The organism is Streptomyces sp. NPDC001594 (assembly GCF_042893675.1).
Taxonomy (GTDB): domain Bacteria; phylum Actinomycetota; class Actinomycetes; order Streptomycetales; family Streptomycetaceae; genus Streptomyces.
This window is the reverse complement of the sequence record NZ_JBIAVB010000007.1, coordinates 1-55996: the sequence shown is the minus strand read 5'-3', so window position 1 is coordinate 55996 and position 55996 is coordinate 1. Positions and strand designations below refer to the sequence as shown.

Sequence of the window (55996 nt, the reverse complement as noted above, 5' to 3'; positions counted from 1 at the left end):
GACCCCCCCCCGGCACAGCCCCTGTGGGCGGCGTTCACCCGGATTCCGATTCCGGGTTGAACGCCGCCCTCAGTTCCTCTCGGAGCGAGCGCTGGAAGGCCGTCACCAGCGCCTGCACCACCATCGGCTGCATGTGGGCGGACAGTGCCTTCATGGACTCCACCCGCTCCGGATCGCTCTCGCCCCGGGTGAACGGCCCCCACACCTCGTCCCGGAACAGCGCCGTCAGCTGGTGCGCCGCCGTCCGCGCGTGCTCCAGCAGGATCCCCCGCGCCACCAGCAGCGTCTCGTGCGCGATCGGCACGTCGAGCAGCGCCACCCCCAGCCGCAGCAGGCCCAGGTCCACCCGGAAACCCTCACCCGCCTCCGCGAGCACGTTCATCGCCGCCAGCCGGCGCAGGTCCCCGTCCGACAGGGCGCGCCCCGCCCGCCGCTCCAGCTCGTCCCGCGCCACCTCCCGCGCCGCGTCCGGCGCCCAGGTCGCCACCAGCGCCCGGTGGATCGCCAGATCGTGCGCGTTCAGGTCGTCCGGGAGCGCGTCCAGGTAGCGCTGGATCGCCGACAGGGTCATCCCCTGGTGCTGCAGCTCCTCGATCAGCGCCAGCCGCGACAGGTGCTCCGGGCCGTAGTGCCCCACCCGACGGGGTCCGATCACGGGAGGGGGCAAAAGCCCGCGCGTGCTGTAGAACCGTACGGTGCGGACGGTGACACCGGCCTTGGACGCCAGCTCGTCGACGGTGAGCACCGGCTCGGTCGCCCGGTCGTCGGCCATCGTCCGCTCCTCGCTCTCTGCTGCACCGCTTGGGTTCAACAGTATTGCTGTCGCACCAACGATGTGAAACGGCCAGGAGCTGCCCATGACCACGAACCTGCGACTGCCCGGACGGCCCGAAGACCTCACCCTGCCCGCCCTGCTCGCCCGCAACGCCGCCGAACACCCCGACCTGCCCGCCCTGTCCTGGCGCACCGGAGGCGAGGGCACATGGGAGACCCTCAGCTGGAGCGAGGCCCGCCGCCGGATCGCCGTGCTCGCCGCCGGATACACCGCCCTCGGCGTCGCGCGCGGCGAACACGTCCTGCTCATGATGGGCAACCGGCCCGAGCACTGGCTCAGCGACCTCGCCCTCGTCCACCTCGGGGCCGTCCCCGTCACCGTCTACGGAACCTCCGCACCCGAGCAGATCGCCCACATCGCCCGCCACAGCCGCGCCCGGCTGGCCGTCGTCGAGGGTGCCCGCGAACTCACCCGCTGGGCCCCGCTGCTGGACGACCCCGACACCCCGCTGGAACGGCTCGTCGTCGCCGAGGCCGCCGAAGCCGGCCCGCACACCGCCTACGGCTCCCTCTACGCGAGCGGCGCCCGCCTCCACCGCCCCGACGCCTTCGAGAAGGCCTGGCAGGAGAGCCGGCCCGAGGACCCGCTGACCGTCGTCTACACCTCGGGCACCACCGGCGACCCCAAGGGCGTGCGGCTCAGCCACCGCAACATCCTGCTCCAGTCGGTACGCCTCGACCGGCACGTGGAGCTCCCCGAGCACGCCGAGCACATCTGCTACCTGCCCTTCGCCCACATCGCCGAACGGATCCTCGGCATCTACCTGCCGCTGCTGCGCGCCGCGCACGTCCGGCTGGTCGCCGACCCCACCGCCGTGGCCGGCGCGGTGCGCGAGCTGCGGCCCGTGCAGTTCTTCGGCGTGCCCCGGGTGTGGGAGAAGCTCGCCGCCGGTGTACGGGCGGTGCTGGCGGGCCTCCCGGAGGAGCAGCGGCGGGCCATCGAGGGGGCCGGGGACGTGGCCCGGGCCCGGGCCGGGCACCGGGAGCGCGGGGAGGAGGTCCCGGCCGCGCTGGAGGCCTCGTACGCGGAGGCGAAGGAGCGCGTCCTGGACCCGCTGCTGCGGCTGGCGGGGCTGGACCGGCTCGTCTGGACGGCCAGCGCCACCGCGCCGATGCCGATCGACGTGGTCCGGTTCTGGGCGGGGTGGGGGATCACCATCATGGACGCCTGGGGGCTGACGGAGACCTCCGGGGTGTGCACGGTCAACAGCAACGCGCCCGGAGGCTTCCGGCTGGGCTCGGTGGGCCGGCCGATCGAGGGGCTGGAGCTGAGGCTCGCCGAGGACGGGGAGGTGCTCACGCGCGGAGCCACCGTCTTCGACGGCTACCTGCGGCCCGACGGCACGGTGGAGGACGCGGCCGACGCGGAGGGGTGGTTCCCCACCGGGGACATCGGCCGGCTGGACGAGGACGGCTTCCTGTGGCTGACGGACCGCAAGAAGGAGCTGATCATCACCTCGAACGGCAAGAACGTGGCCCCGGCCCTGGTCGAGAACACCGTCAAGGAACACCCCCTGATCGGCCAGGCCCTGGTCCACGGAGACGGCCGCTCCTACCTGGTGGCCCTACTGGTCCTGGACCCCGAGCTGGCCCCGGCCTGGGCCGCCGCCCGGGGCATCGAGGCGCCCACCCTGGCGGCCCTGGCCGCCCACCCGGCGATCCTGGAGGAAACGGCCCGCGCGGTGGAGGCCGCCAACGCCCGCCTCAACCGCACGGAACAGATCAAGCGCTACCGCCTGCTGGCGGAGGAATGGGGCCCGGAGACGGGCGAACTCACCCCGACCCTGAAACTCCGGCGGCGGGTGGTGAGGGAACGCTACGGGGCCCTGATCGAGGGGCTGTACGAGGGGGAGTGAGGCGGGGGGCGCCCCGGGAGCGGGGCGGGGAAGCCGGGCGGCGTGGGGGAGGTCGGGACCTGACTCGGCGGTCTCAGGGAGGGGTTGGGGCTTTTCCGTCAGTCCCACTGTCCTTCCGGTTCGGGCCGGCCTGTCAAGGGCGCTCCTTCGTCGCGTCGCTACGCGATGGCCTTCGGCCACCCTTGACAGCCCGTCCCGCCCCGGAAAGACAAGGACAGCCGGAAAACCCCCAAAAGGACGGCACGGTCGTACCTGAGACATCCGGCCCCCATGTATGCCGTTCGGGGCCGCTCTCCGCGCCAGATCGCTACGCGCTCCTCTCGTCTCGGCGTCCGCCGCCCGTCTGGGGTCGCTGCTGTCGCCAAAGGCCAACCGGATCGTCATCCGGGCCGGTGGGCGCGTCAGATCGCTACGCGCTCCTCGGATTTCGGCGGCCGGCGGCCGTCTTGGGCCGGGATGCGCTGCCGGTCGTCCGGTGGGGCTATCCGGCGGTGCCGATCACCGTGTCGCGCTTGGCGTACCAGCGGAGGGAGTCGCGGATGCCGTCCTCGATGGAGTGTTCCGCCTTCCAGCCGAGGAGTTCGCGGGCTAGGTCGACGCGGGCGTAGGCGCCCGCCGAGTCGCCGGGCCTGCGGTCGGTCTCGACGGCCGTCAGCGGGGTTCCGGTGACGGCTTCGAAGGCGGTGACGAGTTCGCGGACGGTCGTTCCGCGTCCGGTGCCGAGGTTGATGACGCGGTAGGGGGTGGTGCGGGTGACGTCCTCGAACCGTTCGATGGCCTTGATGTGGGCGGCGGCGAGGTCCCAGACGTGGACGTAGTCGCGGATGCCGGTGCCGTCGTGGGTGGGGTAGTCGGTGCCGGTGACGGAGAACGGTTCGTTCGCGTGGTGGACGTCGATCATCTTGCCCAGGGCGTGGGTGGGCGTGCGGATCTGGAGGCCGGTGCGGAGCTGGGGGTCGGCGCCGATCGGGTTGAAGTAGCGCAGCGAGATGACGTTGAGGGTTCCGGCGTCGGCGACGTCGCGCAGGATCGTCTCGAACGTCGCTTTGGTGCGCGCGTACGGGCTGAGGGTTTCGAGGGGGGACTGCTCGTCGACGGAGAAGTCCGAGGGGTCGGCCCGGTAGATGGAGGCCGAGCTGCTGAACAGGAGGTTGCGGCAGCCGTTGCGGACGAGGTGTTCGAGGAACTGGATGCCCTTGGCGACGTTCTCACGGTAGTAGCCGAGCGGGTTGGCGACCGAGTCGGGGACGACGATCAGTGCGGCGCAGTCGACGGCGGTCCGGATGTCGGGGTGCTCGGTGAAGATCCGGTCGAGGAGGGCTCCGTCGCTGATGTCTCCCTCGTAGAAGATGCGGCCGTCGGTGAACTCGCGTCGGCCGGTGGCGAGGTTGTCGAGGATGACGGGCGTGATGCCGTTGTCGATGCAGGCGGAGGCGATGGTGCTGCCGATGAAGCCGGCGCCCCCTGCGATGAGTACCTTCAAGATTCTTTCCTCGTTCGTGCGGGTGCTGCTGGCATCGTGCCCTACGTTCAGCACTGCCAGAGGAAGGCCGTCTGGGAGCAGGGTGCGCAGGCGACCGTTGTCGACTGCAGCGAGCCCACTGAGATCGACCGCACGGCAAAGGGCTTCCATCGGGCCGTCGCCGGAATGGCCGCAGGCGGTAACAACCTCGTGGTGCGGACACCAGCCCAAGACGGGTCGCGGACGCCGAACGGAGAGAAGCGCGTAGCGATCTGAGGCGCCCTCTGCCCCGTTTGCCGCGCAGGTTGGCATGTGGTGCGGGTATCAGCCCCAGACGAGCGGCGGACGCTGAGAAATGAGGAGCGCGTAGCGATCTGGCGCGTGGCGGCGGCCCCGCCGGGGAGGGATGGCCGCCCGGATGCCCGGTCTGGCGGCCCCCGACGACCCCGGAGGGTCGCTGATACGGCCGCATGTCCATTTCCGGACCGTCCCGTTCCTTTGGGGGTTTCCCGGCAGTCTTCGTTTTTCCGTGGCGGGACGGTCTGTCAAGGGTGGCCGAAGGCCATCGCGAAGCGACGCGACGAAGGAGCGCCCTTGACAGGCCGGCCCGACGCGGAAGGACGATGGGACTGACGGGAAACCCCCAACCCTTCTCCGAGACCGCTCAGTGACGTCCCGGCCCCCCCGCCGCCGCTAGCGGCCCACCACCGGGTAGTGGTCCGAGAGGTTGGAGTACGTGTACGACGTGCCCCAGCTGGAGACCGTCCAGGGGGTCGTCTCCTCCTTGACCACGTTGTTCTCCCAGCCCGACGGGCGGGCGTTGCCCTTGCGGTAGAGGACGTAGTCCAGGTCCTCGCGGGGGTCCGTGGGGTAGCGGTAGTTGGCGATCGAGTTGAGGGCCGTGTCGAAGGAGTACGGGTGGCCCGTGCGCGTGTCGGCGGGGGCCAGGTCGAGGTCCGTGAGCATCGAGGAGTACTCCGGGCTGCGGGAGTCGACGTTCATGTCGCCCGCCACGATGACCCGTTCGCCCGCCGGGATGTTCTTGGCGTCCAGGAAGGCGTCTATCGCCTTGAACTGGCGGCTGCGCATCTGCGCCGCCTCGCCCGTGCCGCAGCCGGAGTCGGTGGACTGGGCGTGCGTGCCGACGACGTGCACCTTGGTGCCGTTGACGTCCAGGACCACGTACGCGAAGCCCTTGTTGGACCACCAGTCGGCGCCGCACGCGTCCTTGTAGATCACCTGCTCCTTGCGCAGGATCGGCCACTTGCTGAGGACCGTGACGCCGCCGTCCTCCGGGGTGGTGGCGGAGTAGGAGCCGCCCGTCGCGTCCCAGCCGTTCTTGCCGCGGCCCACGACCGGGGTCTGGTACGGGTACTGGGCGGAGGCGTTCGCCTTGAGGGCGTCCGACGCGCCGTTGTCGAAGGCCTCCTGGAGCACCACCACGTCGCGGCCCTGGAAGAAGGAGGCCTTGGGGATCTCGGCCGCCCGGTGGTCCTGGCCCCAGTTCGGGTAGAGGTTCTTGCTCATCAGGAACGTGTTGTACGTCAGGACGCTCAGCCGGGGCGCGGAGCCGCTCTCGGCCGCCGTGGCGGCGGGGGCCGAGGAGAGGGCGAGGGCTGCTGCGGCTGCGGTCGCGGCGACGGCCGTGGCGGCGGCGCGGCTGCGGTGCGAGATCTGCGGCATGGAGGTCTCCAACATGTCCGGCGGAATCCCCGGGAATCCTGCGGGGGGAAGATCGACGTCGTCATCCAAGCAGCCACGGTTACTTCGGGGTAACACCCGTGACAAGACTTTCTGTCCGGGCCGCGACTTCTCGCGCTCGCATAATTGACCTCATGAACCACACTGGTCACAACACCCCCCAAAGCCCCACCAGGCGGCTCGATCCCGAGCCCCCGCCGCCGGGCGGGGTGCTGTGGACCACCGCCGGGGACATCCGCTCCCTGCTGACCCTGCCCGCCGCCTTCACGATGCAGGTCGCCCACCCGGCCGTCGGGGCCGGGGTGGACCAGTACTCGGTGTTCCGCACCGACCCCTGGGGGCGCGGCGAGCGCTCGCTGCGCTCGGTGATGCTGTGGGTCTACGGCGGGGACGAGGCCGCCGCCGAGGGCCGCCGGGTGCGCCGCCTGCACAAGGAGATCCAGGGCACCGACACCCGGGGCCGGCGCTACCACTCCCTCGACCCCGCCTGCTACGCCTGGGTGCACGCCACCGGCTTCCCCGTCGCCCGGTACGCCGGCCGCTACCTGTTCCGCCGCATCACCCCCGCCCAGGAGCGCCAGATGTACCGGGAGTGGCTCCAGGTCGGCCGGATCCTGGGGCTGCGCGACCGGGACATGCCGCAGACGGTCGAGGAGTTCTGGCCGTACTACCGCCGGATGCTGGCCGAGGAGATCGAGCCGACCAAGGTCGCGCGGGAACTGGTCGCCGTCGACGCCGACCTGCCCCGCCCCGAGCCCGCCTCCCGGGCGTTGCGGCTGCTGCTGCGGCTCACCTGGCCGCTCCTGAGCACCGGCTACCTGCGCTTCCGGGCCTTCGTCACCGTCGGCTACATGCCGCCCGACGCCCGGGCCGCCATCGGCCTGGAGTGGACCCCGGCCCAGGAGCGGCGGCTGCGGCGGTTCAGCGCCGCGGTACGGATCCTCGTGCCGCTCCTGCCGGAACGGCTGCGCTACCTCCCGCGGGCCCGCGCCGCCCGGGCACAGTGGCGCGCCGGGACCCGCTGAGGGGTCCCGGCGCGCGGCGGGCCGGAGCGTCGTGGATCAGTGCTCGTGGACGGTGTTCGTCGCCTGGATCTTCTTCCAGGACTTCGGTTCCGCCGCCGGCTTCGCCGGGGCCAGGGAGCGGGCGCCCGGCTTGGCGGCGGGGGCGCCGAAGGCCGGCTTGCCCGGGGTGTACAGCCAGGTGTCGAAGAGCTGGGCGAGCGGCTTGTTCGAGACCTTCTCCGCGTACCGGACGAAGTCCCCGACCTTGGCGTTGCCGTAGGCCCGCTCGGTCGGCCAGCCCTTGAGGATCTGGAAGAACTTCTCGTCGCCGACCTCGTTGCGCAGCGCCTGGATGGCGATCGCGCCCCGGTCGTAGACGGCCCCGTGGAACTGGTTCTCCGCGCCCGGGTCACCCGGCTTGACCTGCCAGAACGGGTCCTCGGCCGGGCGGGTGTCGTACGCCCACTGGGCGAGCTCCTGCGCGGTGCCCTCGCCCTCCTTCTCCGACCACAGCCACTGGGCGTAGCGGGCGAAGCCCTCGTTGACCCAGATGTCCTTCCAGGTGTCCACGGACACGCTGTCGCCGTACCACTGGTGTGCCAGCTCGTGCACGACGACCGAGACGTTCGCGCCGTTCGCGAACTGGCGCGGGCTGTAGAACGGCCGGGTCTGCGTCTCCAGCGCGAAGCCGGTGGGCACGTTCGGGACGTAGCCGCCCAGCGCGTTGAAGGGGTAGGGGCCGAACACCGACTCCAGCCACTCGGCGACCTCGCCGGTCCGCTCGACGCTCGCCTTCGCCGCGCCCGCGTTGTCGCCGAGGTCCTTGCTGTACGCGTTGAGGATCGGCAGGCCGCTCGCCGTCTTGTCGGTGGTGATGTCGAACTTGCCGATGGCGAGGGTGGCCAGGTAGGTGGCCTGCGGCTTGTTGGAGCGCCAGTTGTAGCGGGTCCAGCCGAGCCGGGAGGTCTGGGACTGGAGCACGCCGTTGCTGATGGCCTGGGTGCCGTCCGGGACGTTGATCGAGACGTCGAACGTGGCCTTGTCGAGCGGGTGGTCGTTGCTCGGGAACCACCAGACCGCCGAGTCCGGCTCCTGGGCCGCGATCCCGCCGTCCGGGGTGCGCTGCCAGGCGGACCAGCCGTCGATCTTGAACTCCGAGGGCTTTCCGGCGTACTTGACGACCACGGTCGCCTGCTTGCCCTTGGCCAGCGGCTGCGCCGGGGTGACCTCCAGCTCGTGCGCGCCGGAGGTGGCGAACTTGGCCTTGGCCCCGTTGACGCGGATCTCGCTCACCTTCAGGCCGAAGTCCAGGTTGAACCGGGACAGGTCCTGCTTGGCGGTGGTCAGGAGGGTGGCCGTGCCCTCCAGCAGGTCGGTCTTCGGCTGGTACTGCAGGCGCAGGTCGTAGTGGGAGACGTCGTAGCCGCCGTTCCCGCTCTCCGGGTAGTAGCTGTCGCCGATCCCGGGCGCACCCTGGACGGTGCCGGCCGCCGACGCCGGGATCACCAGCAGGAGGGAGGCGGCCAGCACGCTCGGGGCGATCACTTTGCGGTACACGAAGAGCTCCAAGGGGTAGGGGAGGCAGATCGGTTCGACGTCCGTCGTGGGTGGTCCGTCGTACGTCGTTCGACCGTATTCACCCGTGGCGACTCAGGTCATGTCCATGGCCCCTGCTGTCACACGATCGCCATTCGGCCGTCACGATCACGGCCCCGCACGCCGCCCCGCCCCCGCGGCGCGCGGCTGACGAGGCCCTTTCCGGCGTCCGCCCGGCCCCGCGGGGCGGGGCGCAGGTTGGCGCGAATGCGCCCGCCCGGGCGCGGGGGACGCCCGGCAGGGCAGGGGTGTGCGCCATACCGGCTAGTCGGTAGGCTGCGGCCATGACGATCGACGACCCCCACGCCGCACGCCGCTGCTGGCACGCCGCCATCAACCCCCTGCACGCCACGAGCTACTTCTCCCCGGAGCTCTTCGAGGAGCTCGGCGCCCTCGGCGTCACCCACCGGGTGGCCGTCAATCTGGCCAGCCGCTCCGCGGCCATGGGCGCCGTCGGCCCCGGCACGGTCACCGCGACCTTCTACAACTACCGCCACGACCTCGTCACCCGGCACCTCCCGGCCGTCTGGGACACCGCCACCCCCGAGCAGGTCCTCGCCGCCCGCCTGCGCGCCGTGGACCGGTCCCTGCGCCGCCTCCTCGGCCCGGAGACGATCGCCTCGCCCGAGCTCGCCGAAGCCGCCGACCTCGCGATACGCGCCACCGAGGCCTGCACCCGGCACGGCCGCACCCTCTACGCCGCCCACGCCGACCTCCCCGTCCCCGAGGAGCCCCACCTGCGGCTGTGGCACGCCACCACCCTCCTGCGCGAGCACCGCGGGGACGGACACCTCGCCGCCCTCCTCATCACCGGCCTCGACCCGCTGGAGGCGCTCGTCAGCCACACCGCCACCGGCCGCGGCATGACCGCGAAGTGGGTCAAGTCCATCCGCGGCTGGGAGCAGTCCGACCTCGACGCCGCCGCCGACCGGCTCCGCGCCCGCGGCGTCCTCGACGCCGCCGGGGAGCTCACCGACGAGGGCCACGCCCTGCGCGAACGGCTGGAGACCGAGACCGACCGCCTGGACGCCGCCCCGTACGAGCACCTCGGCGCCGCCGGCACCGCCCGGCTGCACGCGCTCGGCGGGGCCCTCGTCGCGCAGGTCATCGGCGCGGGCGCCTTCCCGGCCGACCTCTTCGGAAAGGGCTGAGGGGCTCCCCGCCGCCGTCACCTGCACCTGCCACAATTGCAGCCTTCCACGCACACGCACGAAGGCACGAAGGCAGGCGGGACCGCAGTGACGACGATGTCCATCGAAGGCAGGATCGCCGAGGAGCTCGGCGTACGGGAACGGCAGGTCAAGGCCGCCGTCGAGCTGCTCGACGGCGGCTCCACCGTGCCGTTCATCGCGCGCTACCGCAAGGAAGCGACCGAGATGCTCGACGACGCACAGCTGCGCACCCTGGAGGAGCGGCTGCGCTACCTGCGCGAGCTGGAGGACCGCCGCGCGGCGATCCTCGACTCCGTCCGCGAGCAGGGCAAGCTCGACGCAGAGCTGGAGGCCCGGATCAACGGGGCCGACACCAAGGCCCGGCTGGAGGACATCTACCTGCCCTTCAAGCCCAAGCGGCGCACCAAGGCCCAGATCGCCCGCGAGGCCGGTCTGGAGCCGCTCGCCGAGGGGCTGCTCGCCGACCCCTCCGTCGAACCGGCCGCCGCCGCGGCCGCGTTCGTGGACGCCGGCAAGGGGGTCGCGGACCCGGCGGCCGCCCTGGAGGGCGCCCGCGCCATCCTCACCGAGAAGTTCGCCGAGGACGCCGACCTCATCGGCGACCTCCGCGAACGCATGTGGGGCCGCGGCCGGCTCGCCGCGAAGGTCCGCGAGGGCAAGGAGGAGGCGGGCGCCAAGTTCTCCGACTACTTCGACTTCGCCGAGCCCTTCACCGCCCTGCCCTCCCACCGCGTCCTCGCCATGCTGCGCGGCGAGAAGGAGGACGTCCTCAGCCTGGACCTGGAGCCCGAGGAGCCGTCCGAAACCCCCGGCCCGTCCACCTACGAGGGCCTGATCGCCCGCCGCTTCGGTATCGCCGACCGGGCCCGGCCCGGCGACAAGTGGCTGGCCGACACCGTCCGCTGGGCCTGGCGCACCAAGATCCAGGTGCACCTCGGCATCGACCTGCGGACCCGGCTGCGCGCCGCCGCCGAGGACGAGGCCGTACGGGTCTTCGCGGCCAACCTCCGCGACCTGCTCCTCGCCGCCCCCGCCGGCACCCGCGCCACCCTCGGGCTCGACCCGGGCTTCCGCACCGGCGTGAAGGTCGCCGTCGTCGACGCCACCGGCAAGGTCGTCGCCACGGACGTGATCCACCCGCACGTTCCCGCCAACAAGTGGGACCAGTCCCTCGCCACCCTCGCCCGGCTGGCGAAGGAGCACGCCGTCGAGCTGGTCGCCATCGGCAACGGCACCGCCTCGCGCGAGACCGACAAGCTCGCCGGGGACCTCATCACCCGCCACCCCGAACTCGGGCTCACCAAGGTGATGGTCTCCGAGGCCGGCGCCTCCGTGTACTCGGCCTCCGCCTTCGCCTCGCAGGAACTGCCCGGCATGGACGTCTCCCTGCGCGGCGCCGTCTCCATCGCCCGCCGCCTCCAGGACCCGCTCGCCGAACTCGTCAAGATCGACCCGAAGTCCATCGGCGTCGGCCAGTACCAGCACGACCTGTCCGAGGTGAAGCTCTCCCGCTCCCTCGACGCGGTCGTCGAGGACTGCGTCAACGGCGTCGGGGTGGACGTCAACACCGCCTCCGCGCCGCTGCTGTCGCGGGTCTCGGGCATCAGCGGCACCCTCGCCGAGAACATCGTGGCCCACCGCGACGCCAACGGCCCGTTCCGCAGCCGCAAGGGCCTCAAGGACGTGGCCCGCCTCGGCCCCAAGGCGTACGAGCAGTGCGCCGGCTTCCTGCGCATCCGCGGCGGCGACGACCCGCTCGACGCCTCCGCCGTGCACCCCGAGGCCTATCCGGTGGTGCGGGCCATGGGCAAGAAGGCCGGCGGCGAGGTGGCCGCGCTGATCGGCAACACCTCCGTCCTGCGCTCCCTGCGCCCCGACGAGTTCGTCACCGAGGCCTTCGGCCTGCCCACCGTCACCGACATCCTGCGCGAGCTGGAGAAGCCCGGCCGCGACCCGCGCCCCGCCTTCAAGACGGCCAGCTTCAAAGAGGGCGTGGAGAAGATCGGCGACCTGGCCCCCGGGATGGTCCTGGAGGGCGTCGTCACCAACGTGGCCGCCTTCGGCGCCTTCATCGACATCGGCGTCCACCAGGACGGCCTGGCCCACGTCTCCGCCCTGTCGAACACCTTCGTCAAGGACCCGCGGGACGTCGTGAAGCCCGGCGACATCGTCAAGGTCAAGGTCCTGGACGTGGACATCCCGCGCAAGCGGATCTCCCTCACCCTGCGGCTGGAGGACGAGGCCGGCGCGGAGCGCGGAGCCGGCGCGCCCCGCCAGCGCGACGAGCGCCGCGGCGGCGGCCGTCCCCCGCAGCAGCGCGGCCAGGGCCAGGGACGCGGCGAGCAGCAGGGCCAGGTCCAGGGGCAGGGGCAGGCCCGGCGCGGCGGCGGCCAGCGCCAGGGCGGCCAGGGCGGCGCCGGTCAGCGCTCCGGCGCCCCCGCACCCGCCAACAGCGCCATGGCCGACGCCCTGCGCCGCGCCGGGCTCACCGGAGGCGGCCAGGAGGACCGCCGCAAGCGGTAGCGCGGCGGCGGGCGGGGTCGGCAACCCTGGCCGAATAAAGCCCCCGGGGGAGTGCCGACCTTGCCAACTCCCGCAAGTGATCTGTAGGCATGGTGGAACGCCCGTTCGTCTCGCGCGGACGGGCGTTCCGCGTTTCCCCTCAGGGACCGCACTCCCGAGGCCGCCTCAAGGCACAGGATGTTAATGCCGATGCCCACCCACGCCTACCGACGCTGCCCGAGAAAGGGTCCGAAGAGGGAACACATGCCCTACCGGAATCTCAGCCTGCGCAGACGCTGCGAGATGATTCTCGGTCACATGGATCTGACGCACCCCTTCTCCCTGGACACCCTGTGCGCCCGCATAGCCGACCGGAGAGGCCGTCCGATCCGGCTCCACCCGCTGCCCCGCGAGGCCGCCGAATCCGGCGTCTGCGGCCTGTGGGTGGGCACCGAGACCGTCGACTACGTCTTCTACGAGGCCCACACCACCCCCCTGCACCGCGAGCACATCGTGCTCCACGAGCTGGGGCACATCCTCTTCGGCCACCACTCCCTGGAGGGCGAGGAGATCGACGGCCAGGCCCCCGTGGTCCTCGGCCGCACCAACTACACCACCCGCCAGGAGCAGGAGGCGGAGATGCTCGCGAGCATGATCCGCATCCACACCTCGGGCAGCGGCCACCCCCGGCCCGCCCCCGGCCCGCGCGGCGCCCTCGCCCGGTTGGAGTCCGCCATGGGCTACGAGCGGGGCCACCACGATGGCAGCTGACCTCGCCTCCTTCGGCGACAGCCTGGCGGTCCCCAGCGTGGTGTGCCTGTGGGCCGCCGTCCTGCTGCGCGCCCCCGGCGCCCTGCGCTCCCCGCAGCAGCGCGGGCTCTGGCTCGCCGTCGCCACCGCGGCCGCCGCCATGACCCTGAACCTGCCCGACGTCGTCACGTACGCCATGACCCGCGGCGCCGGCTACGCCCACACCATCGGCCTCGTCCGCAACCTCATCGGCGTCCTGTCGGCCGGCGCCGTGCTCTACTTCGTGGCCGCCGCCACCCGCGGCCGGCGGCTCCCGCTCGCCTCCTGGGTGGGCACGGTGGTCTGGCTGGGCACGCTCGTCGCCCTGGACACCGCCGCACCGGCACACGGCACGCACACCATCCCGAACTCCGGGGCCCCCGTGCCCTCCCTGCCGTACTGGCTCGTGCTGATCTCCGCCCACCTCATCGCCAACACCATCTGCGTGTACGTGTGCTGGCGCTACAGCCTGCGCACCGAGAGCCGGGGCCTCGCCGCCGGACTGCGCCTGTTCGGCCTGGGCACCGGCCTGGCCTGGCTGTTCTGGTTCGCGTACCTGCTCAAGGCCCTGTTCGCCAGCACCTGGGCGATGCCCGTCCTGCCGCTGCTGATGAACCTGCACGGACTGCTGCGCGCCGCCGCGATCCTCGTCCCCACCCTCTTCACCCTCCGCCACACCCTCGCCGACACCGCCACCGCGTGGCGGCTGTGGCCGCTGTGGCGGGACCTGGTCCAGGCCGTCCCGCACGTGGTCCTCTCCCGGCCCCGCGCCGGACGCGTGCTGGAACTGCTCTGGCCGCCCGTGCCGCGCAACATGCTCGTCTACCGCAAGGTCATCGAGACCCGCGACGCGATCCTGATCCTGGGGGAGTACGTGGCCCCCGGCGTGCCCGAGCTGGCGCGCGGCCACGTCGCCGGCAGCCGGATCCCCGAGCACCGGCACACGGCGGCCGCACTGGCCTGCGTACTGAAGGAGGCCCGGCGGGCCAAGCTCGCCGGACTCCCCGGACAGCCGGCGCAGGCCTGCGCCCTGGAGCTCCCGGCCGCGATGCAGACCACCGCCGAGGGCGGCGGCCTCAAGGACGAGGCCCGCTTCCTCGTGGACGTCGCCCAGGCCTACGCCTCACCCGAGACCTCCGCCTTCGCACCGGGACCGGCCGCCGCGTGAACCGCGTGACCCCCGTGGACCACCGGGCGCCCGTCCGCAACACCGAGGAAGTGAAACCCCTTTGACCACCACCGTTCTGATCACCGGGGCCAGCGCCGGCCTCGGCGCCGCCTTCGCCCGCGGCTTCGCGGCCAAGGGCTGCGCCCTGGTCCTCGTCGCCCGGGACAAGGCCCGTCTGGAGGCCGTGGCCGCGGAACTCCTCCGGGACTTCGGGACCCTCAGCGAGGTGCTGCCCGCCGACCTCCTCGACCCCGACGGCTGCGCGGCCGTCGCCGGCCGGCTCGCCGACACCGCGCGGCCCGTCGACGTCCTGGTCAACAACGCCGGGTTCGGCCTGCCCGCGCCCTACCCGTACAACCCCGTCGAGGACGAGGAGCGGATGCTCGACCTCCTGGTGAAGGTCCCCCTGCGGCTCACCCACGCCCTGCTGCCGGGCCTGCGGGAGCGCCGCCGGGGCGCCGTGCTCAACGTCTCCTCCGTCGCCGGACTGCTGCCGACCGGCACCTACGGCGCGGCCAAGGCCTGGCTCACCGCGTTCAGCGAGTCCCTCCGGGTCGACATGGCCCCGTACGGGGTCCGGGTGCTGGCGGTGGTGCCGGGCTTCACCCGCACCGAGTTCCAGCAGCGCGCCGGGTCGGACGTCAGCTCCCTGCGCGACTCCGTGTGGCTGGAGCCGGAGGCGGTGGTGGCCAAGGCCCTGCGCGACCTCGCGCTGCGCCGCCCCGTCAGCATCACCGGCCGCCGCTACCAGGCGTACGCCCTCGCGGTCCGCCACCTCCCGCGCACCTTCGTGGCCGGCCGGATGGCCCGCAAGCGCAGGGCCCCCGCGGACCGGACGGGCTGAGCCGGCCGGGCCCGGCCGGCCCGTCCGGTTTGGGGTGCCGCCCGCGGGGCAGCCGCCGGGCGAGGGGGAGACGGCGGCACGGGCTGCGGAGGAGGACCTGTCATGGACGATCAAGGCGGCGCCGGAGGTGTTCCCCTCCACGGCGACGACGACGCACAGCGGCAGCGCAAACCCCATGCGCAGCGGTCCGGCACCGGACGGGAGTCCCGGCCGCACCCGGCCCCCGGACCGGTCCGGCGCGAGGACACGGACGAGGCCAGCCGCCTCGACCGCCCCGGCACCGAGGAGCAGGCGGACCTCCGGGACCGGCGCGGCCACGGCCACGGTCACGACTAGGAGGTCCGGCCCGCCCCGCCCCCGGCACACCGGGCGCGGTCCCGAGCGGGCGGACGGCCCGGGCACCCGGAGCGTTCCAGGGAGCCCGGGCCGTCGCGCTCAGAGCTCGGTGACCTTGCCGTCCGCGACCTCCAGGCGGCGGGTCACGTGCACCGCGTCCAGCATGCGGCGGTCGTGCGTCACCAGCAGCAGGGTGCCCTCGTAGGCCTCCAGCGCCGACTCCAGCTGCTCGATCGCCGGCAGGTCCAGGTGGTTCGTCGGCTCGTCCAGGACCAGCAGGTTCACCCCGCGCCCCTGGAGCAGCGCCAGCGCCGCCCGGGTGCGCTCGCCCGGGGACAGGGTCGCCGCCGGGCGCAGTACGTGCGCCGCCTTCAGGCCGAACTTGGCCAGCAGCGTCCGCACCTCCGCGGGCTCGGTGTCCGGGACCGCCGCGCAGAAGGCCTCCAGCAGGGGTTCCTCCCCGAGGAACAGCCCCCGCGCCTGGTCGACCTCGCCGACCAGGACCCCCGAGCCGAGCACGGCGGAGCCGGAGTCCGGAGCCAGCCGGCCCAGCAGGACCGCGAGGAGGGTGGACTTGCCGGCGCCGTTGGCCCCGGTGATCGCCACCCGGTCCGCCCAGTCGATCTGCAGGCTGGCGGGGCCGAAGGCGAAGTCCCCGCGCTTGACGGCCGCCTCGCGCAGGGTGGCGACGACCGAGCCGGAGCGTGGGGCCGCCGCGATCTCCATGCGCAGCTCCCACTCCTTGCGCGGCTCCTCGACCACCTCCAGCCGCTCGATCGCCCGCTGCGTCTGGCGGGCCTTCGCGGCCTGCTTCTCGCTGGACTCCCCGCGCAGGGACCGGCCGATCTTGTCGTTGTCGGAGGACTTGCGGCGGGCGTTGCGCACGCCCTTGTCCATCCAGTTGCGCTGCATCTGCGCGCGGCCCTCCAGGGCCGCCTTCTTGTCCGCGTACTCCTCGAACTCCTCGCGGGCGTGGCTGCGGGCCCGCGCGCGCTCCTCCAGGTACGACTCGTAGCCGCCGCCGAAGAGGTTGATCTGCTGCTGCGCCAGGTCGAGTTCGAGGACCTTCGTGACGGTCCGCGCCAGGAACTCGCGGTCGTGGCTGATGACGACGGTGCCCGCGCGCAGTCCCGTCACGAACCGCTCCAGCCGCTCCAGACCGGCCAGGTCGAGGTCGTTGGTGGGCTCGTCGAGGAGGAACACGTCGTAGCGGGAGAGCAGCAGGGACGCGAGGCCGGCGCGGGCGGCCTGGCCGCCGGACAGGGCCGTCATCGGCAGGTCCAGGCTCACCGCCAGGCCCAGCTCGTCCGCGGTCTCCTGGGCCCGCTCGTCCAGGTCGGCGCCGCCGAGGTCCAGCCAGCGGTCCAGGGTCTCCGCGTACGCGTCGTCGGCGCCCGGGGTGCCGTCCACCAGCCCCTGCGTGGCCTCGTCCAGCGCCGCCTGCGCGGCCGCGACCCCGGTCCGGCGGGCCAGGAAGTCCCGTACGGTCTCGCCCTCCCGCCGCTCCGGCTCCTGCGGGAGGTGGCCGACGGCCGCGCCGGGCGGGGAGAGCCGCAGCTCACCGGTCTCGGGGGTGTCCAGCCCGGCGAGCAGCCGCAGCAGGGTCGACTTCCCGGCGCCGTTGACACCGACGAGGCCGATGACGTCGCCGGGCGCGACGACGAGGTCGAGGCCGGCGAAGAGCGTGCGCTCGCCGTGCGCGGCGGTGAGGTTCTTGGCGACGAGGGTTGCAGTCATGATGCCCCGATCCTATCGGCGCGCCGCCGGACCACGGTCTACCCGCCGGTCAGCCGCAGCCCGGCCCACAGGGCGGCCACCGCCGCCGCGAGGGCCGCCGGGGTGGTGAGCAGCCCGAGGCGGGTGAAGTCGCCGAGGCGGACGTCCTCGCCGTGCGCGTGCAGCATCCGCCGCCACAGCAGGGTGGCCAGCGAGCCCGCGTAGGTGAGGTTGGGGCCGATGTTCACCCCGATCAGCACGGCCAGCACCACGCCCGGGCCGCCCGGCGCGGCGAGCGGCAGCAGGGCGAGGACCGCGGGGAGGTTGTTGATCAGGTTGGCGAGCACGGCGGCCACCCCCGCCACGGCCAGCAGCGCGGGCAGCGCGTCCCCGTCGGGCAGCAGCCACTCCAGCCCGTCGCCGAGCCCGTGGTCCACCACGGCCCGGACGACCACGCCCAGGGCGAGCACGAACAGGCAGAAGGCGGGCGCGGTGGAGGCCACCAGCCGCCTCGGGGTGGTCTCCCGGCGCCACAGCGCCCGCACGCCCAGCGCCACCGCACCGGCCAGCGCGGCCCAGGCCGGGCTCGCCCCCGCCAGCGAGGCCACCGCGAAGCCCGCCAGGGTCAGCGCCAGCACGGCCGTCGCGAACCGGGGCAGCGGCGCGGGCTCCGCCGCCCCGGGCACGTGCTCGGGCGGGGCGGCCAGGTCGGCCCGGAAGTACCGGCGGAACACCGCGTACTCCACGCCGATCGCGACGGCCCAGGGCAGGGCCATCAGCGCCGCGAACCGGGTGAAGGACAGCCCGCTCGCGGCGAAGGCCAGCAGGTTCGTCAGATTCGAGACGGGCAGCAGCAGCGAGGCCGAGTTCGCCAGGTGGGCGGTGGCGAACACGTGCGGGCGCGGCCGGGCGCCCAGCCGGGCGGACGTGGCCAGCACCACCGGGGTCAGCAGCACCACCGTGGCGTCCAGGCTGAGCACGGCCGTCACCGCCGCCGCCACCAGGAACACCCCGCCCAGCAGCCCCGCCGCCCCCCGCCCGGCCGCCCGCCGGGCCACCGCGGCCCCCGCCGCCCGGAACAGCCCCTCGTCGGCGCACAGCTGGGCGAGGGCCAGGATCACGGCCAGGAACCCGACCACCGGCAGCAGCCCGCGCAGCTGCTCCCACGCGTCGGCCGGGGACACCACCCCGAGCGCGACGAGCAGCCCGGCCGCCGGCACGGCGGCCGCCGCCTCGGGCAGCCCGCGCGGGCGCAGCACGGCGAAGGCCAGCACGAGGAGCAGCAGGACACAGGACAGGGACTCGGCGAGGGCGGTGTTCAGGGCGGCACTCCGGACGGCGCGGGAAGGACCGGCCAAGGATCGCACGGGCCGGCGCCGTGTCCGGATAGGTGGGATGCCCGTCATTGCGGCCATCGGGGCCGGGTCACACCATGGAGCCATGCCGCAGCGAAACGTGCTCGTCGTCCTCTACGACGGGGTCCAGAGCCTGGACGTGACCGGCCCCGTCGAGGTCTTCGACGGGGCGGGCCGCTGCCGCCCGGGCGACGGCGGGTACGCGATCCGGACCCTCTCCCCGGGAGGCGGTCCGGTGCGCACCGGCAGCGGGCTGACCCTGGTCCCGGACGGGGACCTGGAGGGCGCCCGCCCCGGCCCGGACACCACCCTGCTGGTGCCCGGCGGCCGCTACACCGGGGACTTCGACCCGCGGATCACCGACTGGCTGCGGGCGCACGGGGGCCGTGCGGGCCGGCTGGTGTCCGTCTGCACGGGCGGCCTGCTGCTGGCCGAGGCCGGACTGCTGGACGGGCGGCGGGCGGCCACGCACTGGTCGGTGTGCGAGCGGATGGCACGGGACTACCCGCGGGTGACGGTGGAACCGGACCCCATCTACGTCCGGGACGGCCACGTGGCCACCTCGGCCGGGGTCACCGCCGGGATCGACCTGGCGCTGGCGCTGGTGGAGGAGGACCTCGGGCAGGACGTGGCCCTGCTGATCGCCCGGCACCTGGTGGTGTTCCTGCGCCGGCCCGGCAACCAGGCGCAGTTCAGCGCCCAGCTGGCGGCGCAGACCGCCCGGCGGGAGCCGCTGCGGGAGGTGCAGCACTGGATCAGCCGGCACCCGGGCGGGGACCTGCGGGTGGAGGCCCTCGCGGCCCGCGCGGCACTGTCCCCGAGGCACTTCGCGCGGGCCTTCCAGGCCGAGACGGGGGTGACGCCGGGGCGGTACGTCGAGCGGGTGCGGGTGGAACACGCGCGGCGGATGCTGGAGGAGTCGGGGGAGGGGGTGGCCCGTATCTCCCGCGCGTGCGGCTACGGCACCCCGGAGGCGCTGCGGCGCGCCTTCCTCCGGACCCTCGGCCAGTCCCCGACCGAATACCGCCGCCGCTTCGGTCCCCCGCCGGCGTAGCCGGAGCCCGTCTCCCCGCCCCACCCCGTCGCGCGCAGCGCACACGGCGTCCGCCCCGTCGGGGCGGCAACCCACGACACAGCCACCCCTCCGGAGGAGACATGCAGATCGCCGTCCTGCTCTACGACCGCTTCACCGCCCTCGACGCCATCGGCCCCTACGAGACCCTCAGCCGCCTCGACGGCGCCGAGACCGTGTTCGTGGCGGAGCACAAGGGCCCCGTACGCACCGACAACGGCGCCGCCGTCCTCGTCGCCGGGAAGTCGCTGGACGAGGTGCCCCGCCCCGACATCGTCATCGTCCCCGGCGGCCCGCACCCCGAGGTGGAGATGAAGAACCCCGCCGTCCTCGACTGGCTCCGCTCCGTGGACGCCACCACCACCTGGACCACGTCCGTCTGCACCGGCTCGCTGCTCCTGGCCGCCGCCGGCCTGCTCGACGGGCGCCGGGCGACCAGCCACTGGCTGTACCTGGACCACCTGACCCCCTTCGGGGCCGAGCCCACCGGCGAGCGGGTGGTGTTCGACGGCAAGTACGTGACCGCCGCCGGGGTCTCCTCCGGCCTGGACATGGGGCTCGGGCTGCTCGGCCGGATCGCGGGGGACCAGTACGCCCAGACCGTGCAGCTGATGTGCGAGTACGACCCCCAGCCGCCCTACGACGCCGGCTCCCCGGCCAAGGCCCCGGCGGAGATCGTCGCCCGGCTGCGTTCCGCTAATCCCCTGGCGGGCCAGGGCGCCAGCTGAACACCGGGTCCCGGCGTTCCAGGAAGGCGGCGACCCCCTCCGCGGTGTCGCCGCTCGCGGCCGCCTGGGCGCTCCAGTACGCGTCCCGGTCGGTGCGCCCGTCCGCGAACTCCTTCGCGGCGGCCTGCGTCAGCCGCGAGCGCGTGGTCAGGGTCCGGGTGAACTCCGCCACCCGCTTCTCCAGCCCCCCGGCCGGCAGCAGCTCGTTCAGGAACCCGGCCCGCAGCGCGGTCTCGGCCCCGATCAGCTCGGCCGAGAAGAGCAGGTACTTGGCCCACGCCGGGCCCACCAGCGAGGCCAGCCGGCGGGTGGAGGAGGCCGGGTAGACGATGCCCAGCTTCGCCGGGGTCACCCCGAACCGCGCGCCCTCCTCCGCGAACCGCAGGTCGCACGCCGCCGCCAGCTGGCTGCCGCCGCCCACGCAGAATCCGCGGACCGCCGCCACCGTCGGCTTGGGGAACGCGGCCAGGGCCTCCTCGGCCGCGACCGCCAGGGCCTGCGGGTCCTCGTCCCCGGTCAGGGAGGAGATGTCGGCGCCGGCGCAGAAGGTCGGACCGGCCCCGGTCAGGACCAGCACCCGTACGGCCGGGTCGGCGGCCAGCTCCGGCAGCAGCTCCGGCAGGGCGCGCCACATGGCGGCCGTCATGGCGTTGCGCTTGGCGGGGTGGGCGATGGTGACCGTGGCCACCCCGTCGGCGACCGTGTGGCGGAGGGCCGCTTCCCGGGGTGCCTCCCGGGCGGCGTCCATGGCTGCGTCCATGCGCCGGATGCTATCCCGGGGCGACGATCCTATGATCAAGGGGACTCCGTCCCCCCGGGGGGGGTGCGAGGAGGTGGCCCGCCCATGGGCGTGGACCGGAAGGCCGAGCGGAAGCGGCCGCAGCAGCAGGAGAAGAAGAAACTGGGCCGCAGCTTCGGGCTGCTGGCGCTCCTCGGAGTGGTCCTGGTGCTGGCCGGGCTGGTGGGCCTGGTCTACGCCGGGGTGGCCACCTTGACCTCGATGTTCCTCTTCGGCTGGCTGCTGCTGCTCGGCGGGCTGGTGGGCCTCGCCCAGGCGGTCCAGTCGCGCAGGAGCAACTACTTCTGGCTGGCCGTCGTCGTGGCCGCGGTCAACCTCGCCGCCGGGTTCGTGATCCTGCGCCGCCCCGAGGCGAGCGCCGAAGCGCTGACCATGTTCGCCGCGCTGCTCTTCCTCACCGGCGGGGTGTTCCGGCTCGCGGGCTCCCTGGTGGTGCGCGGGCCCAACTTCGGGCTGTCCCTGATCCAGGGCGCCTTCGGGGTCCTGCTCGGCATCCTGATCCTGTGGGAGTGGCCCGGCAGCAGCCTGTACGTGATCGGGACCTTCTTCTCCCTGGCGCTGCTGTTCGACGGGTTGAGCCTGGTGGCGGTGGGCATGGGCGCCCGGCGGATCCTGGGTCTGGTCAGGGAAGACACGGTGAGCGGGCAGGACACGGCAGCCGCTGCCAAGCGGAGCGTGGCGGATCAGGATCAGTCCAACAACTGACTCCGTCATACGCCGACGGTCAGAAAGCGTCCGATTGCTGCTGACTTCTGGTCAGCGGAGCGGTCCGGAGCAGGTGTCTCGCCACTCTTGACGCGTGGAGACGATCGAGCGCGAAGACGGGGGTCGGAAGATGGACGACAGCGGGAGCATCCCGCCGGCCAGAGGAGGTGAGACGGCGGCTCCGGCCGACCCCCTCATGTACGAGGGAGTGTGGCGTTTCACCGCGCCGGCGGTAGAAGAATCCGTTCCCCAGGCCCGGCGGGCGGTCCGCGACCTGCTCGGCCGCCAGGGGGTGCCGGCCTCGCAGGACCTGGTGTACTCCCTGCTGCTGATCGTCTCCGAGCTGGTGACGAACTCGGTCCGGCACGCCGCCCTGCTCTCGCCGGAGGTGGCCGTCGAGGTGGCCGTGGGTCCGGAGTGGGTACGGGTGGCCGTCGAGGACGACCACCCGTACCGGCCCAAGGCGCTCGAGGCCGACTTCGGCCAGACCGGCGGCCGGGGGCTGCTCCTGGTCCGCGAGGTCACCCTCGAGGCCGGCGGGGTGTGCGACGTCGAGCACACCTCCACCGGCGGCAAGGTGATCTGGGCCGCCCTGCCCCTGAACGCCCCGGCCCGGCCCCTCTGAGACCCCGGCCCGCCGCACCGGGCCCCGCACCGCACCCGAACGGCGCAGCGGCTACCAGCCGGCCGCGTCGCCGGTCAGTTCGCGGATCGCGGGACGCGCGGCGTCGAGCACCGTCATGAACCACGCCGAGAACGGCGCCTCCGCGTGCCGCTTCGCCAGCTCCTCGGCCGTGACGAAGGCGGTGTCGCCGACCTCCTCCGGATCCGGGTGGAGCGAGGCCTGGGCGAGTCCCACGAACAGGTGGTTGTACTCCTGCTCGACCAGACCCGAGGCGGGGTCCGGGTGGTTGTAGCGCACCGTCCCGGCCTGTGCGAGCAGGGAGGGCGAGAGCCCCAGCTCCTCGTGGGTGCGCCGGGCGGCCGCCGCGAACGGGGACTCGCCGGGGTAGGGGTGACCGCAACAGGTGTTCGACCAGACGCCGGGGGAGTGGTACTTCCCGAGGGCGCGCTGCTGGAGCAGCAGCCGCCCCTGCTCGTCGAAGAGGAACACGGAGAACGCCCGGTGCAGCAGACCGGGGGCCTGATGGGCGGAGAGCTTCTCCGCCGTGCCGATGGTGTTGCCGGACTCGTCGACCAGTTCGAGCATGATCGATTCTTGAGCGCCGGTGCCGGCGGACGCGCTGTTGTCGGCGTCAGTGGCTGATGTGGTCGGCATACCCATCCTTCGCTTCGGACTTCGGTCTTCAGTCTGCCGTACAAAAGGGGCTTGTCCCCACTTCGGCCATCCGCGCATGTCCGGCCCCCGCCGCGTGGTAACGGCGGGGGCCGGACGGCCGGTCAGGGCCTCAGACGCCGAAGGGGGCCGGATACCCGATCGTGCCCACGGGCACCGGAACGGAATCGTCCAGCACCAGCGCCATCATGGCCTCGTCCGGCACCTCGAACGGGGCCCGGATCCCGTAGCGCGAGGCCGGGACGAAACCGAAGCGCGGGTAGTACGACGGATGCCCCAGGACCAGCACCAACGTCTCCCCCCGCGCCGCGGCGGCCGCGAGCAGCGCCCGTACCACCGTGCTGCCCGCGCCCGAGCGCTGGAGCGCGGGATCGGCCGCCACCGGCGCGAGCGCGAGCGCCGGCGCGCCGTCCACCGCGCAACGGGTCAGCAGGGCGTGCGCCGCCACCGACCCGTCCGGGCCCTCGGCCACGTACGACAGCCCGGGGAGCCAGGACCCGTCGGCGCGCAGCGCGTCCACGAGATCAGCCTCCAGCGGGGTATCGAAGGCCGCCAGGTTGACGGTCCGCACGGCCGCCGCGTCGGCGGCGGTCTCGGGCCGGGCCCGCCAGCGGCCCCCGGCCGGGGCCGGGTCACCGGCGGTCACCGGGGCCAGCACCCAGCCCCGGTAGCCGTACTCGTGCCCGTGCCGTTCCCGTACGGCGAGCTCCTCGCGCACGCCGGCCAGGGCGGCCGCCTCGGCGGGGGTGGCAGGGGCGGCGGCCGCGGCCCGCTCGCCGAGCGGCCCGTAGTACTCCGCCCAGTCGGAGTCCGGCTGGAGGACGTCGCCCAGCAGCCGGTAGCCGGCCGCCTGGACGGCCGCGGTGTTGCGGGCGGTGGAACGCAGCGGGTACTGCGGGTCCCAGAAGGCGCGGGCCCCGGCCGAGGGCTCCTCGGCGGTCCACTCGCACTCGCTGAGCACGAGCCGGCCGCCGGGGACGAGGAGCCGCTTCCACTCGGCGAGCGCCCGGTCGAAGCCGAGGGAGAAGGCGGAGCCCTCCGCCCACACGAGGTCGAAGGAGCCGTCCTCGAAGGGGAGCGCGCCCATGTCGGCGCGCACCGCGCGGACCCGCCCGTCGAGGCCCCGGGCCGAGGCGGCGGAACGCAGCTCCTCCAGGAACGGCTCGTACAGGTCGACGGCGGTCACCTCGGCGCGGCCCGCCCCGCCCGCCTCGGCGGCGAGCAGCAGGGCGCTGCGGCCCGGACCGCAGCCGATGTCGAGGACGCGCGGCCGCTCGGGCAGCGGTCCGCACAGGGACAGCAGGTGCCGGGTGGTGGTGTCGGAACCGGGGGACTGCCGGGGCAGCCCGCGGTGCAGCTCCATGAACGCCGCGAAGACCTCGTCGGCGGAGCTGTCGTGAGTGGTGTCGCTGGTGGTGTCGGTCAACGTGAACCCTTGAACGGGGGCTCCGGCCGACGGGGGCCTGTCGTCGTGTGAGGAAGAAGAGGATCAGGCCCGGCCGGACACCCGGGAAGACGGGGAGATGTACCGGAGTTCGCCGCGCACGGCAGCGATCGCTGCGACGGTCATCAATCCACCTCTTCCACGTTCGGAGTCGGCGTCCACCTTAACATCCGTCCGCAAACCGGACGGATGGGGGCCGAACGGCTGATGAATGCCGTCTTCCATTCATCCGATAGCCTCTGCCGACAGCCGCAGCCGCCGTGTCGCCGCGCTTTCTGCCGCCGCCCACGGGGCGCCCGCCCGGAACGTTCGTTGCAAGGAGTGAGTCCGTCTGTCGACCGTCATCCTCACCGGCCTGCCGGTCCCCGGATCACCGCTTGAAGACGAGCTCCGTTCGCTCGGGTTCGACGTGCGCCCGGTCCCCGCTCCCGAAGACGCACCCCGGGCGCTGGCCGCCGTGCCCGCCGGACAGCGGGTGGCCGTCGTCGACAGCGGCTTCGTCGGGCACCCGCACGCGCTGCGCCTGGCCCTGACCGACCCGCGCTTCGAGGCCAGCGCCGTGACCGGCGCCTTCGCCGTCCAGCCCGGCGCCCGGGCCGCCCTGGAGCGGGCCGCGGCGCTCGCCCCCGACGGCGAGGGCCCGTACGCGGACCGGCTCGCCGCGGCGGTCGAGGCCTCCGGGACCACCGTCCGGCGGCCCGAGCTCGGCACCCTCGTCGCGGCCGTGCCCGCCGGGGAGGCGGAGCGCGCCGAGGCCCTGGCCGCCGTCGCGGCCGTGGACGACGAGGCCGTACGGCTGCGCGGCGCGGTCAAGGCCCGGGACGGGTTCTTCACCACCTTCTTCATCAGCCCGTACTCGCGCTACATCGCCCGCTGGTGCGCGCGCCGCGGCCTGACCCCCAACCAGGTCACCACCGCCTCCCTGCTCACCGCGCTGCTCGCGGCGGGCTGCGCCGCGACCGGCGAGCGCTGGGGCTACGTCACCGCGGGCGTGCTGCTGCTCGTCTCCTTCGTCCTGGACTGCACCGACGGGCAGCTCGCCCGCTACTCGCTGCAGTACTCCACGATGGGCGCCTGGCTGGACGCGACCTTCGACCGGGTGAAGGAGTACGCCTACTACGCGGGCCTCGCGCTCGGCGCGGCCCGGGGCGGCGACGACGTCTGGGCGCTCGCGCTCGGCTCGATGATCCTGATGACCTGCCGGCACGTGGTCGACTTCTCCTTCAACGAGGCCAACCACGACGCCACGGCCAACACGAGCCCCACGGCCGCCCTCTCCGGCCGGCTCGACAGCGTCGGCTGGACCGTCTGGGTCCGGCGGATGATCATCCTGCCGATCGGCGAGCGCTGGGCGATGATCGCGGTCCTCACGGCGGCCACCACCCCGCGGACCGTCTTCTACGCCCTGCTGATCGGCTGCGCCTTCGGCGCGCTCTACACCACCGCCGGCCGGGTCCTGCGCTCGGTGACCCGCAAGGCGAAGAGGACCGACCGGGCCGCACGGGCGCTGGCCGACCTCGCGGACTCGGGCGTGCTCGCCTGGACCGGCGCCCCGCGCCCGGGCAAGCGGGCCTCGGCCGCCGCCCTGCCGACGGCCGCCGGGGCGGCCGTGGTGATGGCCGGCGGGGCCCTGGTCCGCGACTTCGGCTCGACCTCGCTGATCGCGACGGCGGGGCTCTACGTCTTCCTCTCGGGGGCTGCGGTCTCCACGCCGCTCAAGGGCCCGCTCGACTGGCTGATCCCGCCGCTGTTCCGCTTCGGCGAGTACGTCACGGTCCTCGTCCTCGCCGTCAAGGCGGACGTCCCGGGGGCCCTTCCGGCCGCATTCGGACTGGTCGCGGCGGTCGCCTACCATCACTACGACACGGTCTACCGCATCCGCGGTGGCTCGGACGCCCCCCCGCGCTGGCTGGTGCGGACGACGGGCGGCCACGAGGGCAGGGTCCTGCTGGCCACGCTCCTGGCCGCCGTCCTCACCCGTGACGCGTTCCCCGTCGCGCTCACGGCCATGGCCGTGTTCGTGGCCGTGGTCGTGCTCGTGGAGAGCATCCGTTTCTGGGTCTCCGCCGGAGCACCCGCCGTACACGACGAAGGAGAACCCGCATGATCGGCCTTGTCCTCGCTGCCGGTGCCGGACGCCGTCTGCGTCCCTACACCGACACCCTGCCCAAGGCCCTCGTGCCCGTCGGCCCCGAGGGGCAGGAGGACAGCCTCACCGTCCTCGACCTGACCCTGGGCAACTTCGCCGAGGTCGGCCTGACCGAGGTCGCCATCGTCGTCGGCTACCGCAAGGAGGCCGTGTACGAGCGCCGCGAGGCGCTGGAGGCCAAGTACGGGGTCAAGATCACGCTGATCGACAACGACAAGGCCGAGGAGTGGAACAACGCCTACTCCCTGTGGTGCGCGCGTGACGTCCTGAAGCAGGGCGTGATCCTCGCCAACGGCGACACCGTCCACCCGGTCTCCGTCGAGAAGACCCTGCTCGCCGCCCGCGGCAACGGCCAGAAGATCATCCTCGCCCTCGACACGGTCAAGAACCTGGCCGACGAGGAGATGAAGGTCGTCGTCGACGGCGCCGAGGGCGTGCGGAAGATCACCAAGCTGATGGAGCCGTCCGACGCGACCGGCGAGTACATCGGCGTCACCCTCATCGAGCCGGAGGCCGCCGAGCAGCTGGCCGAGGCCCTCAAGACCACCTTCGAGCGCGACCCCGACCTCTACTACGAGGACGGCTACCAGCAGCTCGTGAACGACGGCTTCACCATCGACGTGGCCCCCATCGGCGACGTGAAGTGGGTCGAGATCGACAACCACGACGACCTCGCCAAGGGCCGGACGATCGCATGCCAGTACTGACGCGGCTGATCCCCTCGCCGGTCGTCGTCGACATCAGCCGCGGGGCGATGGACAAGCTGGACGGCATCCTCGCCGACCAGCGGATCTCCGCGTCCGGCCGGCTCGCGATCGCGATCAGCGGGGGCTCCGGGCAGGCGCTGCGCGCCCGTCTGGAGCAGGCCCTGCCGCACGCCGACTGGTACCCGGTCGTCGACGGCACCATCGACTCGGCGGTCAAGCTCGCCGACGACATAAAGGGCCGCCGCTACGACGCCGTCGTGGGCCTGGGCGGCGGCAAGATCATCGACGTGGCGAAGTACGCCGCGGCGCGGGTCGGGCTGCCCATGGTGGCCATCGCCACCAACCTCTCCCACGACGGCATCTGCTCCCCGGTGTCCATCCTGGACAACGACAACGGCCGGGGCTCCTACGGCGTGCCCACGCCGATCGCCATGGTCATCGACCTCGACGTGATCCGCGAGGCGCCCACGCGCTTCGTCCGCGCCGGCATCGGCGACGTGATCTCCAACATCTCGGCCATCGCCGACTGGGAGCTCTCGCACCGGATCACCGGCGAGGCCGTGGACGGCCTGGCCGCGGCCATGGCCCGCACCGCCGGGGAGTCCGTCCTGCGCCACCCCGGCGGCTGCGGCGACGACGAGTTCCTCACCGTGCTCTCCGAGGCGCTCGTCCTCTCCGGCATCGCCATGTCGATCAGCGGCGACAGCCGCCCCTCGTCCGGCGCCTGCCACGAGATCAGCCACGCCTTCGACCTGCTCCACCCCGGGCGCTCCGCGCTCCACGGCGAGCAGGTCGGCATCGGCGCCGCCTTCGCCATGCACCTGCGCGGCGCCCGCGAGCAGTCCGGGCTCTTCGTCGAGGTGCTGCGCCGGCACGGCCTGCCGGTGCTGCCCGAGGAGATCGGCTTCAGCGCCGACGAGTTCGTCGCGGCCGTGGAGTACGCCCCCCAGACCCGCCCGGGACGGTTCACCATCCTGGAGCACCTCAACCTGTCCGCCGCCGAGATCAGGGACGCTTACGCCGACTATGCCCAGACCATCCGTAGCTGAACTGCGCCCCGTCGTTCACCCGGCGGGCGTCAAGGACCGGCGCAGTGGCGAGCACTGGGGCGGCCGCCTCTACATGCGCGAGATCTCCCTGCGCATCACCCGCCTGCTGGTCACCACCAAGGTCACGCCCAACCAGCTGACCTACGTGATGACGCTGAGCGGAGTCCTGGCCGCCCCGGCCCTGCTGGTGCCGGGCATCTGGGGCGCCGTCCTCGGTGTCCTCGCGGTGCAGGGCTACCTGCTGCTCGACTGCGTCGACGGCGAGGTCGCCCGCTGGAAGAAGCAGTTCTCGCTCTCCGGCGTCTACCTGGACCGCGTCGGCGCCTACCTGTGCGACGCCGCCGTCCTCGTGGGCTTCGGGCTGCGCGCCGCCGACCTGTGGGGCGGCGGCCGGATCGACTGGCTGTGGGCCTTCCTGGGCACCCTCGCGGCCCTCGGCGCGATCCTGATCAAGGCCGAGACCGACCTGGTCGGCGTCGCCCGCCACCAGGCGGGCAAGCCCGTGGTCCAGGAGTCCGCCGCCGAGCCGCGCTCCTCCGGCATGGCCCTGGCCCGCCGGGCCGCCGCCGCGCTGAAGTTCCACCGCCTGGTCCTCGGCATCGAGGCCTCCCTGCTCATCCTGGTGCTGGCGGTCCTCGACCAGGTCCGCGGCGACCTGTTCTTCTCCCGCCTCGGCGTCGCCGTCCTCGCCGGCATCGCCCTGCTGCAGACGGTGCTGCACCTGGTGTCCATCCTCGTATCGAGCAGGCTGCGGTGAGCGCCCCGCTGCGCGTCGGCGCGGTGATCATCACCATGGGCAACCGCCCCGACGAGCTGAAGGCGCTGCTGGACTCGGTGGCCCGCCAGGACGGCGACCCCGTCGAGGTGGTCGTCGTCGGCCAGGGCGTCGAGGTCACCGGCCTGCCCGACGGCGTCCGGACCGTGCACCTCCCCGAGAACCTGGGCATCCCCGGCGGCCGCAACGTCGGCATCGAGGCCTTCGGCCCCGGCGGCAGCGACGTGGACGTGCTGCTCTTCCTCGACGACGACGGGCTGCTGGAGCGCACCGACACGGCCGAGCTGTGCCGGCAGGCCTTCGACGAGGACCCGAAGCTGGGGATCGTCAGCTTCCGGATCGCCGACCCGGACACCGGGGCGACCCAGCGCCGCCACGTGCCGCGGCTGCGCGCCTCCGACCCGATGCGCTCCTCCCGCGTGACCACCTTCCTGGGCGGCGCCAACGCCGTCCGTACGAAGGTCTTCGAGCAGGTGGGTCTCCTGCCGGCCGAGTTCTTCTACGCCCACGAGGAGACCGACCTGGCCTGGCGGGCCCTCGACGCCGGATGGCTGATCGACTACCGCGCGGACATGGTGCTGCTGCACCCGACGACCGCGCCCTCCCGGCACGCGGTCTACCACCGTATGGTGGCCCGTAACCGGGTGTGGCTCGCCCGGCGCAACCTGCCCGCCCCGCTGGTACCGGTCTACCTGGGGGTCTGGCTGGCGCTGACGCTCGTACGCAGGCCCTCGGCACCGGCCCTCAAGGCCTGGTTCGGCGGGTTCAAGGAAGGCTGCACCACCCCCTGCGGTCCCCGGCGCCCCATGCGGTGGCGTACGGTCTGGCGGCTGACGCGACTGGGCCGACCGCCTGTCATCTGAGAAGCTCGCGTCTGGGACCATAAGCCCCGATCACGGGTCCGGCGCTCCAGGCCCGACGCCCCACCTGCGCATCTGGAAGACGGAAAGTTTCAACTTGTGAGTGACACAACCCCCGACGGCGCCCTCGCCACGAGCAAGCCGCCGTCCGACGACGCGGGGCTGACCCCGGCGCAGCTCGCCGACAAGTACGGCCTGTCCGTCAGCGGCGCGCGGCCCACCCTGGGCGGATACGTGCGCCAGCTCTGGGACCGGCGCCACTTCATCATGGCGTTCTCCCGGGCCAAGCTGGTCGCCCAGTACAGCGAGGCGAAGCTCGGGCAGATCTGGCAGGTGGCGACCCCGCTGCTCAACGCGCTGGTCTACTACCTGATCTTCGGCCTGATCATGAACGCGGGCCGCGGCATGCCGAAGGGGGTCTACATCCCCTTCCTGGTGACGGGCATCTTCGTCTTCACCTTCACCCAGAGCTCGCTGATGGCGGGCGTCCGGGCCATCCCCGGCAACCTCGGACTGGTCCGCGCCCTGCACTTCCCACGCGCCTCCCTGCCGATCTCCTTCTCGATGCAGCAGCTCCAGCAGCTGCTGTACTCGATGATCGTCGTGCTGATCGTCACGATCTCCTTCGGCAACTACCCGCGGCTGTCCTGGCTGCTGGTCGTCCCGACGCTGGCGCTGCAGTTCGTCTTCAACACCGGACTCGCGCTGATCTTCGGGCGGATGGGCGCGAAGACCCCCGACCTGGCGCAGCTGATGCCGTTCATCACGCGCACCTGGATGTACGCCTCCGGCGTCATGTTCTCGATCAGCGGGGCGCTCAAGGACCGGCACGTGCCCGGCTGGGTCACCGACGTGCTCCAGTGGAACCCGGCGGCGATCTACATGGACCTCATCCGGTACGCGCTGATCGACGACTACGGCCGGCACCACCTGCCGCCGCACGTCTGGGCCTTCGCCGTCGGCTGGGCCGTCGTGATCGGCCTCGGCGGTTTCGTGTACTTCTGGAAGGCTGAGGAGCGTTACGGCCGTGGCTGACAACACCCAGGGCCGCGTGCCCACCGTCATCGCCGACGAGGTGCACATCGTGTACCGCGTCAACACCGGCAGCTCCGGCAAGGGCAGCGCCACCGCCGCGCTCAGCAAGATAATGCGCCGCGGCAAGGGCGACGCCCCGGGCGTGCGCAAGGTCCACGCCGTCCGCGGGGTCTCCTTCACCGCCTACCGCGGCGAGGCCATCGGCCTCATCGGCTCCAACGGCTCCGGCAAGTCCACCCTGCTGCGCGCCATCGCGGGCCTGCTGCCCTGCGAGTCCGGCAAGGTCTACACCGACGGCCAGCCCTCGCTGCTGGGCGTCAACGCCGCGCTGATGAACGACCTCACCGGCGAGCGCAACGTCGTCCTCGGCGGCCTCGCGATGGGCATGACCCGCGAGCAGGTCAAGGAGCGCTACCAGGACATCGTCGACTTCTCGGGGATCAACGAGAAGGGCGACTTCATCTCCCTGCCGATGCGCACCTACTCCTCCGGCATGGCCGCGCGCCTGCGGTTCTCCATCGCCGCGGCCAAGGACCACGACGTCCTGATGATCGACGAGGCGCTCGCCACCGGTGACCGCAAGTTCCAGGTCCGCTCCGAGGCGCGCATCCGCGAGCTGCGGGAGAAGGCGGGCACGGTCTTCCTGGTGAGCCACAACAACAACTCCATCCGCGACACCTGCAGCCGGGTGCTGTGGCTGGAGAAGGGCGAGCTCCTGATGGACGGGCCCACCGAAGAGGTCGTCGCGGCGTACGAGAAGGCCAGCAGCCACTGACCCGCCGCCCCCTGGCGTCCAGGCCCCCGCCGCTCCCCGCGGCGGGGGCCTCGCCATGCGGCCGACATTCCGGGCGTGGTGGGCACCCGATAGACCCCCGTGGTGTTGTACGGCGTAAGCTGTACCAGTTCTGAATCGCGGCAAGAGGGGACGATTCCCCGCAGCCGGTTCCCCCGGGCCACTCCGGGATACTCCCCGGTAAACTCCGCGGCGTGTCCGAAATGGGATGACTTGGGTCGGCAGTGTAGAACGGGAGACGTGACGGCAATGGCTACGGGAATTCTGCGGCCCCCAGGCACAGCGGCCGTCCCGGTCCCGGGCGGCGGCCGGTGACCCCCGGGCACGGCGTCCGTCACCCGTCGGCCCCGGCCCCCGGCGACGCCCCCGGCGCGCACGCCGGCGCCACCCTCGCCAAGGCCGCCTCGGAGAACTTCCCCGTCGCCCCCGCCTTCCTGCCCCGCGCCTGGCGCCACGGCCTCATGGCGGTCTACGGCTACGCCCGCCTCGTCGACGACATCGGCGACGGCGACCTCGCCCCCGGCGGCCGCGACGCCGTCCTCCTCGGCCTCGACCCGGCCGCCGCCGACGACCGCCTGGCGATGCTCGACGCGCTCGAGGCCGACCTGCTGCGCGTCTTCGGCGGCACCGACGGCCCGCCGCGCCACCCCCTGCTGCTCGCCCTCCAGCCCGTCGCCCGCGAGCACCGCCTCAGCCGCGAGCACTTCCTCGGGCTCATCGAGGCCAACCGCCAGGACCAGCGGGTGGCCCGCTACGCGACGTACGGGGACCTCCTCGCCTACTGCGAGCTCTCAGCCAACACCGTCGGCCGCCTCGTGCTGGAGCTCACCGGCACCGCCACCCCCGAGCGGATCCGCCGCTCCGACGCCGTCTGCACCGCCCTGCAGCTCGCCGAACACCTCCAGGACGTCACCGAGGACCTCGCCCGCGACCGGATCTACCTCCCGGCCGAGGACATGCGGCGCTTCCACGTAGCCGAGGCCGACCTCGGGGCCCGCTCCGCCGGAGCGTCCGTGCGTTCCCTGATCGCCTTCGAAACAGAACGCACATACGGACTCCTGAATGAAGGCACCCCACTCGTGGGTAGCGTGCACGGCAGGCTACGGCTGTTGCTCGCGGGGTTCGTGGGAGGGGGGCGAGCCGCCCTGCGGGCGATCTCGGCCGCCGGCTTCGACGTCCTGCCCGGCCCGCCCAAGCCCACCCGAGGCCTGCTCCTCCGCGAGGTGGCCGCCGTCCTGCGCACAGCGCCGAGAAAGGGGTGAGCCCGAACGTGGAGGGCCCCAACCACGCGTCCGTCCCGTCCGCCCCGGTCCTCGCCGCCTACAGCTACTGCGAGGCCGTGACCGGGACCCAGGCGCGCAACTTCGCCTACGGCATCCGGCTGCTGCCCACCGACAAGCGGCAGGCGATGTCCGCGCTGTACGCCTTCTCGCGGCGCGTCGACGACATCGGCGACGGCACCCTCGCCCCCGAGGCCAAACTGGCCCGCCTGGAGGACACCCGCGCCGTCCTCGGCCGGATCCGGGCCGGGGAGGTCGACGAGGACGACACCGACCCGGTCGCCGTCGCCCTCGCGCACGCAGCCCGCCGCTTCCCCATCCCGCTCGGCGGCCTCGACGAGCTCATCGACGGGGTCCTGATGGACGTCCGCGGCGAGGAGTACGAGACCTGGGACGACCTCAAGGCCTACTGCCGCTGCGTCGCCGGCGCCATCGGCCGGCTCTCGCTCGGCGTGTTCGGCACGGTCGGCCCCGGCGAGCACGCCGAGGAGTACGCCGACACGCTGGGCCTGGCCCTGCAGCTCACCAACATCCTCCGCGACGTCCGCGAGGACGCCGGCAACGGCCGCACCTACCTGCCCGCCGAGGACCTCGCCAAGTTCGGCTGCTCCGAGGGCTTCCGCAGCGGCCGCCTCCCGGCCGGCTCCGACTTCCCGGGCCTGGTCCACCACGAGGTCCGGCGCGCCCGCGCCCTGTTCACCGAGGGCTACCGGCTGCTGCCCATGCTCGACCGGCGCAGCGGCGCCTGCGTCGCGGCGATGGCCGGCATCTACCGCCGCCTGCTGGACCGCATCGAGCGCGAACCCGCCGCCGTCCTGCGCGGACGCGTCTCGCTGCCGCCCCACGAGAAGGCGTACGTGGCCGTGCGCGGCCTCTCCGGCCTCGACGCCCGCACCATCTCCCGCCAGACCGCCCGGAGGCGCGCCTGATGCCCCCGACCCCGGCCCCGGCCTGTGCCCCGGTGCGCCGCACCGACGCCCCGGCGGGCCCCGCCCGGGCCGGTTCCCGAGCCGCGACGGCGTACCGTCCCGCGGCGGGGCGCGCCGACCGGTCCGGCGGTCCGGCCCCGGTTCCCACGCCCGGGTACGGCGGCGGTCTGTCGGACGGCGGCGGTCTGTCCGACGGTTTGGGCCGCGGCCTCCCGGGCGCCCTCGGCGGGCACGCCCCCGGCCGGGGGGACCGTGCCCTCGTGCGGGCAACCACGGGGGACGAGGCCGCGTCTGACCGGGCGGGCCTCGCGGCACCCGCCGCCCCGGCAGGCCGGTCCCGTACGACACACCCGGGCCCGGCGGGCCCGCGCACCACCCCGGAGGCATCATGAGCGGCAGCGGAACCGGCGGCGACGGACGTGCCGTCGTCATCGGCGGAGGGCTCGCCGGTGTCACCGCGGCCCTCGAACTCGCCGACGCCGGACTGCGGGTCACCCTCCTCGAAGGCCGCCCCCGGCTCGGCGGCCTCGCCTTCTCCTTCAAGCGCGGCGACCTGACCGTCGACAACGGCCAGCACGTCTACCTGCGCTGCTGCACCGCCTACCGGTGGTTCCTCGACCGGGTCGACGGCGCCGCCCTCGCCCCGCTCCAGGACCGCCTCGACGTCCCCGTCCTCGACGTGGCCCACCCCGCCGGGCCGCGCCTGGGCCGGCTGCGCCGCAGCGCTCTGCCCGTCCCCCTGCACCTCGCCGCCTCCCTGGCCCGCTACCCGCACCTCTCCCTCGCCGAGCGGGCCTCCGTCGGCCGCGCCGCCCTCGCCCTGCGCCGCCTCGACCCCGCCGACCCCGCGCTCGACGGCCTCGACTTCGCCACCTGGCTCGCCCGCTACGGCCAGAGCCCGCGCACCGTCGAGGCCCTGTGGGACCTCGTCGGCATCGCCACCCTCAACGCCACCGCCGCGCAGTCCTCCCTGGGCCTGGCCGCCATGGTCTTCAAGACCGGCCTGCTCTCCGAGAACGGCGCCGCCGACATCGGCTGGGCCCGCGTCCCGCTCGGCGAACTCCACGACACCCTCGCTCGCAAGGCCCTCGACTCCGCCGGCGTCCGCACCGAACTGCGCACCCGCGTCACCGCCGTCACCCGCGGCGAGGACGGCGACTGGCGGGTCGACACCGACGGGGAGTCCCTCGACGCCGGGACCGTCGTCCTCGCCGTCCCGCAGCGCGAGGCCCACGGCCTGCTGCCCCAAGGCGCGCTCGCCGACCCCGACAAGCTCCTCGACATCGGCACCGCCCCGATCCTCAACGTCCACGTCGTCTACGACCGCAAGGTGCTCCGGCAGCCCTTCTTCGCCGCCCTCGGCACCCCCGTCCAGTGGGTCTTCGACCGCACCGACTCCTCCGGGCTCACCGACGGCGGCCAGTACCTGGCCCTGTCCCAGTCCGTCGCCCAGGACGACATCGACGAGCCGGTCTCCGTCCTGCGCGCCAAGTACCTGCCCGAACTGGAACGGCTGCTGCCGGCCGCCCGCGGCGCGAAGGTACGGGACTTCTTCGTCACCCGCGAGCGCACCGCCACCTTCGCCCCCACCCCCGGCGTCGGCCGGCTGCGCCCGGGCCCCCGGACCGACACGCCGGGGCTCTATCTCGCCGGTGCGTGGACCGCCACCGGCTGGCCCGCGACCATGGAGAGCGCCGTCCGCAGCGGCCTCGGCGCGGCACACGCCGCGCTCGCCGCGCTCGGCCGCCCCCGCGAACATCCTCTGCAGGAGGCGGTATGACGACCACCACGAGCACCAGCAGCACCACCAGCACGACCCGCACAGCACGTACAGGAACCAGAGGAGAGCCAGTGAACCCGGGGAACCCGGCTGTCGAGAACACGGATGCCGACGCGGGCACGGCCGGCGCGGGAGCGGAGAAGACCGACACCCTCGCCCTCCTCGAACGCGGCCGCACCCTGTCGACCCCCGTGCTCCGCGCGGCGGTCGACCGGCTCGCGGCGCCCATGGACACCGTCGCCGCCTACCACTTCGGCTGGATCGACGCCCAGGGCAACCCGGCGGACGGCGACGGCGGCAAGGCCGTGCGCCCCGCCCTCGCCCTGCTCTCCGCCGAGGCGGCCGGGGCCCCGGCCGAGGTCGGCATCCCCGGCGCCGTCGCCGTGGAACTCGTCCACAACTTCTCGCTGCTGCACGACGACCTGATGGACGGCGACGAGCAGCGCCGCCACCGCGACACGGTCTGGAAGGTCCACGGCCCCGCGCTGGCCATCCTCGTCGGCGACGCCCTCTTCGCCCTCGCCAACGAGGTGCTCCTGGAGCTCGGCACCGTCGAGGCCGGCCGCGCCACCCGCCGGCTGACCACCGCCAGCCGCAAGCTCATCGACGGCCAGGCCCAGGACATCTCCTACGAGCACCGCGAGCGCGTCAGCGTTCGAGAATGCCTCGAGATGGAGGGGAACAAGACCGGAGCCCTGCTCGCGTGCGCGGTGTCCATCGGCGCCGTCCTCGGCGGCGCGGACGACCGCACGGCCGACAAGCTGGAGGAGTACGGCTACCACCTCGGACTCGCCTTCCAGGCCGTCGACGACCTCCTCGGCATCTGGGGCGACCCCGAGTCCACCGGCAAGCAGACCTGGAGCGACCTGCGCCAGCGCAAGAAGTCCCTGCCCGTCGTCGCGGCCCTCGCCGCAGGTGGACCCGCATGTGAGGAGCTCGCGAGGCTGCTGGCGGACGACGCCAAGAGCAACGACTTCGAGAACTTCTCGGAGGAGGAGTTCGCCCACCGCGCCGCCCTGATCGAGGCCGCGGGCGGCCGTCAGTGGACCGCCGACGAGGCGCGCCGCCAGCACGCGATCGCCGTTCGAGCGCTCGACGACGTGGACATGCCCCAGCGGGTGCGCGAGCAGCTCGTCGCGCTCGCCGACTTCGTCGTCGTGCGCAAGAGGTGATCTTCGCCGGAAAGTGGATATGAATCGCGAGTCGCCGGCCGGGCGCCCCTCCTCCTGAGAGGCCCCCGGCCGACGGCAGACCCTGGCACAGCCGACGAACGGTACGAAGGGGAAGCCATGACAGCGACGACCGACGGCGGCGGTGCGATCACCGACGGCGCCGATCCGCGACACGACAGCACGGCGGCCCCCGCCGCCACGGCCACAGGCCCGTCCGGCGAGGACACCGGCCTGCTCAAGGGAGTCAAGGAGGCCACCGACCGGGCCGTCCGCGAACTGCTGGACCGCCAGGACGCGGACGGCTGGTGGAAGGGCGACCTCCAGACCAACGTCACCATGGACGCCGAGGACCTGCTGCTGCGCCAGTTCCTGGGCATCCGCGACGAGGCGACCACCCGGGCCGCCGCCCTCTTCATCCGCGGAGAGCAGCAGCCCGACGGCACCTGGGCCACCTTCCACGGCGGCCCGCCCGAACTCTCCGCCACCATCGAGGCGTACGTGGCCCTGCGGCTGGCCGGGGACCTGCCCGACGCCCCGCACATGTCCCGCGCCTCCGCCTGGATCCGCGAGCAGGGCGGGATCGCCTCCGCCCGGGTGTTCACCCGCATCTGGCTGGCCCTCTTCGGCTGGTGGAGCTGGGACCACCTGCCCGAACTCCCGCCCGAGCTGGTCTTCCTGCCGTCCTGGGTGCCGCTGAACATCTACGACTTCGGCTGCTGGGCCCGCCAGACGATCGTCCCGCTGACCGTCGTCTCCGCGCTGCGGCCCGTCCGCCCGGCCCCCTTCACCCTCGACGAGCTGCACACCGACGCCCGCGACCCGAACCCGTCCAAACCAACGGCCCCGCTGGCCAGTTGGGACGGGGCCTTCCAGCGCATGGACAAGGCCCTGCACTTCTACCGGCGCGTCGCCCCGCGCCGGCTGCGCAAGGCGGCGATGGCCGCCGCCGGCCGCTGGATCGTCGAACGCCAGGAGAACGACGGCTGCTGGGGCGGCATCCAGCCCCCCGCCGTGTACTCCGTGATCGCCCTGCACCTGCTCGGCTACGACCTCGGGCACCCGGTGATGCGGGCCGGACTGGAATCCCTCGACCGCTTCACCGTCTGGCGCGAGGACGGCGCCCGGATGGTCGAGGCCTGCCAGTCCCCGGTCTGGGACACCTGCCTCGCCGCCATCGCCCTGGCCGACGCGGGCGTGGACCCCGGCCACCCGGCGCTGGTGAAGGCCGCCGACTGGATGCTCGGCGAGGAGATCCGGCGCAGCGGCGACTGGGCCGTGCGCCGCCCCGGCCTGGAACCGGGCGGCTGGGCCTTCGAGTTCCACAACGACACCTATCCCGACGTCGACGACACCGCCGAGGTGGTCCTGGCCCTGCGCCGGATCCGCCACCCGGAGCCGGCGAAGGTGGAGGCCGCCATCGCCCGCGGCACCTCCTGGACCCTCGGGATGCAGTCCAAGAACGGCGCCTGGGCCGCCTTCGACGCCGACAACACCAGCCCGTTCCCCAACCGGCTGCCCTTCTGCGACTTCGGGGAGGTCATCGACCCGCCGTCCGCCGACGTCACCGCCCACGTGGTGGAGATGCTCGCCGCCGAGGGCAAGGCCGGCGACCCGCGCGCCCGGCGCGGCATCGCCTGGCTGCTCGCCGAACAGGAGCCGGAGGGAAGCTGGTTCGGCCGCTGGGGCACCAACTACGTCTACGGGACCGGCTCGGTGGTCCCGGCCCTGACCGCCGCCGGGATCTCCCCCCGGCACCCCGCCGTGCGGCGGGCCGTCGGCTGGTTGGAGTCCGTGCAGAACGCGGACGGCGGCTGGGGCGAGGACCAGCGTTCCTACCAGGACCGATCCTGGGCGGGGAAGGGCGCCTCCACGGCCTCCCAGACCGCGTGGGCGCTGATGGCCCTGCTCGCGGCGGGGGAGCGGGAGGGCGAGGCCGTCCGGCGCGGGCTCGCGTACCTGGTGGAGACCCAGCGCGCCGACGGCACCTGGGACGAGCCGTACTTCACCGGGACCGGCTTCCCCTGGGACTTCTCCATCAACTACCACCTCTACCGGCAGGTGTTCCCCCTCACGGCCCTGGGCCGCTACCTGTACGGGGAGCCCTTCGGCCCGGGCGCCGCGCGAACCGGCGGCGCGGCGGCCGTTCCCGCTGCGGCCGAGGGGGTCTGATGTCCGCCCGCGCGGCCCCGTCCGCGCCGCCGCTGCTGATCGCCTGCGCCCTGCGCATCGAGCGGGCGGCCCTCGGCGGTACCGGCCGGGCCGCCGGCGGGGGCACCGTGCTGCGCACCGGGATGGGCCCGCGCGCCGCCGACCGGGCCGTGGCCCGGGCCCTGGGGCGCCCGGGGATGGAACGCGCCGCCGTCCTCGCCACCGGCTTCTGCGCCGGGCTGGTCCCCGGGATGAACCCCGGAGACCTCGTCGTGGCGGAGGAGACCCGCGACCCCCGCGGGGCGGTCCCCTGCACCGGTACCGCCGTGCTCGCCGGAGCACTGGCCCGCGCCGTTCCGGGGCGGACCGTGCACACCGGCGTACTGACCGGCTCCGACCACGTCGTCCGGGGCCAGGAGCGTGACCGGCTGCGGGCCGCCGGCGCGATCGCCGTCGACATGGAGTCCGCGGCCACCCTGTGGACCGCTTCCGGGGCGGGCCGCCCGGTTGCGGCCGTCCGGGTGATCGTGGACGCTCCAGAGCACGAGCTCGTCCGTATCGGCACGGTACGCGGAGGAATATCGGCCTTCCGTGTACTACGTGCCGTACTGCCCGCTTTTCATGAATGGCACCGTTCGTTACTGATTCCCAGGAGGTGAACCAGATGGCCATGCCGCTGCGACAGTCCATCAGGGTCGGGACCTATCTTCTCGAACAGAAGCTCCGCAAGCGTGAGAAGTTCCCGCTGATCGTCGAGCTGGAGCCGCTCTACGCGTGCAACCTGGCCTGTGAGGGGTGCGGCAAGATCCAGCACCCGGCCGGGGTGCTCAAGCAGCGCATGCCCGTCGCCCAGGCGGTCGGCGCCGTCCTGGAGTCCGGCGCGCCCATGGTGTCCATCGCGGGCGGCGAGCCCCTGATGCACCCCCAGATCGACGAGATCGTCCGACAGCTGGTGGCCCGGCGGAAGTACGTCTTCCTCTGCACCAACGCCATGCTGCTCCGCAAGAAGATCGAGAAGTTCACCCCGTCCCCCTACTTCGCCTTCGCCGTGCACATCGACGGGCTGCGCGAACGCCACGACGAATCCGTGGCCAAGGAAGGCGTTTTCGACGAGGCCGTCGCCGCGATCAAGGAGGCGAAGCGGCGCGGATTCCGGGTGACCACCAACTCCACCTTCTTCAACACCGACACCCCGCAGACCGTCATCGAGGTGCTGAACTACCTCAATGACGACCTCCAGGTGGACGAAATGATGATCTCGCCCGCCTATGCCTACGAAAAGGCGCCCGACCAGGAGCACTTCCTGGGCGTCGAACAGACCCGGGAACTCTTCAAGAAGGCCTTCGCGGGCGGCAACCGCCGCCGCTGGCGGCTGAACCACTCGCCGCTCTTCCTGGACTTCCTGGAAGGAAAGGCCGATTTCCCCTGCACCGCCTGGGCCATTCCGAATTACTCCCTCTTCGGCTGGCAGCGCCCCTGCTACCTGATGAGCGACGGATACGTGCCCACCTACCGGGAACTGGTGGACGACACCGACTGGAGCAAGTACGGCCGCGGCAAGGACCCGCGCTGCGCCAACTGCATGGCGCACTGCGGCTACGAGCCCACCGCCGTCCTCGCCACCATGGGCTCCCTCAAGGAGTCCCTGCGCGCCGCCCGCGAGACGGTCGCCGGGAACCGGGACGCGTCGGCATGACGGAGCCGCAGGCAGGGGCGGCCGGCGGGGGAAGGGCGTCCGGCGCGGGAGGCGGCTTCGACCTCGCCGCGCTGCTCGCCGAGCGCGGCGCGGAGCGCTACGAGCTGCACGCCCGCCACCTCAACCACCAGCTGCCCCGCATGCTGCGCACCATCGGCTTCGACAAGGTCTACGTGCGCGCCGAGGGCGCCCACTTCTGGGACGCCGAGGGCAACGACTACCTCGACATGCTCGCCGGCTTCGGCGTGATGGGCCTGGGCCGCCACCACCCGGTGGTCCGCCGGGCCCTGCACGACGTCCTGGACGCCCAGCTCGCCGACCTGACCCGCTTCGACTGCCAGCCGCTGCCCGGGCTGCTGGCCGAGAAGCTGCTCTCGCACAGCCCCCACCTGGACCGCGTCTTCTTCGGCAACAGCGGCACCGAGGCGGTCGAGACCGCCCTCAAGTTCGCCCGCTACGCCACCGGCCGGCCCAGGGTCCTCTACTGCGACCACGCCTTCCACGGGCTCACCACCGGCTCGCTGTCGGTCAACGGAGAGGGCGGATTCCGCGACGGCTTCGCCCCGCTGCTGCCCGACACGAAGATCGCCCTCGGGGACCTGGGGGCGCTGGAGCGCGAGCTGCGCCGGGGCGACGTGGCCGCCTTCGTGGTCGAGCCGATCCAGGGCAAGGGGGTGCACGCCGCCCCGCCGGGGTTCCTGCGCGCCGCCCAGGAGCTCCTGCACCGGCACAAGGCGCTGCTGATCGCCGACGAGGTGCAGACCGGCCTCGGACGCACCGGGGACTTCTACGCGTACCAGCACGAACCGGGCGTGGAGCCGGACCTGGTGTGCGTGGCCAAGGCCCTCTCCGGCGGCTACGTGCCCGTGGGTGCGACCCTGGGCAAGGACTGGATCTTCCAGAAGGTCTACTCGTCCATGGACCGCGTCCTCGTGCACTCCGCGAGCTTCGGTTCCAACGCCCAGGCGATGGCGGCCGGGCTGGCGGTCCTGCACGTCATGGAGGACGAGCAGGTCGTGGCCAACGCCCGGGCCATGGGCGACCTGCTGCGCGGACGGCTGGCCGCGCTCGTGGACGAGTACGAGATGCTCCACGAGGTGCGCGGCCGCGGGCTGATGATCGGCATCGAGTTCGGCCGGCCGTCCTCGCTGGGCCTGCGCGGCCGCTGGACGATGCTCCAGGCGGCCCGCAAGGGGCTGTTCGCCCAGATGGTCGTGGTGCCGCTGCTGAACCGGCACCGGATCCTCACCCAGGTCTCGGGGGACCACCTGGAGGTCATCAAGCTGATCCCGCCGCTGATCGTGGACGAGGCGGACGTGGACCGGTTCGTCGCCGCCTTCCGCGAGGTCATGGACGAGGCGCACGGCGGGGGCTCGCTGATGTGGGACTTCGGCCGGACCCTGGTCAAGCAGGCCGTCGGCAACCGCTAGCGGTAGGGGGCCCCGGTGCTTCCGGGGCCCTGGCCGGGCTCAGTCCAGCAGCTGGTCGCGCAGCCGCTCCCGCGTGGCCGGGGTGAGCCCCAGGCCGTCGGAGAGGTAGCGGTCGAGTCCGCCCCAGTGCGCGTCGACGGTCTCGTACGCGGCGAGCAGGTACTCGGGGCGGGCGTCGAACAGCGGCGCCAGCAGCTCCGTCACCTCCCCGGGCCGGGTCTCGGGCGTCTCGGTGCCGCGCAGCAGCCGGTAGCGGTTGTGCGGGGCGTTCGACTCCATGTAGTCCGCCACGATGGCGTCGCGGTCCACCCCCAGGGCGAGCAGGGTGACGGCGATCGACAGGCCCGCCCGGTCCTTGCCGGCCGCGCAGTGCAGGAGTGCGGGCACGCTGTCCTCGGCGAGGGCGCGCACCACCCGGCCGTGTTCGGCGGTGCGGTGGCGGATCATCTCGCGGTACGACTCCGCCATGCGGGCGGCCGCCCTGCCGTCGCCCAGCAGGGAGCGGAGCTGGTCGAGGCCGCCCTCGCGGACCGTCCGCCAGAACTCCCCGCCGTCGGCCGGGTCCGAGAGCGGGACGTTCACGTTGCGCACGCCCGGCAGTTCGACGTCCGGGCCCTCGACGGCCCGGTCGGCGGCGTTGCGGAAGTCGAAGACGGTGTGCAGGCCGAGGGAGGCGAGGAATTCTGCATCGGTTTCGGTGGCATGCGCCAGATGTCCGCTTCGGAACAGTCGTCCCGGCCTGACCCTCCGTCCGTCCGTGGTCGGCAAACCGCCCACGTCACGGAAATTGCGCACTCCGGTCATCTCGGGCGTGGGTTCGGGGTACGCGGGAAGGTCCTGCGGTATCTGCTGGGTCACGTGTTCTCCTCCGCGGTGCGCTGCGTGTCCGAATTGCTCTGGTTGGGACCAACTTGCCATAGGTGGACGAGAGATCGGGCCGAACTCCGTGAGCCAGATCATACGGTGACCGAGCGTGCCTGATCGCGGAACACGAATTCCCATGCGGGGAAGGTTGTTGGCGGTCGGGAATGGACGCAGGGTGACCGTAAATTCGTTGATCGGTCATACCTGCTATTCCGTCAGGGAATTCACCGCTTGTTGCCCGTGCCCCCGCTGGATTACCTTCGCGAGCGATCCGGGTGGACCGCCTAATCCTGCCGCCGCCCGGGAACCGCACCCGACCACGACGCGCGGCAGGAGCGGGGGAACCATGCAGGCCGCCGGGCCGGATCGAATCCGGCGCGGCTCGGGGTGAAGCCGTACCCGTACGGCCGGACATCTCCAGTCCGAACCCGACAGCTCACCTCGCAGGCGCCGGAGAGGAATTCGCCATGCCCGGAAAGGGCAAGCACCGCCGTCCGAAGTCCCGTTCCATATCCCGCGGCCTGGCCTTCGCCGGCACCGGGGGAGCCGCCCTCGCGCTGCCGCTGACCGGCGCCGCCGGAGCCCACGCGGCCGCCCCCGCCGCCGTGACCCCCGCCGTCGCGTCCGCCCAGGCCCCGGAGGCGTTCCGGACCGCCGCGCCCGCCGCGGCCCCGGCCGCCGCCCCGTCCGTCTACACGGTCGTCCCCGGCGACTGCCTCTCGGTCATCGCCGCCGAGCGCGGGCTCTCCGGGGGCTGGGAGCAGCTGTACGCCGACAACCGCGCGGCCGTCGGCGACGACCCCTCCCTCATCCACCCGGGCCTGCGCCTGACCCTCGGCGGGAGCGCCGGCCCCGCCGCCCCCAAGCCGGCTGCGGCCCCCGCCGAGGAGTCCTCGAGCGGAACTCCGGCGGCCGGTGAGGACGCCGCGGACCCCGCCCCGGCCGAGGAGGCCCCCGCCGCGTCGGGCGCCGCCGGCTCCTCGGGCGCCGCGCAGCGGAAGGGCTCCGCCGCGCCGGCCCGCGGAATGAAGCAGTCCGCCCCGGCCGCCCAGTCCGCCCCCGCGAGCGCCGCCGGATTCGTCGCCCCCGTCGGCGGCGGCATCTCCACCCAGTACCGCACCCCCGGCGCCATGTGGTCCTCCGGCTACCACACCGGCGTCGACTTCATCGCGAGCACCGGCACCACCGTCCGGGCCGTCGGCGCGGGCACGGTGGTTTCCGCAGGCTGGGGCGGTGCCTACGGCAACCAGGTCGTCATCCGGCACGCCGACGGCAAGTACTCCCAGTACGGCCACCTCTCCCAGCTGAACGTCTCGACGGGCCAGACCGTCACCGCCGGCCAGAGCATCGGCCTCTCCGGCGCCACCGGCAACGTGACCGGTCCGCACCTCCACTTCGAGATCCGCACGGGCCCCGCCTACGGCTCCGACATCGACCCGCTGGCCTACCTCCGCTCGAAGGGCGTCAGCGTCTGAGACCGCCCGGGCGGCGGAGCACCGACGCGCGCGGGGCCGGGGCCCGAGGGGGGTCCCGGCCCCGCGTGTACTTATTCCTTATCCCCCGCGTGGTATAGATCACGGTCCGTCAACCCCTCATTACGTTGGCGTAGGTTGGCGGCGGGGGTGAAGGATGGGTTCCCGTGGCAGCGACGAAGACGACACTCAAGACCATCGGCTCGTACGCGGCGATCGGGGACAGCTTCACCGAGGGCGTGGGGGACCCGGGACCCGGGGATTCGTATCTCGGCTGGGCGGACCGGCTCGCCGTACTCCTGGCGGATCAGCGCGACGAGCACGACTTCCGGTACGCGAACCTGGCGGTACGCGGCAAAGTCCTCGACCAGATCGTGGAGGAGCAGCTCCCGCGGGCCAAGGAGCTGGCCCCCGACCTCGTCTCCTTCTGTGCGGGCGGCAACGACATCATTCGGCCCGGCAGCGACCCCGACGACGTGGCGGAGCGCTTCGAGGCGGCCGTGGCCGACCTCACCGGCGCCGTCGGCCTCGTCATGATCACCACCGGCTTCGACACCCGGGGCGTGCCCGTCCTCAAGCACCTGCGCGGCAAGATCGCGACGTACAACGTCCACGTGCGCGCCATCGCCGACCGCTACGGCTGCCCGGTGCTCGACCTGTGGTCGCTCAAGACCGTCCAGGACCGCCGCGCCTGGGACGGCGACCGCCTCCACCTCTCGCCCGAGGGCCACACCCGCGTCGCGCTGCGCGCCGCGCAGGTCCTCGGCTACGAGGTCCCCACCGACCCCGACCAGCCCTGGCCGCCGGCCGCGCCGCGCGGCTCGGTGGACGTCACCCGGGACAACATCCAGTGGGCGCGCGAGCACCTCGTGCCCTGGATCGGGCGGCGGCTGCGCGGGGAGTCCTCCGGCGACAACGTCGAGGCCAAGCGCCCGGACCTGCTCCCGCTCTGACCCGGACGGCCGGGTCCGGCGGCGCGCCGGGCCCGGCCGGGCGGAATCCTGGGAAGCCGGTGCGCGTTGGGATGGTCGTGGGCGTCCCCCGCCCCACCCCACCCGCACTACCCAGGAGGCGCCTTGACCGGCTCCCTTCCCCTGCGTCCCCGGCTGCGCGCCCTGCGGCCCGAAGCCTTCGGCGCGGACCCGTCCGGTGCCCGGCTGGCGCGCATCCTGAGCTCGCCGAACTTCGCCGACGGCGTCTTCCAGAACCCGGTGGGGGCCCGGACCAGGCCTGCCGGCTCGATGCTGGAGTTCGCCAAGATCTACTTCCACAAGGAGCAGCGGATCCGGCGCAACCCCGGCGCGCCGATCCCCGTCTACCCCACCACCCTCGCCGAGCTGGCCAAGCCGCCGGCGAGCGGACTGCGCCTGACCTGGATGGGGCACTCCAGCGTGCTCGCCGAGATCGACGGCCGCCGCGTCCTCTTCGACCCCGTCTGGGGCGAGCGCTGCTCCCCCTTCCCCTTCGCCGGACCCAAGCGGCTGCACCCCGTGCCGGTACCGCTGGCCTCCCTCGGCGACGCCGACGTCGTGGTCATCTCCCACGACCACTACGACCACCTCGACCTGCCCACCATCAAGGCCCTGGCCGGCACCGGCACCGTCTTCGCCGTCCCGCTGGGCGTCGGCGCGCACCTGGAGCGCTGGGGCGTCGCCCCGGACCGGCTGCGCGAGCTGGACTGGAACGAGTCCACCGAGGTCGCCGGGCTCACCCTGACGGCCACCCCGGCCCGCCACTTCTGCGGGCGCGGGCTGCGCAACCAGCAGTCCACCCTGTGGGCCTCCTGGGTGGTCGCGGGCGAGCGGCACCGGATCTTCCACAGCGGGGACACCGGCTACTTCCCCGGCTTCAAGGAGATCGGCTCCGAACACGGCCCCTTCGACGCCACGATGATCCAGATCGGGGCCTACTCGGAGTACTGGCCCGACATCCACATGACCCCCGAGGAGGGCATGCGGGCCCACCTCGACCTCCAGGGCGGCGCCCCGTCCGGCACGATGCTGCCGATCCACTGGGGCACCTTCAACCTGGCCCCGCACCCATGGGACGAGCCCGGCGAGGGCACCCTGGCCGCCGCCGGGGCGGCGGGCGCCGCCGTCGCCCTGCCCATCCCCGGCCAGCCCTTCGAACCGGGCGCCCCCGAGGCCCCGGCCGCCCCCTGGTGGCGCCCCTTCGTGGCGGGCCCCCCGACCCCCGCGGACACCCCGCCCGCCCCCGCCACCCCCGCCCCGGCCCCGGCCCCGACGGCGGACCTCGGCGAACCGGAGGCCGTCGGCTCCTGACCTTCCGGCAGCGCGCGGGGAGCACAGGGCGCGCGGTACGCGTGGGCGGCCCGGGGCGGGAGCAGGCCCGTGGGGCGGCGCGCACGCCCCGACCTGCACGGGTGCGCGCGCTCCCGGCGCATTCGGGCTGTCGTGCGAGCGCTCCATCGGGAGCGGGAAGCAGGCCGCCGAAGTTCCCCAACTCGGCAACGGCCGTGGGAGCGTGCGGTCTAGCGTGGGTATCCGGTGATCAACACCGGGCCCCGGGAACTGGATCCGGGGGCCGGGCCCCACCTACCGAGGACGCCGATGTCCGGACTCCGCGCCGCCCGCCACGCCCCGTCGAGACACGCCGCCACGGGCCCCGGCCGGCAGATACGCCCCCAGCTGGTCCGTGCCGCCGTGCTGCCCACGCTCGCCGCCGGGCTCAGCGGCACCGCCGCGGTGATCTTCACCCTCCAGCTCGGCGGGGGCGCCGGACAGCGGGACGCGCGGCTGTGGCCGGTGCTCGCGGGCTGCGCCCTGCTGGCCGTCGGGGCCCTCGCCGCCGCCCTGCTGGGGGCCCAGCGCGCCGCCAAGGCCGTCCGGGACCGCTGCGAGGCGCTGCGGCGCTCCAGCATGCGCGGCCGCCAGGAGCTGCGGACGACCGCCGAGCGCCTCGAACGGGGCGAGCGGCCGGGACGCCCCGCGCGGACCGGCCGGGCCACCCCGCCGCCCGAGGCGCCCGGCCCAGCCCGGGTGGACGAGTTCTGGCTGCTGGCACAGGAGTTGCGCGGCGCGCGCGAGCAGGCCCACGAGGCGCTCGTACGGCTGGCCGCCCCGGCCGCGCCCAGCGACAGCGACCGCAAGGTGGAGGTCTTCGTCAACCTCGCGCGCCGGCTCCAGTCGCTGGTGCACCGCGAGATCTCGCTCCTCGACGAACTGGAGGACACCGTCGAGGACCCCGACCTGCTCCGGCAGCTGTTCCACGTCGACCACCTCGCCACCCGGATCCGGCGGCACGCCGAGAACCTCGCGGTGCTCGGCGGGGCCGCCTCCCGGCGCCAGTGGACGCGGCCGATCGACCTGAGCGAGGTGCTGCGCTCCTCGGTGGCGGAGGTGGAGCAGTACACACGGGTGAAGGTGGTGCCCCCGGCGGGCGGCACCGTGCGCGGGCACGCCGTCGCCGACGTGGTGCACCTGCTGGCCGAACTCGTCGAGAACGCCACGGTGTTCTCCGCCCCCGACACCGACGTCGTGGTACGTGCGGAGCGGGTCACCGCCGGAATCGCGGTGGAGGTCGAGGACCGCGGGCTGGGCATGCCGCCGCAGGAGCAGAACCGGATGAACACCCTGCTGGGCGACCCCGAGCAGGTCAGCGTCCGGCACCTGCTGGCGGACGGGCGGATCGGCCTGTTCGTGGTCTCGGCGCTGGCCCGGCGGCACGGGATCGCCGTCGAGCTGAAGTCCAACATCTACGGCGGGGTCCTGGCCGTCCTGGTGCTGCCCCAGGGGCTGCTGGGCGCCGAGGCCCCCAGCGCCGCCGACGCCCTGGGCGGCTCCCGCGCCACCTCCTGGGGCACGGCCGAGACCACCCCGCCCACGTCCTCGCCCATGACCCCGCCCCTGGAGCCGGCCCGCCTCACCGAGGCCCCGGCCCCCGGGCCGCGACGGGAGCCCGCGGCGCCCCCGCCCGGCGCGCTCGGCGCTGCGGCCGCCGGCACCGGCCGGGCCGCCGGGCCCGTGCGCGCACCGGATCCCTGGTGGCCCCCGGACCCGCGCCCCCCTCGTGCCGACGCCACCCCCGCCGGCCGGACGCCGGACACGGGACGGGCGGCGGACGGCCACGGCACTCCGGGCGCGGGCCGGCTCCCCGACCCCGGGCACACCCTCGACCTCGGCCTGGTCCCCGCCTCCCCCGAGGGGCTCGCGGCCCCGGCCGCCGAGCGCGGGCCGGTGTGGGCCCACCGGGAGGAGGCCGGCGGCGACGTGACGCGGCCGGAGCCCCTCCCGCGCCGGATCCCCGCCGCGCGCGCGGACCGCGACGACCGGCCGGCGCTGCCCCGGCGCCGGGCCCAGACGCACCTCGCCCCCCAGCTGCGCGAGGCCCCCGCCCCCCGCCGCACGGACGGGGACGCCGAACAGCCCGTGCACGACCCCGGGCTGATGGCGGCCTTCCAGCGGGGCTTCGGCCTCGCCCAGTCCTCCGAGCAGCAGACATGACCCCCCGCGTGAACACCCGCACGAACCCCAGCAAGGAGCACACCCCCATGGCCGGCGAAGTGGCGACACAGACGCAGACGCAGACACAGGCGCAGGCGCAGGCGCAGGCGCAGACCAAGACCGGCAGCCTGTCGGACCTCGACTGGCTGCTCGGCGGACTGGTCCAGCGCGTCCCGTACACGCGCGCCGCGGTGCTGCTGACCAACGACGGGCTGGTCACCTGCGTGCACGGCCTGGACTCCGACAGCGCCGACCACATGGCCGCCCTGGCGTCCGGCCTGTACTCCCTCGGCCGCAGCGCCGGCGCCCGCTTCGGCGACGGCGCCGAGGTCCGCCAGGTCGTCGTCGAACTCGACACCGCCCTCGTCTTCGTCTCCGCGGCCGGTTCCGGTACCTGTCTGGCCGTCCTCGCGGACCGGGAGGCCGACGCGGGCGTGCTCGGCTACGAGATGGCCATGCTGGTCAAGAGCGTCCGGCCGTACCTCGCGGCCCCGCCGCGCCGCCCCGTTGCCGTCGCCGACGCCGAAGCCGGGCGATGAGGGCCTGGGCCAGGGGGACACGGGGATCCGGGGCCGGGGGGCCGCGCGACACGCCCTGGCTGGACGACTCGGCCGGCCGGGTGATGCGCCCCTACACGGCCAGCGGGGGCCGTACCCGGCCGGCCGTCGCCCTCGACCTGCTGTCGCTGGTGTGCGCCACCGGGGTCCGGCCGCGGGTCCCGCTCGGGGCCGAGCACGTCCTCGCCCTGCGCTGCTGCGCCGCCGCGCCGGCGGTGACCGTCGCCGAGGTGGCCGGCCAGCTGCGGCTGCCGGCGGTGGTGGTCAAGGTGCTGCTGTCCGACCTGATGGAGTACGGGGCCGTGCGGGCGCAGGCACCGAGGTTCCCGGGCGGCGGCGGGTCCTTCGCCGCCGACGACCAGACCCTGCTGAGGGCGGTGCTCGATGGCCTGCGTCGCCGGCTCTGAGGCCCCGGCCCTGCCCGCGACCCTGAAGATCCTGGTCGCGGGCGGGTTCGGGGCGGGCAAGACCACCTTCGTGGGCGCGGTCAGCGAGATCGAGCCGCTGTGCACGGAGGAACTGCTGAGCGGGATCGGCGCGGCCGCCGACCCGCTCGACGGGGTGGAGGCCAAGGCGGCGACCACGGTGGCCCTGGACTTCGGCCGGCTCACCCTCGACGACCGGCACGTCCTCTACTTGTTCGGCACGCCCGGACAGCAGCGCTTCTGGTTCCTGTGGGAGGAGCTCTGCGCGGGCGCGCTCGGCGCCGTCGTCCTCGTCGACACCCGCCGCCTCGCCGACTGCTTCCCCGCCGTGGACTTCTTCGAACGGCGCGGCATCGGCTTCGTGGTCGCCGTCAACGAGTTCGACGGAAGCCACCGCTACACGGCCGAGGAGGTCCGCGAGGCGGTGGGGCTCGGCCCGCAGGTGCCCGTCGTCCGCTGCGACGCGCGCCTCACGGGCTCCGGGACCGGGACGCTGGCCGCCCTGGTCCACCACCTGCTGACCACGGCCCGGCGCTCCGCCGGGCCCGGTCCGGCAGTCCAGCACGCCTACGCACACCACTCCGCACCGGGGGAACCGCCATGAACCGCTACGCATCGACCGGACATCTGCTGCTCACCCCCGTGGACCGGGAGGCGCCCGCACGGGTGGTCCGGCTGCGCGAGATGAACCTGGGGGAGCGGGTGGACGCCGAACTCGACGCCTTCGCCCGCCGGGTCGCGCAGACCCTGGACGCCCCGTACGCCGGGGTCAACTTCGTCGGCGAGGACCGCCAGTTCTTCGCCGGACTGCACCACGGCCCGGACGCGGCGGCGAGCGGCTACCCCGCGCGGGTGCTGCCCCGCGACCACGGCTACTGCCCGCACGTGGTGGTGCGGGGCCGGGCCCTGGTCCTGGAGGACGTACGGGACTTCGCCCGCTTCGCGGGGAACGCCGTCGTGGACGAGAGCGGGATCCGCTCCTACCTGGGGGCGCCGCTCACCGACTCGCGGGGCACCGTCCTCGGCACGGTGTGCGCGGTGGACGTCGTGCCCCGGCGGTGGGGGCTGGCGGGTCTGACGACGGTCAAGAACCTCGCCGCCGAGCTCGCCGAACGGCTCCGGGAACGCGGGGAGCGTCCCGCCTGAGGCACCCCCGCCCGGGGCCGCCCCGGCCGGTCAGCGCAGGAAGGCCGTGATCCGCTGCCGCAGCGAGGCGGCGTCCAGCCCGTGCGCGGCGGTGTGCTCCTCGATCGTCCCGAACCGGCGCAGCTCCGCGCGGCCCACCCCCAGGGGCAGCACCCGGTGCGGGACGTCGAGCAGCGCCTGCCCGGCGGCCGCCGCCGAGGTCCCGGCGAGGTACGGCTCCACCAGGACCACGTCGGCCGAGGCGCGGGCCACGGCGGCGCGCAGGGCCGTGTCGTCGAAGGGGCGCACGGTGGCCGCGTACAGCACGGTGACGTCGAGGCCCTCGGTCGCCGCGAGGACGCCGTCCAGCATCGGGCCGACGGCGAGCACCACGCCCGCGCGCCCCTCCCGCACGGTCCGGAACCGCGGCCCGCCGGCCTCCGGGCGCGGGAGGGCGTTCGACATCTGGGAGAGCCGGACGTAGACCCGGTCGTCCCCGGCGGCGTACGCGTGGCGCAGCAGGGCCTCCGCCTCGTCGGGGTGGCCGGGCACGTGCACGGTCCAGCCGTCGAGGGTGTCCAGCAGGGCCACGTCACCGGGGGCCATGTGGGTGTAGCCGCCGGCCGGCCAGTCGTAGCTGGCGCTGGAGCTGACCAGGACCCCGCCCGTGTCCTGGTGCCCGAAATCCAGTTTGACCTGCTCGAACGGCCGCTCCACCAGGAAGCTGGCGAAGGTGTGGACCACCGGCCGCAGCCCGGTGAGGGCCAGCCCGCCGCCCACGCCGACGAGCAGCTGCTCGCGGATCCCGACGTTGATCACCCGGTCGGGGTGGCGCCGCTGCGCGGGCCGGAACCCGTCCATGGTGATCTCGGCGAGCACGAGGGCCAGCCGGGGGTCCTCGTCGAGCAGTCGCGACGTGACCGAGATGAACCGCTCCCGCATCGTGTCCATGGCGTATCCCCCTCAGAACTTCTTCTCGACGCGGGCGACGACGGCGTGCGGCCGGCCCGGATGCGGTGTGGTGAACGCGGCGTGCAGGGCGGCGTGGTCGCGGCCGTCGACGGTGGCGGTGCTCCAGCCGGCGGCCTCGAAGCGGGAGGCGATCCCGCCGCGCCAGCCGTGGGTGGCGGAGTCGTTGTCGACCACCACGGTGTGCAGGGCCTCCAGCCCGGCCGAGCCTGCGTAGGCGATCGCCTCGTGGTTGCTGCCCTCGTCGAGCTCGGCGTCCCCGATCAGCACCCACACGGCGGGATCGTGGAGCCCCTGCGCCCGCAGGCCGAGCGCGCTGCCGACGGCGAGGGGCAGGCCGTGCCCGAGGGAGCCGCTGGCGATCTCCACGCCGGGGACCAGGACGCGGTCGGGGTGGTGGCCGAGGGGGGAGTCGAAAGTGCCGAAGCCGGGCAGCCAGTCCACGGGGAAGAAGCCCTTGGCGGCGAGCACGGCGTAGTACGCCATCGGCCCGTGCCCCTTGGACAGCAGGAACCGGTCCCGGCCCGGCTCGTCCGCGCTCCCGGGACCGACCCGCAGCACCCGGTCGTACAGCACCCACAGCACGTCGAGGGTGGAGGTGGCGGCGGGCCCGTGCTTCTCGTCCCCGGTCATGAGGGCCATCAGGCGGCCCAGGTCCTCGTAGCGGAGGCCGGGCTCCGCGGTTGCGTGTGTCATACAGCCACCATGTGACCTCAAGCGGGCTTGAGGTCAAGAGCGAAAGGTGCGCGCGACCACCAGTGGAAGTGCGGTATGGTTCTCGTGCCGGTTGAGCCGGGGGAAACCCCAGGTCAGCGGCACCGGGACGTGGCGCAGCTTGGTAGCGCACTTGACTGGGGGTCAAGGGGTCGCAGGTTCAAATCCTGTCGTCCCGACTAGGGAATCTTCCCGTAGTCGCAGATGAGGGCCTTGTTTCACTCACGTGAGACAAGGCCCTCTCCGTTTGCCGGCTCGCCGGTGTCACATTTCGTCACAGTCGCCGACGATCACGCACCGGACAGCAGCTCGCCCAGCTTGTCCGAGCCGACCTTGAGGCTCTGCGGATCCGGGTGGACATAGACCCGCTTGGTGAAGGACAGGTCACTGTGCCCAGCCCACGCTGAGACGACCGTGTCGGGCACCCCGTTGTTCGCCATCCAGGACAGGCACGCGTGCCGCGCGTCGTAGAGCCGGACCTTGCGCACGCCGGCCTGAGCCATCAGCCGGTGCGCCTCGCGTCGGAGCTTGTCGGTCTTGAACGGACGCCCAAGCTCATCGACCACCACGTACCCGGTGGCCTCGTACGCCGGCCCGGCGGCTTCCCGCTCCTGTGCCTGGTGGTCCCACAAGCGGATAAGCGCGACGCGGACAGGGTTGGGCAGGGGGAGCACACGATTACCGCTGCGGGTTTTCGGGTCCTTCTCGACGACCTGATTGCGCTCTCCCCTCCTCCGGTTTCGCTCGTACACGATGGTGCGCGTATTGCCCACGGCAATCGTCCCGGCGTCATCGAGATCGACATCTTCCCACCGGGTCCCGCACACCTCGGCGGGACGTTGCGCGATCAGCGCCAGGAGCATGACGCCGAACAAGCGGTCGTCCTTGATGGCCTCGATGAAGGCCTTGACCTCGGACTCGTCCCACGGTCGATATTTCGGCGTGAACCGAGTGGTACCCGTTGCGGAGCGCGGAATGCGGACGTACTCGGCGACATTCCGGGGTACGAAGCCGCGGCGAACAGCGAGGGTGAGCGCGGAGCGCAAGCGGCCAAGCGTGAGGCGGACCGATCGGGCACTCAGGCCGGTCCCTACTTTCCCACCGCGCTGTCGACCCCGGGTGAGCATCCAGTCGACAAATTTCTCAACGTCTTGCTCGGTGAGCTGCTGCACTCGCTTCTCCCCGAGAAACAGCCGAGCCGGACGGATAACGCTGTCGTAGTTGGACGCCGTCGCTCGCTCGACACCCCGAACCGCACTGGTAAGCCAGAGGTCGAGCAGCTCGTCAACGGTCATCTTGCTCGGAATGACGAAGGAGCCGGTCGCGGTCTGGTGGCGGATGCGGGCGAGCTCGTCCAGCGCTTCTTTCTTCGTGTGGAACGTCTTGCGGATCTGACAGCGTCCGCCGCCGGGTTTTCGCGGGCCATCGGTGACAAAGCGATACCTGACCGCGCCGGACTTGAGGACTATCTTCGTGATCGTGCTGCTCATGGTTGTGCCTGCTTATAAAAAGGCCCCCCTGCGGGACTGTACGCGCTCCTTACGCGGCTTCGAGGTACGCGATGAGTGATGCGGTGATAACTCGATATCGGTTGCCGAAGGCCACGACCCGAAAGGGCGCTTGCTGCCGCTTGATCAACTCGTAGAGATGCGACCTGGAGATACCGACAGCCGCGGCGGCCCGAGCAACATCGACGGTTGCTGCCCACGATCGAATCTCCGCGAGCGTGGGATGGGAATGCGCAGTCCCCGACAAGTGCCTCTCCTCCTTACGGGGAAGCCGGCGAGGGTGACGGAAGAGACGAAACGCCTCACCGTCCCTATCAGGATACCGGTGAGACAAGGGGGGCGGAATGGAGCAAGGGCAAATAGCGGCCCAAGAGTTGGCAGCTCCCCTATCGACCGAGAAGCTGCCTTCGTACCAACGTCCACCAGGACGCCCCGCTACGCACCGGCATAACGGTCGGCTCCCTTTGCGGACCGCGGATGTAATCGCGGACCAGGTAGTCCCGCTCGACGCCAAGCTCCCGGGCCTCAACAAAGCGGTCGGTCGCCTCGACCTGGGACCGTGCGGGAACTCGATACACACGGATGATCGTGTACTCCATATCACTCACCTCCTTTCTGCCGCTTCCTCGCGGCAGCCACCCTGCGCACACATGGCGCACTGACGCGTCAAGGCCGTAGTCACCGCAGTGAGCCCCGCAATGCGGGGAGCCTTGGACGCGGCTGTGGAAGTCATGTGGCAATCTGCGGAAGCGAGCGAGGAAGCAAAAGCCCCGGAAGGTCAAACCGCGACAACGTCGCCATCGGCTGGGCGGCGACGCCGGCCCGGCCTATCCGCGTGAGCGGTTCTCTGCTGTTCGGCGGAAGGAAGGTCTGGAAGGAAAGCCGCCGGACAGCCACTGTGTCCCCCCTTGGGGGTGGACTCGGAACCTGCACACCCCGAAGGGCTCATGGGTTTCATGGGGTGCAGGTGGAGAGGACGGGGGGAGTCAGCCGCGACACCGACCGCACGGGAGGCCATGTTCGATCCTCATGGCGCGGCTGACTCCCCCCGTCTTGCATCCCCTCTCGACCCCCGCTGAGCGGGGTTGTTCCTTCCAGCTCCCTCTCGCCCACTGGGCGCCGCATGTACCGGCCCTGGGTGTACCGGGTGATGTACCGGCCTGAACCGGTACGACGTCCGGTACGAGTACAGAACCTACTCGTTCACCATTTTCGATCAACCGGTGTACTCAATGCCTAGCCTCGCGCCGTTTCTTGGCACGACGAAACAAGCCCCTTTAGATCCCCTTGGGGGGGGTCTGGTGCAGGTTCGGGTGACAGGTTGAGTCACGCGGCTTGGAGGGCCGGTGTGGTCATGACGGTCTCGAATTCGACGGGGGTCAGTCGGCCGAGTGCGGCTTGTCGGCGGCGTCGGTGGTAGGTCCGCTCGATCCAGGTCACGATGGCGATCCGTAGTTCCTCGCGGGTGGCCCACTTCCTGCGGTCGAGGACGTTCTTCTGCAGGAGGCTGAAGAAGGACTCCATGGCCGCGTTGTCGGCGGCTGCCCCGACCCTTCCTATCGCCCCGGCCATCCGGTGGCGGTCGAGCGCCCTGACGAACTTCCGGGACCGGAATTGCGATCCGCGATCGGTGTGCAGGATGCATCCGTCGACGTGTTCACGTCGGGCCACGGCGTTGTCCAGGGCGGTCACGGCCAGGCGGGACTTCATCCGTGT

At 73.0% G+C, this 55996-nt stretch carries 51 protein-coding genes, 1 tRNA gene and 1 riboswitch (1 of these 53 cut by a window edge); of the genes, 37 read left to right on the top strand and 15 right to left on the bottom strand.

The features are described 5' to 3' along the window. Positions 1 to 2 carry a 2-nt sliver of a hypothetical protein gene (locus ACFY0O_RS16060; protein WP_388947313.1) on the top strand. Its footprint begins 877 nt before the window's first position, so just 2 of its 879 coding nucleotides fall inside the window; its start codon lies beyond the left edge, outside the window; its stop codon straddles the left edge of the window (only 2 of its three bases are visible, at positions 1 to 2). Positions 3 to 34: 32 nt separating this feature from the next. Here the strand turns inward: ACFY0O_RS16060 and ACFY0O_RS16055 are convergent, their stop codons facing one another. Further along, complete coding sequence (locus ACFY0O_RS16055) at positions 35 to 772, bottom strand: MerR family transcriptional regulator (RefSeq protein WP_388947312.1); 738 nt, start codon at positions 770 to 772, stop codon at positions 35 to 37. 85 nt (positions 773 to 857) lie between these two features. Between ACFY0O_RS16055 and ACFY0O_RS16050 the strand changes: the two genes are divergently transcribed. Beyond that, a complete protein-coding gene (locus tag ACFY0O_RS16050; RefSeq protein WP_388947311.1) occupies positions 858 to 2690 on the top strand; it encodes an AMP-dependent synthetase/ligase in 1833 nt (610 codons plus the stop codon). 481 nt (positions 2691 to 3171) lie between these two features. Here the strand turns inward: ACFY0O_RS16050 and galE are convergent, their stop codons facing one another. Continuing rightward, on the bottom strand, positions 3172 to 4173 hold the full coding sequence (galE, locus tag ACFY0O_RS16045) for a UDP-glucose 4-epimerase GalE (protein WP_388947310.1): 1002 nt from the start codon (positions 4171 to 4173) through the stop codon (positions 3172 to 3174). Positions 4174 to 4845: 672 nt separating this feature from the next. Further along, positions 4846 to 5835 carry a sphingomyelin phosphodiesterase gene (gene sph / locus ACFY0O_RS16040; RefSeq protein WP_388947522.1) on the bottom strand — a complete coding sequence of 330 codons (990 nt, stop codon included), beginning with the start codon at positions 5833 to 5835 and terminating at the stop codon, positions 4846 to 4848. Between the two features lie 152 nt (positions 5836 to 5987). Here sph and ACFY0O_RS16035 point away from each other — a divergent pair, with 152 nt between their 5' ends. Beyond that, positions 5988 to 6878, top strand: a complete 891-nt coding sequence (locus tag ACFY0O_RS16035) for an oxygenase MpaB family protein (RefSeq protein ID WP_388947309.1) — start codon at positions 5988 to 5990, stop codon at positions 6876 to 6878. 36 nt (positions 6879 to 6914) lie between these two features. On the opposite strand, the gene ACFY0O_RS16030 is transcribed toward ACFY0O_RS16035, so the two are convergent. Further along, positions 6915 to 8414 carry a M1 family metallopeptidase gene (locus tag ACFY0O_RS16030; RefSeq protein WP_388947308.1) on the bottom strand — a complete coding sequence of 500 codons (1500 nt, stop codon included), beginning with the start codon at positions 8412 to 8414 and terminating at the stop codon, positions 6915 to 6917. A 323-nt stretch (positions 8415 to 8737) separates the two neighbouring features. Here ACFY0O_RS16030 and ACFY0O_RS16025 point away from each other — a divergent pair, with 323 nt between their 5' ends. The 6 genes from ACFY0O_RS16025 to ACFY0O_RS16000 all read left to right on the top strand — a co-directional run bounded on the left by ACFY0O_RS16025 (position 8738) and on the right by ACFY0O_RS16000 (position 15264). Then, entirely contained in the window at positions 8738 to 9604 is an 867-nt protein-coding gene (locus ACFY0O_RS16025; protein WP_388947307.1) for a hypothetical protein, read from the top strand. Between the two features lie 96 nt (positions 9605 to 9700). Next, on the top strand, positions 9701 to 12148 hold the full coding sequence (locus tag ACFY0O_RS16020) for a Tex family protein (protein WP_388947521.1): 2448 nt from the start codon (positions 9701 to 9703) through the stop codon (positions 12146 to 12148). A gap of 297 nt (positions 12149 to 12445) precedes the next feature. Continuing rightward, a complete protein-coding gene (locus ACFY0O_RS16015) occupies positions 12446 to 12898 on the top strand; it encodes a hypothetical protein (protein ID WP_388947306.1) in 453 nt (150 codons plus the stop codon). After that, positions 12888 to 14084: an MAB_1171c family putative transporter gene (locus tag ACFY0O_RS16010; protein ID WP_388947305.1), complete on the top strand. Its 1197-nt coding sequence runs from the start codon at positions 12888 to 12890 to the stop codon at positions 14082 to 14084. Before ACFY0O_RS16015 ends, ACFY0O_RS16010 begins: the two co-directional genes overlap by 11 nt. 61 nt (positions 14085 to 14145) lie before the next feature. Beyond that, complete coding sequence (locus tag ACFY0O_RS16005) at positions 14146 to 14928, top strand: SDR family NAD(P)-dependent oxidoreductase (protein WP_388947304.1); 783 nt, start codon at positions 14146 to 14148, stop codon at positions 14926 to 14928. 102 nt (positions 14929 to 15030) lie between these two features. Next, complete coding sequence (locus ACFY0O_RS16000) at positions 15031 to 15264, top strand: hypothetical protein (protein ID WP_388947303.1); 234 nt, start codon at positions 15031 to 15033, stop codon at positions 15262 to 15264. 99 nt (positions 15265 to 15363) lie between these two features. Here the strand turns inward: ACFY0O_RS16000 and ACFY0O_RS15995 are convergent, their stop codons facing one another. Continuing rightward, positions 15364 to 17001: an ABC-F family ATP-binding cassette domain-containing protein gene (locus ACFY0O_RS15995; RefSeq protein WP_388947302.1), complete on the bottom strand. Its 1638-nt coding sequence runs from the start codon at positions 16999 to 17001 to the stop codon at positions 15364 to 15366. A gap of 38 nt (positions 17002 to 17039) precedes the next feature. Then, entirely contained in the window at positions 17040 to 18338 is a 1299-nt protein-coding gene (locus ACFY0O_RS15990) for an SLC13 family permease (RefSeq protein WP_388947301.1), read from the bottom strand. 82 nt (positions 18339 to 18420) lie between these two features. Between ACFY0O_RS15990 and ACFY0O_RS15985 the strand changes: the two genes are divergently transcribed. Both ACFY0O_RS15985 and ACFY0O_RS15980 read left to right on the top strand, forming a co-directional pair. Then, entirely contained in the window at positions 18421 to 19389 is a 969-nt protein-coding gene (locus ACFY0O_RS15985) for a GlxA family transcriptional regulator (RefSeq protein ID WP_388947300.1), read from the top strand. A 101-nt stretch (positions 19390 to 19490) separates the two neighbouring features. Then, on the top strand, positions 19491 to 20135 hold the full coding sequence (locus ACFY0O_RS15980; protein WP_388947299.1) for a DJ-1/PfpI family protein: 645 nt from the start codon (positions 19491 to 19493) through the stop codon (positions 20133 to 20135). Here the strand turns inward: ACFY0O_RS15980 and ACFY0O_RS15975 are convergent. Beyond that, complete coding sequence (locus tag ACFY0O_RS15975; RefSeq protein ID WP_388947298.1) at positions 20104 to 20895, bottom strand: enoyl-CoA hydratase/isomerase family protein; 792 nt, start codon at positions 20893 to 20895, stop codon at positions 20104 to 20106. The two genes, ACFY0O_RS15980 and ACFY0O_RS15975, sit on opposite strands and share 32 nt — an antisense overlap. A gap of 84 nt (positions 20896 to 20979) precedes the next feature. On the opposite strand from ACFY0O_RS15975, the gene ACFY0O_RS15970 reads away from it, so the two are divergent. Then, a complete protein-coding gene (locus tag ACFY0O_RS15970; protein WP_388947297.1) occupies positions 20980 to 21639 on the top strand; it encodes an HdeD family acid-resistance protein in 660 nt (219 codons plus the stop codon). A gap of 130 nt (positions 21640 to 21769) precedes the next feature. Next, positions 21770 to 22264 (top strand): ATP-binding protein, encoded by a 495-nt coding sequence (locus ACFY0O_RS15965; RefSeq protein ID WP_388947520.1) that lies wholly within the window; start codon positions 21770 to 21772, stop codon positions 22262 to 22264. Between the two features lie 51 nt (positions 22265 to 22315). Here ACFY0O_RS15965 and idi read toward each other — a convergent pair whose 3' ends face one another. Together idi and ACFY0O_RS15955 are read right to left on the bottom strand one after the other, a co-directional pair. Continuing rightward, positions 22316 to 22918, bottom strand: coding sequence for an isopentenyl-diphosphate Delta-isomerase (gene idi, locus ACFY0O_RS15960; RefSeq protein WP_358898857.1), 603 nt, complete (start codon positions 22916 to 22918; stop codon positions 22316 to 22318). A 130-nt stretch (positions 22919 to 23048) separates the two neighbouring features. Beyond that, positions 23049 to 24299 carry a methyltransferase domain-containing protein gene (locus tag ACFY0O_RS15955; RefSeq protein ID WP_388947519.1) on the bottom strand — a complete coding sequence of 417 codons (1251 nt, stop codon included), beginning with the start codon at positions 24297 to 24299 and terminating at the stop codon, positions 23049 to 23051. Positions 24300 to 24711: 412 nt separating this feature from the next. Here ACFY0O_RS15955 and ACFY0O_RS15950 point away from each other — a divergent pair, with 412 nt between their 5' ends. The 15 genes from ACFY0O_RS15950 (at position 24712) to ACFY0O_RS15880 (ending at position 42183) form a co-directional block, all read left to right on the top strand. Continuing rightward, positions 24712 to 26487 (top strand): DUF5941 domain-containing protein, encoded by a 1776-nt coding sequence (locus ACFY0O_RS15950; RefSeq protein WP_388947518.1) that lies wholly within the window; start codon positions 24712 to 24714, stop codon positions 26485 to 26487. Continuing rightward, complete coding sequence (locus ACFY0O_RS15945; protein ID WP_358898855.1) at positions 26484 to 27236, top strand: phosphocholine cytidylyltransferase family protein; 753 nt, start codon at positions 26484 to 26486, stop codon at positions 27234 to 27236. The genes ACFY0O_RS15950 and ACFY0O_RS15945 overlap by 4 nt, the downstream gene beginning before the upstream one ends. Next, entirely contained in the window at positions 27224 to 28285 is a 1062-nt protein-coding gene (locus tag ACFY0O_RS15940; protein WP_344166557.1) for an iron-containing alcohol dehydrogenase family protein, read from the top strand. The genes ACFY0O_RS15945 and ACFY0O_RS15940 overlap by 13 nt, the downstream gene beginning before the upstream one ends. Continuing rightward, entirely contained in the window at positions 28263 to 29042 is a 780-nt protein-coding gene (locus ACFY0O_RS15935; RefSeq protein WP_388947296.1) for a CDP-alcohol phosphatidyltransferase family protein, read from the top strand. Before ACFY0O_RS15940 ends, ACFY0O_RS15935 begins: the two co-directional genes overlap by 23 nt. A gap of 35 nt (positions 29043 to 29077) precedes the next feature. Next, positions 29078 to 29923 (top strand): glycosyltransferase family 2 protein, encoded by an 846-nt coding sequence (locus ACFY0O_RS15930; RefSeq protein WP_388947517.1) that lies wholly within the window; start codon positions 29078 to 29080, stop codon positions 29921 to 29923. A gap of 96 nt (positions 29924 to 30019) precedes the next feature. Beyond that, on the top strand, positions 30020 to 30955 hold the full coding sequence (locus ACFY0O_RS15925) for an ABC transporter permease (protein WP_358898847.1): 936 nt from the start codon (positions 30020 to 30022) through the stop codon (positions 30953 to 30955). Next, the gene (locus ACFY0O_RS15920) at positions 30948 to 31730 is read left to right on the top strand and encodes an ABC transporter ATP-binding protein (protein ID WP_358898845.1); all 783 of its coding nucleotides are present in this window, start codon (positions 30948 to 30950) and stop codon (positions 31728 to 31730) included. The genes ACFY0O_RS15925 and ACFY0O_RS15920 overlap by 8 nt, the downstream gene beginning before the upstream one ends. Positions 31731 to 32059: 329 nt before the next feature. Next, positions 32060 to 33010 (top strand): squalene synthase HpnC, encoded by a 951-nt coding sequence (gene hpnC / locus ACFY0O_RS15915; protein ID WP_388947295.1) that lies wholly within the window; start codon positions 32060 to 32062, stop codon positions 33008 to 33010. Further along, positions 33007 to 33957 carry a presqualene diphosphate synthase HpnD gene (gene hpnD / locus ACFY0O_RS15910; protein ID WP_358898841.1) on the top strand — a complete coding sequence of 317 codons (951 nt, stop codon included), beginning with the start codon at positions 33007 to 33009 and terminating at the stop codon, positions 33955 to 33957. The genes hpnC and hpnD overlap by 4 nt, the downstream gene beginning before the upstream one ends. 388 nt (positions 33958 to 34345) lie before the next feature. Further along, positions 34346 to 35737 carry a hydroxysqualene dehydroxylase HpnE gene (gene hpnE, locus ACFY0O_RS15905; protein WP_388947294.1) on the top strand — a complete coding sequence of 464 codons (1392 nt, stop codon included), beginning with the start codon at positions 34346 to 34348 and terminating at the stop codon, positions 35735 to 35737. Positions 35738 to 35808: 71 nt separating this feature from the next. Then, a complete protein-coding gene (locus ACFY0O_RS15900) occupies positions 35809 to 36909 on the top strand; it encodes a polyprenyl synthetase family protein (RefSeq protein WP_388947516.1) in 1101 nt (366 codons plus the stop codon). Between the two features lie 117 nt (positions 36910 to 37026). Further along, positions 37027 to 39078, top strand: a complete 2052-nt coding sequence (shc, locus tag ACFY0O_RS15895) for a squalene--hopene cyclase (protein WP_388947293.1) — start codon at positions 37027 to 37029, stop codon at positions 39076 to 39078. After that, a complete protein-coding gene (locus ACFY0O_RS15890; protein WP_388947292.1) occupies positions 39078 to 39716 on the top strand; it encodes a 1-hydroxy-2-methyl-2-butenyl 4-diphosphate reductase in 639 nt (212 codons plus the stop codon). The genes shc and ACFY0O_RS15890 overlap by 1 nt, the downstream gene beginning before the upstream one ends. Positions 39717 to 39721: 5 nt before the next feature. Continuing rightward, the gene (hpnH, locus tag ACFY0O_RS15885) at positions 39722 to 40753 is read left to right on the top strand and encodes an adenosyl-hopene transferase HpnH (RefSeq protein WP_388947291.1); all 1032 of its coding nucleotides are present in this window, start codon (positions 39722 to 39724) and stop codon (positions 40751 to 40753) included. Further along, complete coding sequence (locus ACFY0O_RS15880) at positions 40750 to 42183, top strand: aspartate aminotransferase family protein (protein ID WP_388947290.1); 1434 nt, start codon at positions 40750 to 40752, stop codon at positions 42181 to 42183. Before hpnH ends, ACFY0O_RS15880 begins: the two co-directional genes overlap by 4 nt. Before the next feature lie 39 nt (positions 42184 to 42222). On the opposite strand, the gene ACFY0O_RS15875 is transcribed toward ACFY0O_RS15880, so the two are convergent. After that, a complete protein-coding gene (locus tag ACFY0O_RS15875; protein ID WP_388947515.1) occupies positions 42223 to 42987 on the bottom strand; it encodes a tyrosine-protein phosphatase in 765 nt (254 codons plus the stop codon). 331 nt (positions 42988 to 43318) lie between these two features. After that, positions 43319 to 43510: riboswitch (cyclic di-AMP (ydaO/yuaA leader) on the top strand. A 4-nt stretch (positions 43511 to 43514) separates the two neighbouring features. On the opposite strand from ACFY0O_RS15875, the gene ACFY0O_RS15870 reads away from it, so the two are divergent. From ACFY0O_RS15870 to ACFY0O_RS15835, 8 genes are all read left to right on the top strand, one after another. Next, positions 43515 to 44522: a peptidoglycan DD-metalloendopeptidase family protein gene (locus ACFY0O_RS15870; protein ID WP_388947289.1), complete on the top strand. Its 1008-nt coding sequence runs from the start codon at positions 43515 to 43517 to the stop codon at positions 44520 to 44522. 164 nt (positions 44523 to 44686) lie between these two features. Further along, entirely contained in the window at positions 44687 to 45472 is a 786-nt protein-coding gene (locus tag ACFY0O_RS15865; RefSeq protein WP_388947288.1) for an SGNH/GDSL hydrolase family protein, read from the top strand. A gap of 123 nt (positions 45473 to 45595) precedes the next feature. Further along, on the top strand, positions 45596 to 46801 hold the full coding sequence (locus tag ACFY0O_RS15860) for an MBL fold metallo-hydrolase (RefSeq protein WP_388947287.1): 1206 nt from the start codon (positions 45596 to 45598) through the stop codon (positions 46799 to 46801). A 288-nt stretch (positions 46802 to 47089) separates the two neighbouring features. After that, positions 47090 to 48982: a sensor histidine kinase gene (locus ACFY0O_RS15855; protein ID WP_388947286.1), complete on the top strand. Its 1893-nt coding sequence runs from the start codon at positions 47090 to 47092 to the stop codon at positions 48980 to 48982. After that, positions 48979 to 49521, top strand: coding sequence for a roadblock/LC7 domain-containing protein (locus tag ACFY0O_RS15850; RefSeq protein WP_388947285.1), 543 nt, complete (start codon positions 48979 to 48981; stop codon positions 49519 to 49521). The genes ACFY0O_RS15855 and ACFY0O_RS15850 overlap by 4 nt, the downstream gene beginning before the upstream one ends. 83 nt (positions 49522 to 49604) lie before the next feature. Continuing rightward, positions 49605 to 49946: a DUF742 domain-containing protein gene (locus tag ACFY0O_RS15845; protein WP_358897739.1), complete on the top strand. Its 342-nt coding sequence runs from the start codon at positions 49605 to 49607 to the stop codon at positions 49944 to 49946. Continuing rightward, positions 49924 to 50568 carry an ATP/GTP-binding protein gene (locus tag ACFY0O_RS15840; protein WP_388947284.1) on the top strand — a complete coding sequence of 215 codons (645 nt, stop codon included), beginning with the start codon at positions 49924 to 49926 and terminating at the stop codon, positions 50566 to 50568. The genes ACFY0O_RS15845 and ACFY0O_RS15840 overlap by 23 nt, the downstream gene beginning before the upstream one ends. After that, entirely contained in the window at positions 50565 to 51110 is a 546-nt protein-coding gene (locus ACFY0O_RS15835; protein ID WP_388947283.1) for a GAF domain-containing protein, read from the top strand. Before ACFY0O_RS15840 ends, ACFY0O_RS15835 begins: the two co-directional genes overlap by 4 nt. A gap of 30 nt (positions 51111 to 51140) precedes the next feature. Here ACFY0O_RS15835 and ACFY0O_RS15830 read toward each other — a convergent pair whose 3' ends face one another. After that, positions 51141 to 52040 (bottom strand): transketolase family protein, encoded by a 900-nt coding sequence (locus tag ACFY0O_RS15830; protein WP_388947282.1) that lies wholly within the window; start codon positions 52038 to 52040, stop codon positions 51141 to 51143. Between the two features lie 12 nt (positions 52041 to 52052). Further along, positions 52053 to 52754 (bottom strand): transketolase, encoded by a 702-nt coding sequence (locus tag ACFY0O_RS15825; protein WP_388947281.1) that lies wholly within the window; start codon positions 52752 to 52754, stop codon positions 52053 to 52055. 123 nt (positions 52755 to 52877) lie between these two features. Here ACFY0O_RS15825 and ACFY0O_RS15820 point away from each other — a divergent pair. Next, positions 52878 to 52951, top strand: a tRNA-Pro gene (locus ACFY0O_RS15820). Positions 52952 to 53062: 111 nt separating this feature from the next. Here ACFY0O_RS15820 and ACFY0O_RS15815 read toward each other — a convergent pair. The 3 genes from ACFY0O_RS15815 to ACFY0O_RS15805 all read right to left on the bottom strand — a co-directional run. After that, a complete protein-coding gene (locus ACFY0O_RS15815) occupies positions 53063 to 54262 on the bottom strand; it encodes a tyrosine-type recombinase/integrase (RefSeq protein WP_388947280.1) in 1200 nt (399 codons plus the stop codon). Between the two features lie 49 nt (positions 54263 to 54311). Then, positions 54312 to 54860: a helix-turn-helix domain-containing protein gene (locus tag ACFY0O_RS15810; RefSeq protein ID WP_388947279.1), complete on the bottom strand. Its 549-nt coding sequence runs from the start codon at positions 54858 to 54860 to the stop codon at positions 54312 to 54314. Positions 54861 to 55606: 746 nt separating this feature from the next. Then, the coding region (locus ACFY0O_RS15805; RefSeq protein ID WP_388947278.1) for a transposase at positions 55607 to 55996 on the bottom strand (390 nt) is incomplete at its 5' end.

Excerpts from the sequence above, each read along its gene's own strand:
- ACFY0O_RS16055 (WP_388947312.1), bottom strand. The coding sequence starts at position 772 with ATGGCCGACGACCGGGCGACCGAGCCGGTGCTCACCGTCGACGAGCTG.
- ACFY0O_RS16050 (WP_388947311.1), top strand. The coding sequence starts at position 858 with ATGACCACGAACCTGCGACTGCCCGGACGGCCCGAAGACCTCACCCTG.
- sph (WP_388947522.1), bottom strand. The coding sequence starts at position 5,835 with ATGCCGCAGATCTCGCACCGCAGCCGCGCCGCCGCCACGGCCGTCGCC.
- ACFY0O_RS16035 (WP_388947309.1), top strand. The coding sequence starts at position 5,988 with ATGAACCACACTGGTCACAACACCCCCCAAAGCCCCACCAGGCGGCTC.
- ACFY0O_RS16025 (WP_388947307.1), top strand. The coding sequence starts at position 8,738 with ATGACGATCGACGACCCCCACGCCGCACGCCGCTGCTGGCACGCCGCC.
- ACFY0O_RS16020 (WP_388947521.1), top strand. The coding sequence starts at position 9,701 with ATGTCCATCGAAGGCAGGATCGCCGAGGAGCTCGGCGTACGGGAACGG.
- ACFY0O_RS16015 (WP_388947306.1), top strand. The coding sequence starts at position 12,446 with ATGGATCTGACGCACCCCTTCTCCCTGGACACCCTGTGCGCCCGCATA.
- ACFY0O_RS16010 (WP_388947305.1), top strand. The coding sequence starts at position 12,888 with ATGGCAGCTGACCTCGCCTCCTTCGGCGACAGCCTGGCGGTCCCCAGC.
- ACFY0O_RS16000 (WP_388947303.1), top strand. The coding sequence starts at position 15,031 with ATGGACGATCAAGGCGGCGCCGGAGGTGTTCCCCTCCACGGCGACGAC.
- ACFY0O_RS15995 (WP_388947302.1), bottom strand. The coding sequence starts at position 17,001 with ATGACTGCAACCCTCGTCGCCAAGAACCTCACCGCCGCGCACGGCGAG.
- ACFY0O_RS15985 (WP_388947300.1), top strand. The coding sequence starts at position 18,421 with ATGCCGCAGCGAAACGTGCTCGTCGTCCTCTACGACGGGGTCCAGAGC.
- ACFY0O_RS15980 (WP_388947299.1), top strand. The coding sequence starts at position 19,491 with ATGCAGATCGCCGTCCTGCTCTACGACCGCTTCACCGCCCTCGACGCC.
- ACFY0O_RS15975 (WP_388947298.1), bottom strand. The coding sequence starts at position 20,895 with ATGGACGCAGCCATGGACGCCGCCCGGGAGGCACCCCGGGAAGCGGCC.
- ACFY0O_RS15970 (WP_388947297.1), top strand. The coding sequence starts at position 20,980 with ATGGGCGTGGACCGGAAGGCCGAGCGGAAGCGGCCGCAGCAGCAGGAG.
- ACFY0O_RS15965 (WP_388947520.1), top strand. The coding sequence starts at position 21,770 with ATGGACGACAGCGGGAGCATCCCGCCGGCCAGAGGAGGTGAGACGGCG.
- idi (WP_358898857.1), bottom strand. The coding sequence starts at position 22,918 with ATGCCGACCACATCAGCCACTGACGCCGACAACAGCGCGTCCGCCGGC.
- ACFY0O_RS15955 (WP_388947519.1), bottom strand. The coding sequence starts at position 24,299 with ATGGAGCTGCACCGCGGGCTGCCCCGGCAGTCCCCCGGTTCCGACACC.
- ACFY0O_RS15945 (WP_358898855.1), top strand. The coding sequence starts at position 26,484 with ATGATCGGCCTTGTCCTCGCTGCCGGTGCCGGACGCCGTCTGCGTCCC.
- ACFY0O_RS15940 (WP_344166557.1), top strand. The coding sequence starts at position 27,224 with ATGCCAGTACTGACGCGGCTGATCCCCTCGCCGGTCGTCGTCGACATC.
- ACFY0O_RS15935 (WP_388947296.1), top strand. The coding sequence starts at position 28,263 with ATGCCCAGACCATCCGTAGCTGAACTGCGCCCCGTCGTTCACCCGGCG.
- ACFY0O_RS15930 (WP_388947517.1), top strand. The coding sequence starts at position 29,078 with ATGGGCAACCGCCCCGACGAGCTGAAGGCGCTGCTGGACTCGGTGGCC.
- hpnE (WP_388947294.1), top strand. The coding sequence starts at position 34,346 with ATGAGCGGCAGCGGAACCGGCGGCGACGGACGTGCCGTCGTCATCGGC.
- shc (WP_388947293.1), top strand. The coding sequence starts at position 37,027 with ATGACAGCGACGACCGACGGCGGCGGTGCGATCACCGACGGCGCCGAT.
- ACFY0O_RS15890 (WP_388947292.1), top strand. The coding sequence starts at position 39,078 with ATGTCCGCCCGCGCGGCCCCGTCCGCGCCGCCGCTGCTGATCGCCTGC.
- hpnH (WP_388947291.1), top strand. The coding sequence starts at position 39,722 with ATGGCCATGCCGCTGCGACAGTCCATCAGGGTCGGGACCTATCTTCTC.
- ACFY0O_RS15880 (WP_388947290.1), top strand. The coding sequence starts at position 40,750 with ATGACGGAGCCGCAGGCAGGGGCGGCCGGCGGGGGAAGGGCGTCCGGC.
- ACFY0O_RS15875 (WP_388947515.1), bottom strand. The coding sequence starts at position 42,987 with ATGACCGGAGTGCGCAATTTCCGTGACGTGGGCGGTTTGCCGACCACG.
- ACFY0O_RS15870 (WP_388947289.1), top strand. The coding sequence starts at position 43,515 with ATGCCCGGAAAGGGCAAGCACCGCCGTCCGAAGTCCCGTTCCATATCC.
- ACFY0O_RS15855 (WP_388947286.1), top strand. The coding sequence starts at position 47,090 with ATGTCCGGACTCCGCGCCGCCCGCCACGCCCCGTCGAGACACGCCGCC.
- ACFY0O_RS15850 (WP_388947285.1), top strand. The coding sequence starts at position 48,979 with ATGACCCCCCGCGTGAACACCCGCACGAACCCCAGCAAGGAGCACACC.
- ACFY0O_RS15845 (WP_358897739.1), top strand. The coding sequence starts at position 49,605 with ATGCGCCCCTACACGGCCAGCGGGGGCCGTACCCGGCCGGCCGTCGCC.
- ACFY0O_RS15840 (WP_388947284.1), top strand. The coding sequence starts at position 49,924 with ATGGCCTGCGTCGCCGGCTCTGAGGCCCCGGCCCTGCCCGCGACCCTG.
- ACFY0O_RS15835 (WP_388947283.1), top strand. The coding sequence starts at position 50,565 with ATGAACCGCTACGCATCGACCGGACATCTGCTGCTCACCCCCGTGGAC.
- ACFY0O_RS15830 (WP_388947282.1), bottom strand. The coding sequence starts at position 52,040 with ATGGACACGATGCGGGAGCGGTTCATCTCGGTCACGTCGCGACTGCTC.
- ACFY0O_RS15825 (WP_388947281.1), bottom strand. The coding sequence starts at position 52,754 with ATGACACACGCAACCGCGGAGCCCGGCCTCCGCTACGAGGACCTGGGC.
- ACFY0O_RS15815 (WP_388947280.1), bottom strand. The coding sequence starts at position 54,262 with ATGAGCAGCACGATCACGAAGATAGTCCTCAAGTCCGGCGCGGTCAGG.